57 protein-coding genes and 2 tRNA genes (2 of these 59 running past the window's edge) are annotated in these 55321 nt (G+C 62.0%); 27 read left to right on the top strand and 32 right to left on the bottom strand.

Annotated features, from left to right (window positions below):
* Positions 1–1027, bottom strand: partial view of a peptidylprolyl isomerase gene (locus P8R33_RS08805; RefSeq protein ID WP_278328601.1) — the 5' portion only. It extends 908 nt beyond the left edge of the window; the window shows 1027 of its 1935 coding nt (coding positions 1–1027); the start codon lies at positions 1025–1027; its stop codon lies beyond the left edge, outside the window.
* 202 nt (positions 1028–1229) lie between these two features.
* On the opposite strand from P8R33_RS08805, the gene tpiA reads away from it, so the two are divergent.
* The 3 genes from tpiA to pyrG all read left to right on the top strand — a co-directional run bounded on the left by tpiA (position 1230) and on the right by pyrG (position 4173).
* A complete protein-coding gene (tpiA, locus tag P8R33_RS08810) occupies positions 1230–1991 on the top strand; it encodes a triose-phosphate isomerase (protein ID WP_278328602.1) in 762 nt (253 codons plus the stop codon).
* 87 nt (positions 1992–2078) lie between these two features.
* Complete coding sequence (gene secG / locus P8R33_RS08815; RefSeq protein WP_278328603.1) at positions 2079–2435, top strand: preprotein translocase subunit SecG; 357 nt, start codon at positions 2079–2081, stop codon at positions 2433–2435.
* Positions 2436–2538: 103 nt separating this feature from the next.
* The gene (pyrG, locus tag P8R33_RS08820; protein WP_278328604.1) at positions 2539–4173 is read left to right on the top strand and encodes a CTP synthase; all 1635 of its coding nucleotides are present in this window, start codon (positions 2539–2541) and stop codon (positions 4171–4173) included.
* A 334-nt stretch (positions 4174–4507) separates the two neighbouring features.
* Here the strand turns inward: pyrG and P8R33_RS08825 are convergent, their stop codons facing one another.
* The gene (locus P8R33_RS08825) at positions 4508–4978 is read right to left on the bottom strand and encodes an Hsp20 family protein (protein WP_278328605.1); all 471 of its coding nucleotides are present in this window, start codon (positions 4976–4978) and stop codon (positions 4508–4510) included.
* A 159-nt stretch (positions 4979–5137) separates the two neighbouring features.
* Between P8R33_RS08825 and grxC the strand changes: the two genes are divergently transcribed.
* From grxC to P8R33_RS08845, 4 genes are all read left to right on the top strand, one after another.
* Entirely contained in the window at positions 5138–5401 is a 264-nt protein-coding gene (grxC, locus tag P8R33_RS08830; protein WP_278328606.1) for a glutaredoxin 3, read from the top strand.
* A complete protein-coding gene (locus tag P8R33_RS08835) occupies positions 5402–6220 on the top strand; it encodes a carbon-nitrogen hydrolase family protein (protein WP_278328607.1) in 819 nt (272 codons plus the stop codon).
* Between the two features lie 9 nt (positions 6221–6229).
* Positions 6230–6709 carry a DUF1178 family protein gene (locus P8R33_RS08840; protein ID WP_278328608.1) on the top strand — a complete coding sequence of 160 codons (480 nt, stop codon included), beginning with the start codon at positions 6230–6232 and terminating at the stop codon, positions 6707–6709.
* 37 nt (positions 6710–6746) lie between these two features.
* Positions 6747–6823 (top strand) — tRNA-Arg (locus tag P8R33_RS08845).
* A 2-nt stretch (positions 6824–6825) separates the two neighbouring features.
* Here P8R33_RS08845 and P8R33_RS08850 read toward each other — a convergent pair.
* The 5 genes from P8R33_RS08850 to hppD form a co-directional block, all read right to left on the bottom strand.
* Positions 6826–8004, bottom strand: coding sequence for an MFS transporter (locus P8R33_RS08850; RefSeq protein WP_278328609.1), 1179 nt, complete (start codon positions 8002–8004; stop codon positions 6826–6828).
* The gene (locus P8R33_RS08855; RefSeq protein WP_278328610.1) at positions 8001–8915 is read right to left on the bottom strand and encodes a haloalkane dehalogenase; all 915 of its coding nucleotides are present in this window, start codon (positions 8913–8915) and stop codon (positions 8001–8003) included. The genes P8R33_RS08850 and P8R33_RS08855 overlap by 4 nt, the downstream gene beginning before the upstream one ends.
* A gap of 65 nt (positions 8916–8980) precedes the next feature.
* Positions 8981–9859 carry a mechanosensitive ion channel family protein gene (locus P8R33_RS08860; RefSeq protein ID WP_278328611.1) on the bottom strand — a complete coding sequence of 293 codons (879 nt, stop codon included), beginning with the start codon at positions 9857–9859 and terminating at the stop codon, positions 8981–8983.
* 81 nt (positions 9860–9940) lie between these two features.
* Entirely contained in the window at positions 9941–10513 is a 573-nt protein-coding gene (locus P8R33_RS08865) for a VOC family protein (protein ID WP_278328612.1), read from the bottom strand.
* Positions 10510–11631, bottom strand: a complete 1122-nt coding sequence (gene hppD, locus P8R33_RS08870; RefSeq protein WP_278328613.1) for a 4-hydroxyphenylpyruvate dioxygenase — start codon at positions 11629–11631, stop codon at positions 10510–10512. The genes P8R33_RS08865 and hppD overlap by 4 nt, the downstream gene beginning before the upstream one ends.
* Positions 11632–11781: 150 nt before the next feature.
* Between hppD and P8R33_RS08875 the strand changes: the two genes are divergently transcribed.
* From P8R33_RS08875 to P8R33_RS08910, 8 genes are all read left to right on the top strand, one after another.
* Entirely contained in the window at positions 11782–12096 is a 315-nt protein-coding gene (locus P8R33_RS08875; protein ID WP_278328614.1) for an FtsB family cell division protein, read from the top strand.
* Between the two features lie 133 nt (positions 12097–12229).
* Entirely contained in the window at positions 12230–13306 is a 1077-nt protein-coding gene (pdhA, locus tag P8R33_RS08880; RefSeq protein ID WP_278328615.1) for a pyruvate dehydrogenase (acetyl-transferring) E1 component subunit alpha, read from the top strand.
* A gap of 3 nt (positions 13307–13309) precedes the next feature.
* Complete coding sequence (locus tag P8R33_RS08885) at positions 13310–14695, top strand: pyruvate dehydrogenase complex E1 component subunit beta (RefSeq protein WP_278328616.1); 1386 nt, start codon at positions 13310–13312, stop codon at positions 14693–14695.
* A 290-nt stretch (positions 14696–14985) separates the two neighbouring features.
* Positions 14986–16230: a pilus assembly protein TadG-related protein gene (locus P8R33_RS08890; protein ID WP_278328617.1), complete on the top strand. Its 1245-nt coding sequence runs from the start codon at positions 14986–14988 to the stop codon at positions 16228–16230.
* The gene (locus P8R33_RS08895) at positions 16227–16682 is read left to right on the top strand and encodes a TadE/TadG family type IV pilus assembly protein (RefSeq protein WP_278328618.1); all 456 of its coding nucleotides are present in this window, start codon (positions 16227–16229) and stop codon (positions 16680–16682) included. The genes P8R33_RS08890 and P8R33_RS08895 overlap by 4 nt, the downstream gene beginning before the upstream one ends.
* Entirely contained in the window at positions 16682–17083 is a 402-nt protein-coding gene (locus P8R33_RS08900) for a TadE/TadG family type IV pilus assembly protein (RefSeq protein WP_278328619.1), read from the top strand. Before P8R33_RS08895 ends, P8R33_RS08900 begins: the two co-directional genes overlap by 1 nt.
* A gap of 44 nt (positions 17084–17127) precedes the next feature.
* Positions 17128–17781 (top strand): squalene/phytoene synthase family protein, encoded by a 654-nt coding sequence (locus P8R33_RS08905; protein WP_278328620.1) that lies wholly within the window; start codon positions 17128–17130, stop codon positions 17779–17781.
* 28 nt (positions 17782–17809) lie between these two features.
* Positions 17810–18268, top strand: coding sequence for an EF-hand domain-containing protein (locus P8R33_RS08910; protein WP_278328621.1), 459 nt, complete (start codon positions 17810–17812; stop codon positions 18266–18268).
* Here P8R33_RS08910 and trmFO read toward each other — a convergent pair.
* Positions 18265–19632: a methylenetetrahydrofolate--tRNA-(uracil(54)-C(5))-methyltransferase (FADH(2)-oxidizing) TrmFO gene (gene trmFO, locus P8R33_RS08915; protein ID WP_278328622.1), complete on the bottom strand. Its 1368-nt coding sequence runs from the start codon at positions 19630–19632 to the stop codon at positions 18265–18267. The genes P8R33_RS08910 and trmFO overlap by 4 nt on opposite strands.
* Before the next feature lie 52 nt (positions 19633–19684).
* Here trmFO and P8R33_RS08920 point away from each other — a divergent pair, with 52 nt between their 5' ends.
* Positions 19685–20341, top strand: a complete 657-nt coding sequence (locus P8R33_RS08920) for a lysoplasmalogenase family protein (protein ID WP_278328623.1) — start codon at positions 19685–19687, stop codon at positions 20339–20341.
* Here the strand turns inward: P8R33_RS08920 and P8R33_RS08925 are convergent.
* Entirely contained in the window at positions 20338–21216 is an 879-nt protein-coding gene (locus tag P8R33_RS08925) for a TauD/TfdA dioxygenase family protein (RefSeq protein WP_278328624.1), read from the bottom strand. The genes P8R33_RS08920 and P8R33_RS08925 overlap by 4 nt on opposite strands.
* Complete coding sequence (gene gyrA, locus P8R33_RS08930; protein ID WP_278328625.1) at positions 21197–24037, bottom strand: DNA gyrase subunit A; 2841 nt, start codon at positions 24035–24037, stop codon at positions 21197–21199. Before gyrA ends, P8R33_RS08925 begins: the two co-directional genes overlap by 20 nt.
* Positions 24038–24338: 301 nt before the next feature.
* On the opposite strand from gyrA, the gene P8R33_RS08935 reads away from it, so the two are divergent.
* Complete coding sequence (locus tag P8R33_RS08935; protein WP_278328626.1) at positions 24339–25610, top strand: hypothetical protein; 1272 nt, start codon at positions 24339–24341, stop codon at positions 25608–25610.
* A gap of 85 nt (positions 25611–25695) precedes the next feature.
* Here P8R33_RS08935 and P8R33_RS08940 read toward each other — a convergent pair whose 3' ends face one another.
* Both P8R33_RS08940 and P8R33_RS08945 read right to left on the bottom strand, forming a co-directional pair.
* Positions 25696–26421 (bottom strand): NYN domain-containing protein, encoded by a 726-nt coding sequence (locus P8R33_RS08940; RefSeq protein ID WP_278328627.1) that lies wholly within the window; start codon positions 26419–26421, stop codon positions 25696–25698.
* Positions 26422–26460: 39 nt separating this feature from the next.
* The gene (locus P8R33_RS08945) at positions 26461–27099 is read right to left on the bottom strand and encodes a carbonic anhydrase (RefSeq protein ID WP_278328628.1); all 639 of its coding nucleotides are present in this window, start codon (positions 27097–27099) and stop codon (positions 26461–26463) included.
* Between the two features lie 97 nt (positions 27100–27196).
* On the opposite strand from P8R33_RS08945, the gene lipA reads away from it, so the two are divergent.
* Positions 27197–28138: a lipoyl synthase gene (gene lipA / locus P8R33_RS08950; protein ID WP_278328629.1), complete on the top strand. Its 942-nt coding sequence runs from the start codon at positions 27197–27199 to the stop codon at positions 28136–28138.
* On the top strand, positions 28138–28596 hold the full coding sequence (locus tag P8R33_RS08955; RefSeq protein ID WP_278328630.1) for a type II toxin-antitoxin system RatA family toxin: 459 nt from the start codon (positions 28138–28140) through the stop codon (positions 28594–28596). Before lipA ends, P8R33_RS08955 begins: the two co-directional genes overlap by 1 nt.
* On the opposite strand, the gene P8R33_RS08960 is transcribed toward P8R33_RS08955, so the two are convergent.
* Entirely contained in the window at positions 28557–29060 is a 504-nt protein-coding gene (locus P8R33_RS08960; protein ID WP_278328631.1) for a CinA family protein, read from the bottom strand. The genes P8R33_RS08955 and P8R33_RS08960 overlap by 40 nt on opposite strands.
* A gap of 10 nt (positions 29061–29070) precedes the next feature.
* Complete coding sequence (locus P8R33_RS08965) at positions 29071–30213, bottom strand: bifunctional 2-C-methyl-D-erythritol 4-phosphate cytidylyltransferase/2-C-methyl-D-erythritol 2,4-cyclodiphosphate synthase (protein ID WP_278328632.1); 1143 nt, start codon at positions 30211–30213, stop codon at positions 29071–29073.
* Between the two features lie 75 nt (positions 30214–30288).
* On the opposite strand from P8R33_RS08965, the gene dusB reads away from it, so the two are divergent.
* The 7 genes from dusB (at position 30289) to hflX (ending at position 39492) form a co-directional block, all read left to right on the top strand.
* The gene (gene dusB / locus P8R33_RS08970; protein ID WP_278328633.1) at positions 30289–31308 is read left to right on the top strand and encodes a tRNA dihydrouridine synthase DusB; all 1020 of its coding nucleotides are present in this window, start codon (positions 30289–30291) and stop codon (positions 31306–31308) included.
* On the top strand, positions 31305–32366 hold the full coding sequence (locus P8R33_RS08975) for a two-component system sensor histidine kinase NtrB (RefSeq protein ID WP_278328634.1): 1062 nt from the start codon (positions 31305–31307) through the stop codon (positions 32364–32366). The genes dusB and P8R33_RS08975 overlap by 4 nt, the downstream gene beginning before the upstream one ends.
* A gap of 9 nt (positions 32367–32375) precedes the next feature.
* Complete coding sequence (gene ntrC, locus P8R33_RS08980; RefSeq protein ID WP_278328635.1) at positions 32376–33788, top strand: nitrogen regulation protein NR(I); 1413 nt, start codon at positions 32376–32378, stop codon at positions 33786–33788.
* Positions 33789–33849: 61 nt separating this feature from the next.
* Positions 33850–36063, top strand: a complete 2214-nt coding sequence (locus tag P8R33_RS08985) for a sensor histidine kinase (RefSeq protein ID WP_278328636.1) — start codon at positions 33850–33852, stop codon at positions 36061–36063.
* Between the two features lie 23 nt (positions 36064–36086).
* A complete protein-coding gene (gene ntrX, locus P8R33_RS08990; protein ID WP_278328637.1) occupies positions 36087–37472 on the top strand; it encodes a nitrogen assimilation response regulator NtrX in 1386 nt (461 codons plus the stop codon).
* Between the two features lie 164 nt (positions 37473–37636).
* Positions 37637–38176, top strand: coding sequence for an RNA chaperone Hfq (gene hfq / locus P8R33_RS08995; protein WP_278328638.1), 540 nt, complete (start codon positions 37637–37639; stop codon positions 38174–38176).
* Positions 38177–38193: 17 nt separating this feature from the next.
* The gene (gene hflX / locus P8R33_RS09000; RefSeq protein ID WP_278328830.1) at positions 38194–39492 is read left to right on the top strand and encodes a GTPase HflX; all 1299 of its coding nucleotides are present in this window, start codon (positions 38194–38196) and stop codon (positions 39490–39492) included.
* Here the strand turns inward: hflX and mazG are convergent.
* The 10 genes from mazG to P8R33_RS09050 form a co-directional block, all read right to left on the bottom strand.
* Positions 39489–40265: a nucleoside triphosphate pyrophosphohydrolase gene (gene mazG, locus P8R33_RS09005; protein ID WP_278328639.1), complete on the bottom strand. Its 777-nt coding sequence runs from the start codon at positions 40263–40265 to the stop codon at positions 39489–39491. The genes hflX and mazG overlap by 4 nt on opposite strands.
* Before the next feature lie 117 nt (positions 40266–40382).
* On the bottom strand, positions 40383–40550 hold the full coding sequence (locus P8R33_RS09010; RefSeq protein WP_278328640.1) for a hypothetical protein: 168 nt from the start codon (positions 40548–40550) through the stop codon (positions 40383–40385).
* Positions 40547–41314, bottom strand: a complete 768-nt coding sequence (locus tag P8R33_RS09015; RefSeq protein ID WP_278328641.1) for an MBL fold metallo-hydrolase — start codon at positions 41312–41314, stop codon at positions 40547–40549. Before P8R33_RS09015 ends, P8R33_RS09010 begins: the two co-directional genes overlap by 4 nt.
* Positions 41311–42087, bottom strand: coding sequence for a TatD family hydrolase (locus P8R33_RS09020; protein ID WP_278328831.1), 777 nt, complete (start codon positions 42085–42087; stop codon positions 41311–41313). The genes P8R33_RS09015 and P8R33_RS09020 overlap by 4 nt, the downstream gene beginning before the upstream one ends.
* On the bottom strand, positions 42087–43646 hold the full coding sequence (gene metG / locus P8R33_RS09025) for a methionine--tRNA ligase (RefSeq protein ID WP_278328642.1): 1560 nt from the start codon (positions 43644–43646) through the stop codon (positions 42087–42089). Before metG ends, P8R33_RS09020 begins: the two co-directional genes overlap by 1 nt.
* The gene (locus P8R33_RS09030; RefSeq protein WP_278328643.1) at positions 43639–44586 is read right to left on the bottom strand and encodes a DNA polymerase III delta subunit-related protein; all 948 of its coding nucleotides are present in this window, start codon (positions 44584–44586) and stop codon (positions 43639–43641) included. The genes metG and P8R33_RS09030 overlap by 8 nt, the downstream gene beginning before the upstream one ends.
* A complete protein-coding gene (gene tmk, locus P8R33_RS09035; RefSeq protein ID WP_278328644.1) occupies positions 44586–45224 on the bottom strand; it encodes a dTMP kinase in 639 nt (212 codons plus the stop codon). The genes P8R33_RS09030 and tmk overlap by 1 nt, the downstream gene beginning before the upstream one ends.
* Entirely contained in the window at positions 45221–46387 is a 1167-nt protein-coding gene (locus tag P8R33_RS09040; RefSeq protein ID WP_278328645.1) for a D-alanyl-D-alanine carboxypeptidase family protein, read from the bottom strand. Before P8R33_RS09040 ends, tmk begins: the two co-directional genes overlap by 4 nt.
* A 33-nt stretch (positions 46388–46420) precedes the next feature.
* Positions 46421–47350 (bottom strand): SPOR domain-containing protein, encoded by a 930-nt coding sequence (locus P8R33_RS09045; protein ID WP_278328646.1) that lies wholly within the window; start codon positions 47348–47350, stop codon positions 46421–46423.
* A 43-nt stretch (positions 47351–47393) separates the two neighbouring features.
* Positions 47394–48416, bottom strand: a complete 1023-nt coding sequence (locus P8R33_RS09050; protein WP_278328647.1) for a lytic murein transglycosylase — start codon at positions 48414–48416, stop codon at positions 47394–47396.
* A 119-nt stretch (positions 48417–48535) separates the two neighbouring features.
* Between P8R33_RS09050 and P8R33_RS09055 the strand changes: the two genes are divergently transcribed.
* Positions 48536–48625 (top strand) — tRNA-Ser (locus P8R33_RS09055).
* Between the two features lie 131 nt (positions 48626–48756).
* On the opposite strand, the gene P8R33_RS09060 is transcribed toward P8R33_RS09055, so the two are convergent.
* The 8 genes from P8R33_RS09060 to P8R33_RS09095 form a co-directional block, all read right to left on the bottom strand.
* A complete protein-coding gene (locus tag P8R33_RS09060; RefSeq protein ID WP_278328648.1) occupies positions 48757–48942 on the bottom strand; it encodes a hypothetical protein in 186 nt (61 codons plus the stop codon).
* A 51-nt stretch (positions 48943–48993) separates the two neighbouring features.
* On the bottom strand, positions 48994–49725 hold the full coding sequence (locus tag P8R33_RS09065) for a sulfotransferase-like domain-containing protein (protein ID WP_278328649.1): 732 nt from the start codon (positions 49723–49725) through the stop codon (positions 48994–48996).
* A complete protein-coding gene (locus tag P8R33_RS09070) occupies positions 49722–50657 on the bottom strand; it encodes an aminotransferase class IV (protein ID WP_278328650.1) in 936 nt (311 codons plus the stop codon). The genes P8R33_RS09065 and P8R33_RS09070 overlap by 4 nt, the downstream gene beginning before the upstream one ends.
* Positions 50657–52516: a cation:proton antiporter domain-containing protein gene (locus tag P8R33_RS09075; RefSeq protein ID WP_278328651.1), complete on the bottom strand. Its 1860-nt coding sequence runs from the start codon at positions 52514–52516 to the stop codon at positions 50657–50659. Before P8R33_RS09075 ends, P8R33_RS09070 begins: the two co-directional genes overlap by 1 nt.
* Before the next feature lie 22 nt (positions 52517–52538).
* Complete coding sequence (lpdA, locus tag P8R33_RS09080) at positions 52539–53954, bottom strand: dihydrolipoyl dehydrogenase (RefSeq protein WP_278328652.1); 1416 nt, start codon at positions 53952–53954, stop codon at positions 52539–52541.
* A 169-nt stretch (positions 53955–54123) separates the two neighbouring features.
* The gene (locus P8R33_RS09085) at positions 54124–54510 is read right to left on the bottom strand and encodes an acyl-CoA thioesterase (RefSeq protein ID WP_278328653.1); all 387 of its coding nucleotides are present in this window, start codon (positions 54508–54510) and stop codon (positions 54124–54126) included.
* The gene (locus P8R33_RS09090) at positions 54503–54910 is read right to left on the bottom strand and encodes an endonuclease domain-containing protein (RefSeq protein ID WP_278328654.1); all 408 of its coding nucleotides are present in this window, start codon (positions 54908–54910) and stop codon (positions 54503–54505) included. Before P8R33_RS09090 ends, P8R33_RS09085 begins: the two co-directional genes overlap by 8 nt.
* 65 nt (positions 54911–54975) lie before the next feature.
* Positions 54976–55321, bottom strand: partial view of a pyruvate dehydrogenase complex dihydrolipoamide acetyltransferase gene (locus P8R33_RS09095; RefSeq protein ID WP_278328655.1) — the final stretch only. The gene runs 995 nt beyond the window's last position; the window shows 346 of its 1341 coding nt (coding positions 996–1341); its start codon lies off the right edge, out of view; it ends in the stop codon at positions 54976–54978.

Here is a 55321-nt window from a genome sequence, read left to right on the forward strand (position 1 = left end):
TGGAGCCTTCTCCCGCCGAGAAATACGCCGCGGCGACGGCTTCGGAGGCCTGCGAGGTCAGCGCCTCGCGATCTAGGCCCGTCAACGGCGTCGCTCGCAGCCCCGCTTCGCGCGCCACGGCATCGAAGCTTGCACCGCCTGCAATGCGCTCGCGCAAGGAATTGGCGGCCGCCTGTGTCGGCACGATGAGCTGGGTAACATCACGCGTTTCGCTTGCTGCATATTGCTCGCGATCGGCTTCGTAACGTTCTGCGATTTCCGCCTCGGTCGGCTCGACCCGGTCGCCCAGTGCGCTGCTGTCGAACGTCGCGAAACGCACGACGCGCCGTTCGGGACGAATGAAATCGGCGCTGTTGGACTCGTAATAGGCCCTCAGCGTTGCGTCCGAGGGATCGCCGGTTGGCGCAAAACTCGCAGACGGGAGCAGGGCGATCGTACCCTGCCGACGCTCTTTAAGAAGCTGGGCGTATCGATAGGCTAGCTTGTCCGGCACGGTCGCGCCGAAGGTCGCCGGAACAAAAAGCTGCTGAGAGAGGAGGCCCGTGCCGAAATCCTCACGCGCCTGCGCGTCGGAAATTCGCGCCTGCGCCAGTGCCTGACGATAGACGTCTTCGCTGAAGTTCCCGTCGGCTCCGCGGAATGCCGGGAGCATGCGGATTTCGCTGTTCACCAGATTGTCGCCCGCCCGGATACCGTACTTCTCGGCATAGGCACGGATTGCAAAGCGATCGATCAGGGCATCGAGCGAACGTTCCAGACCATTTTGCGCAAGAAAGCCTTCCATCGACAGCGTCGGATTTTCCTGCCTGACGCGATCGAGGCCGTTGTTCGCAGCCTGCACCAGATCGGCGGTCCCGATCTTCTCGCTGCCGACCACAGCCACCCGGTCGCCGCCTGCAACACCGCCGAAGGTACCGGTGCTCGATACGTCCGCGCTGGCAAAGGCGAGCGCGATCAGTCCGAGAAAGGCGAGCGCGAAGGCAAGGCCGATCTTGGTCTTGAAGATATTGCGAAAGAAAGTGAGCATGAGTGCGGGCGGTCCCGAATAGACGTAGATCGATGGCTTCCGCAGCGAGCGGTCGCCCTTGGCGGCAGCCTTTATCCCCCCTGCGACCTCGCCGCAACAGGTTGCAAAGGGTTTTGACGCGCGAAGAAAGCTTGTCTAGCGGGGCGCAACACAACGCTCCTATAGTGAGCGGCCAATCATCTACTCTTCGCAGGAAATCGCAATGGCCGAACGGCCCTATATCGTTGGAAACTGGAAGATGTTCGGCACGCGGGCGATGCTTTCCGAAGCACGCGCGATCGATCGTGCCGCACAGCGCTACATGAAGGTGGAGGTCGCAGTCGCCCCTCCATACACGCTGATTCACGCCGTTCATCGCGAGGCCGAGCAGATCGGCGTCGGCGCGCAGGACTGCCATCCCGGGGCCGAGGGTCCGCATACGGGCGACATCAACGCCGCGATGGTGGCCGATGCCGGGGCGAAATTCGTGATCGTTGGTCATAGCGAACGGCGGCAGGACCATGGCGAGACGAACGAACTGATCAATGCGAAGATCGATTCGGCGATCGAGGCCGGATTGCGCGTGATCCTTTGCTGCGGAGAATCCCTCGAGACTCGCGATGCGGGCGATGCCGAAGCTTTCGTCCTCGGCCAGATCAAATCCGCGCTCGGTTCGTTCGAGGATCCTGCCGAGCGCCTGACGATCGCCTACGAACCGATCTGGGCGATCGGCACCGGTCGCACGGCGACCTCTGCAGACATCGAAGCGATGCACAAAGCGATCCGCGGACTGCTCGACGAGACTTACGGCCCGGACGCATCGGCAGATGTTCGCATCCTCTACGGCGGTTCGGTGAAGCCCGGGAATGCGAAGGAGATCCTCTCGCTGCCCGAAGTGGGCGGGGCCCTCGTCGGTGGCGCGAGCTTGAGCGCCGAGAGTTTCCTCGGCATCGTCGTGGCAGCGTCGGAGACCGAGGACGCCTGAACTCCGCGCCGGACCGGCGCACTTGCCGTTTGCAGCCTCGCAGCCTAGATGCGGGCCGCACATATTTACCGAAGAGTATTCGAAGTCATGTTCCTGTTCCTCACCGTCCTCCAGGCCATCGTTGCCGCCGTGCTCGTTGGCGTGATCCTGATGCAGCGCTCCGAAGGGGGCGGGCTGGGTATCGGGGGCAGCCCTTCCGGCATGCTCAGCGCTCGCGGTGCGGCTGACTTCCTGACCCGGTCGACCAAGTGGCTCGCCGTGCTCTTTGTGATCCTGTCGATCGTGCTGGCAGCGGTTGCGGTCGAGACGACCAGCGCGGACTCGCTCGAATCGACGCTCGACCGGAACGTCACTCCTGCAGCGCCGGCCGATCCGCTCGGCCCGGCAACGACCGGTGATGCTGCTCCGGTCAGCGACGATCCGCTGGCCGGCTCGACCGAATAACCCAAACCAGATCGTGAAATTGTGGATTGCGCGGTACGAGCCGCGCAATCGCACGGCTTTGCGCTTGCACCGACTCCGATCTTCAGCTTAAGGCCCGACTCCCATGGCGCGGTATATTTTCATCACCGGCGGCGTGGTCTCCTCGCTCGGCAAAGGTCTCATGGCAGCATCGCTCGCTGCCCTCCTGCAGGCGCGTGGCTACAAGGTCCGCATCCGTAAATTCGACCCCTATCTCAACGTCGATCCGGGCACGATGAGCCCGTATCAGCACGGCGAGGTCTATGTGACCGACGACGGGGCGGAGACCGACCTCGACCTGGGGCACTACGAACGGTTCACCGGCGTATCAGCCCATCAGGGTGACAACGTCACGTCGGGCCGGGTGTACCAGCAGATCATCGCCAAGGAGCGACGCGGCGACTATCTCGGCGCGACCGTGCAGGTGGTCCCGCATGTCACCGATGCGATCAAGGATTTCGCGCTCGCCGATCAGGGCGATCACGATTTCATCCTCTGCGAGATCGGCGGAACGGTCGGCGACATCGAGAGCCTGCCTTTCATGGAAGCCATCCGCCAGCTCAGGAACGAGCTTGAGCCGATGCAGTCGCTCAGCGTCCATGTGACCTTGGTTCCATATATCGCCGCCGCAGGTGAGCTGAAGACCAAGCCCACCCAGCATTCAGTTCGCGAACTTGCCAGCCTAGGCATCAAGCCCGACGTCCTGCTCTGTCGTGCGGAGCATCCGATTCCGGATAGCGAGCGGCAGAAAATCGCCAATTTTTGCAACGTACGCAAGGAAGCGGTCATCCCGGCGCTGGATGCGCCGTCGATCTATTCCGTGCCTTTGCAATACCACGGCGAAGGCCTCGACACTGAGGTGCTACGCGGTTTCGGCATCACCGATGCGCCCGACCCGGACCTCTCGCGCTGGTACGATGTCGTCGATCGCCACTCGAACCCAGAGGGCGAAGTCACGATTGGCGTGGTCGGCAAATATGTCGGCCTGCAGGATGCCTACAAGTCGCTCAACGAAGCGCTGATCCACGGCGGCATGGCTCACCGCGTCAAGGTCAACATCAAGTGGATCGATGCGGAGGTGTTCGAGCAGGGCGACAGCGACATCGCTGCGCAGCTCGAACCGATGCACGGCATCCTCGTACCCGGCGGTTTCGGCGAGCGCGGGTCCGAAGGCAAGATCGCCAGCGTTCGGTTCGCCCGCGAGCGGAAGGTACCGTTTCTCGGCATATGCCTCGGCATGCAAATGGCCTGCATCGAGGGCGCGCGCTCGGCGGGTTTCGACGGGGCCAGCTCGACCGAATTCGGCGAGACATCGGAACCAGTCGTCGGCATCATTACCGAGTGGATGACCGAAGAGGGGCTCCAGACCCGCGAAGCGGGCGGCGATCTGGGCGGGACCATGCGCCTGGGTGCTTACGAGGCGAAGCTTGCTGCGAACAGTCACGTGTCGACCATTTACGGCGGTGCGAGCGACATCTCCGAACGGCACCGCCATCGCTACGAGGTCAACGGGGCCTATATCGAGCCGCTGGAAAAGCAGGGACTGATCTTCTCCGGCATGTCACCCGATGGCCTGCTGCCCGAAATCGTCGAACGTCCCGACCATCCCTGGTTCGTGGGCGTGCAGTTCCACCCGGAACTCAAGTCCAAACCCTTCGACCCGCACCCGCTTTTCGCCGGATTTATCGGCGCTGCGCTCGAACAGGCGCGGCTCGTCTGATACTTTTCGCGCTCGGCGAATTCGTCAAGTTGTTGAAATCGTTAAGCCGACAATTTCGAGGCTTGTATAGACGCGACAAACCCCGAAATTCTGCGGAATTTCGGGTTTATCTTTTGTTGTATCTGGTGCAGACTACAGTCGTTGTCGCAGAAAATATCGCGGCAATTCGAGATACTTGTGGTGCCGCCATGCGGTGGGGCTTTTCTCGAAGACGGTTGTCTTCTGCGACCCGGACGGCCGATTTCGAGGTAAGGCGGCGTTCAACGTCGCGGGGGCGGAACTTTCGTTCCGCCCCCTAAACGTTTAATCAACAATTTTTCGAATTGAGCGCGGATCAGGCAGCGGCGCTGTCGTCCTCGTCATCTTTGACGATTTCGAGCGGCTTCTGCCCGCCGATTGCAATCTTCTTCGGCTTCATCGCATCGGGCACTTCGCGCAGCAGATCGATGATCAGCAGACCGTCGGCCAGGTCGGCGTTTTCGACGCGGACATAATCGGCCAGCTCGAAGCGCCGTTCGAAACCGCGATTGGCGATGCCGACATGCAGCATTTCGCCATCGACGCTCTCATCGCGCTTGCGGCCCTGCACCACGAGCAGGTTCTGCTGGGCGGTAATATCGAGATCTCCGGGGCGGAACCCGGCAACCGCCAGAGTGATGCGGTATTGGTCCTCGCCGCGACGCTCGATATTGAAAGGGGGGTAATTGTCGCCGCCGGCGTTGCGTGCCTGGCGCTCCATCAGGTCGAAAAGGCGGTCGAAACCGACGGTCGAACGACGATACTGGGTCATATCCATACGATTCATTTGAACAAATCCTCTTGTGAGCGATTCATATAGGCGGGGCCCTTCATGGCACCCCGTCGCCGCCACGATCCGTGGCGACACGATCAACATAGGTCCGGCGAAAGCGCTTTCAAGATTTCCGGACGAGCGCTAGATCAGGGCCGGATTGCGAGGACATCGATGAGCCAACCCGACGTTACCATCTATACGAAATTCGGCTGCGGATACTGCGTTCGCGCCAAACGCCTGCTTGACGAGAAGGGTGTCGACTACACCGATCACGACATCACCATGGGCGGCCCCAAGCGCGCCGAAATGCTCGAGCGAGCACCCAATGCGCGCACCGTGCCACAGGTCTTCATCGGCGACACGCACGTCGGCGGCTCCGACGATCTCGCCGCGCTCGAACGCGAGGGCAAACTGGACGCGCTGCTGGAAGGCTGAATGGTTCGCATAGCCCTGCTTCAGATGACCTCCGGCATCGATCCGGATGAAAACGCGCGCAGCATTTCGGATGCTGTGCACGAAGCAAGCGACGGTGGCGCGGAAATGCTTTTCACGCCCGAGATGTCGGGTCTGCTCGATCGCGACCGGAAACGCGCAACTGCGAATATCAGGGCAGAGGCGGAGACGCCGGCGCTCGACGCAGCGCGAAACGCGGCAGCCAAGGCTGGCCTGTGGGTTGCACTTGGTTCGTTGGCTGTCGACACCGGGAATGGGCGCTGGGCCAATCGCGCCTTCGTCATCGCCCTAGATGGCTCGATCGCTGCGCGCTACGACAAGATACACATGTTCGATGTCGACCTCTCGACCGGAGAAAGCTGGCGGGAGTCCAATGCCTATGCCGCCGGAGATCAGGTGGTCACAGTCGAAGACACGCCGCTCGGACGACTAGGTCTGACCGTGTGTTACGACATCCGCTTTCCAGCGCTCTTCGAGGCCCTTGCCCAGCGCCGCTGCGATGCGATCGCGGTGCCCGCGGCTTTCACCGTTCCGACTGGCGAGGCGCATTGGCACGTCCTGCAACGCGCCCGCGCGATCGAGGCGAGCGCCTTTGTGGTGGCGGCTGCGCAGGTGGGCGAGCATGCCGACGGTCGCCGCACCTACGGACACAGCCTTGTAGTCGATCCGTGGGGTGAAGTCATGCTCGACATGGGCGGCGAGCGATCAGGAATAGCCTTCGCAGATCTCGACATGGCCCGGATCGCCGAAGTCCGCCGACAGGTCCCGAGCCTTGAAAATCGTCGGAAGATACCCTCTTAGGCTGCCGAGATGATAGTTTACGACCTCTCATGCAGCGAGGGCCATCGCTTCGAAGGCTGGTTCGGCTCGTCCTCAGAGTACGACAGCCAACGCGAACGCGGGCTGCTTACATGCCCCGAATGCGGCTGCGGAGAAGTCGGAAAAGCACCCATGGCTCCGGCGGTTTCGGCGAAGGGTAATCGCACCGAGGCGCCGCGCCAAGCCGAACCGAGTGGCGACGAAACAAGGCCTATGATCCGCGGGGAACTGCCGGCGGAGGTCAAGCAGGCTCTGGAAACTTTAGCGAAAGCGCAGGCCAAAGCGCTGGAGAAGAGCACCTGGGTCGGCGAGAAATTCGCCGACAAGGCCCGATCCATGCATTACGGCGAGACCGACGAGGCTCCTATCCACGGCAAGGCGACCAAGGACGAGGCCGAAGAAATGGTCGCCGAAGGCATAACCGTAGCGCCTTTGCTGTTCCCGGTCGCTCCGCCCGACGAACTCAACTGATTGCCACTCGCTTTCTGTCTGCTAAACGCACCGCCGGGCGCCCGTAGCTCAGTCGGATAGAGCACCAGATTCCTAATCTGGGGGCCACAGGTTCGAATCCTGTCGGGCGCACCACCTCACTTGCCATAGCGCTTCGCGTAGAATGCCAGTGCGGTCAGAACGCTCGAGAAAATCGCGAGTAGTATGCAGGTCCCGGCCCATCTTAAGGCATCGTAGGCTGCGGTCCCGGCATAGCTGCCCAGGCCGCCGCCAATGAACATCAGCACGACATAGATCGTAGTCAGGCGCGTGCGCAGATCGGGGCGCAGGGTCAGGAACGTCATGCGTCCCGTCACATCGATCCCGGGCCCGACCAGATTGGCCAGTACCAGGGGAACGAGCAGGGTGACGACCGCGCCGCCGAGGGGCCAGAGCAACAGGACGCCGAACAGCTGGACGGCGGCGAAAATCGCGCGGGCCGTCCGCGCGCCAACCTCGTCCGCCCAGCGACCGAGTCGCGGCGTCGAGAAAATGCTGACCGCCGCGATCCCGGCGAGATAGCCTACCGTATCGGTGCCGTAGCCCATCACGGGCGAGGTCAGATACAGAGCGAGCGCGAGCCACAGCGCGATAAATTGCCCGAAATTGAGAGCCTGGATTGCACCTGATACGAGGATCTCTCGGTATTCCCTGATAAGCGGAAAGACCGTCAGCAGCAGCGCACCATAGCTTTCGTGCCCCGCTGTATCGCGCTCGCCGCCCTCCATTAGCCGGGGGAGGGCTAAGGTCACCGCCAGCATCATTGCAGTCGCAATCCAGTAGACCGCGCGCCAGTCGGCATATTCGGCGAGCACGCCTGCTCCGACCCGGGCGATCAGTATCCCGACGATCACCCCGGCCGTCAGCAAGGCCATGACCTGCCCGAGCCGCTCAGGTGCCACCCGCTTGGACGCGTAGGCCGGCAACAAATAGGGCGCGATGGTGAAGAAGCCGAGAAGCGTCGAACCGGCGACGAAGAGCGCGAAGCTTCCCGCCAGCGTCATTAGCGTCAGCGAGGCCGTCTGGCCGGCGGCGAACACGATCGTCAACCGCCGGTTCGATATCCGATCGCCGAGCGGGAGAAGGAGGAAGATGCCCACTGCCAAGGCAAGCTGGTTGAGCGCCGGGACCAGTCCGATGCGCGCGTGGCTGACACCGAAATGATCAGCCACGTCGCCGATGATGGGATGGATGTAATAGGCATTGGCCGTCACGACTGCGACGGCGATGCAAAGGGACAATTCCTGCGCGCGGCTCAGGCGCGACAGTTCGCTCAAGCGAGGTGGCCTGCCTTGCGTGCCATGGCGATCAGTCCCTCGGCGAGCGCTTCGGGCTGGTCTTCCTGGCAGAAATGCCCGCAGGTCGGCAAAGTCCTGTGCGGCTGTCCCCCGGCCCCGGCGATGCGATCGATCAGGAACTTCTCGCTGCCTTTGGTGATCGGGTCGTCCTCGCCGAAAAGCGTCAGGAAAGGCTTGTCGTACGCCGCCAGTGCCGGCCACGCCGCCTTGTTGTCTTCCACGCCGGGCATGCCATCTTCTACCGGGACGAGGCTCGGGAAAGCGCGCGCGCCGGCCTTGTGAGCTTCGGTCGGAAAGGGGGCGTCGTAGGCGGCAATCTCCGCCTCGCTTCGTTCGGTCGCGGTTGCACGGTCGAGCAGCGCGCCGATGCGGAAATCGGGCGAGTTGCGCGAGAATTCGCGCCACGCGAGGAAGGCTTGCGAGGGGGTGCCGCCCGCAGGCAGGAAGGTGTTGCTCGCTACGGCACAGGCGAAGAGGTCAGGATCGTGGGCCAGCATGCGCAGGCCGAGCAGTCCGCCCCAATCCTGCACGAACAGGGCGGCGGGCCGCGGCTCGACCGCGCTGCGCCATTGCTTCAGCCAATCGACGTGGCGCGCATAGGTGTAGAAGTCGATATCGTCCGGCTTGTCGCTCTTCCCAAAGCCGATGAGGTCGGGTGCGAGCACCCGGAACCCGGCATCGGCGAGGATCGGTATCATCTTGCGATAAAGAAACGACCAGCTTGGCTCGCCATGGAAGAGCAGGACCGGTGGAGCATCCTTTGGCCCTTCGTCGACGTAATGCTGACGGGCGGTCAGCCCACGGCCAAGGTCGACCTCGAACCAGTTTTCCGCGAACGGGTAGTCGGGGATGTCGGCGAACCGTTCGGACGGCGTGCGCAGGATTTCCATGGGTATCTCCCTCGGCCAGACCGCGACCCGAACAGGCTCGCAAGATCAGTCCTTCATCGAAACCCTTACGGCGTCTTCTTCGTCGTGTCACCCAGCTGGCTGACCGGCACCGTTTCCTTGAACGTATGCGTGACATAGGGGAACGGGATCTCGATGCTGGCTTCGTCGAGCGCGGCCTTGATCGCGCGGACGACCTTGTCCTTGCTTTCCCAACCGGCGCGCGGTGTCGATCCCGCCCACCAGCGCACCAGGAAATCGACCGAGCTGGAATTGAACTCCTGCGCGAAGATATCGACGCCCTTGCTGGCGAGCACATCTTCCACGTCCTCGACCGCGCGGCGGATCACATCGGCGGCATGATCGAGCTGCGTATCGTAAGACACGCCGACCACCACCTCATGACGGCGCTGATCGACATCGGTGAAAATCTCGACCGGATTCTTGAAGAGGATGGAGTTAGGGACGACTGTCAGTTCGCCGGAAAGCTTGCGCACATGCGTTTCGCGCAAGGTGATGTACTCGACCTTCCCGGTGATGCCTTCACATTCGATGATATCGCCGATGCGCATCTTCTCGCGCACCATGATCAGCACACCCGCGAGGAAGTTCTCGAAAATATCCTGGAAGGCGAAGCCGATCGCGACGGCGCCGATGCCGAGCCCCGCGAGCAGGCTGGCCGGGGTGAGATCGGGCATGACAACGACCGCGGCGATGAACAGGCCGATCAGCCAGATGCCGAGCTTCACCAGCGTGTCGATCAGATTTTTCAGGCTCGCACGGATTTCCGTGCGGCCGACGATCATGTCCGAAATGCGGACGGCAAACCGGGCCACGATCCACGTGACGAAAAGTATGACGAGCGCAATGGCTATGCTGGGCAGGGCTTCGATAAACCCGGTTCCCATATCCTGCAGCTGGTCGCGCAGCGTGCCGATGTAATTCACGTGTATGGAACTCCCTTTGCGGGGCAACGCCGGATGGCGCCAAAGGGTTCCGGCGACACTCAGCCGGTACGGACAGCGCCGTTACTTCGCGGCGTGTTCCTTGCGTGCGAGTTCATGCAGCCAGTCGGCATGCCGAGGGGCCTTCTTCGTCTGGCTCCATTCTTCCAGCATCATCGGCGCGACGCGCTTGAGTTCTGCATATTGCTCGTCGGTCCCGATATCGGTTGCCAGTTCGACGCGGTGGCCGTTGGGATCGAAAAAGTAGATCGACTTGAAGATGCCATGATGCGTCGGGCCCAGCACATCGATACCGAGGCTTTCGACATGCCTCTTCGCAGCCAGCAGTTCGTCCTCGCTATCTACCTTGAAGGCAAGATGCTGGACCCACTGCGGCGTGTTCTCATCGCGGCCCATATCCTTCTGGTTGGGCAATTCGAAGAAGGCGAGGATGTTGCCGTTACCTGCATCGAGGAAGACGTGCATGTAAGGGTCGTATTCGCCGGTCGAGGGCACGTGGTCTTCGGCGAAGGCCGTCGTGTAGTCCATGCCAAGGACCTTGCCGTACCACTCGACGGTCTCCTTGGCGTCTCTACAGCGATAGGCGGCGTGGTGAACGCCGCCCAGCTTGACGGGGTGGGGTGCTGTCTCGCTCATTCCGCAGGCTCCGCTTCGACCGTTTCCGCATCCTCGACGCTCAGCACACCGCGCTTGATCTGGTCGCGTTCCATGCTCTCGAAAAGGGCCTTGAAATTGCCTTCGCCGAACCCTTCGTCGCCCTTGCGCTGAATGAATTCGAAGAACACCGGGCCGACTTGTGCCTCGGCGAAAATTTGGAGCAGCAGGCGGGGCTGGCCGCCTTCGGTCGTGCCATCGAGCAGGATGCCGCGCATCTTGAGCTCGTTCACGTCCTCGCCGTGGTCGGGCAGGCGTTCTTCCAGCATTTCGTAATAGGTTTCCGGCGGCGCAGTCATGAACGGCACGCCGAGGTCCTTGAGGTTGTCCCAGCACTTGACGAGATCGTCGCAGATCAGCGCGATGTGCTGAATGCCTTCGCCATTGAATTCCTTGAGGAACTCTTCGATCTGGCCCTTGCCGCCTTCGCCTTCCTCGTTCAGCGGGATGCGGATTTTTCCGTCTGGCGCGGTCAGCGCCTTGGAGGTGAGGCCGGTATATTCGCCCTTGATGTCGAAGAAGCGGATTTCGCGGAAGTTGAAGAGCGTCTCGTAATAGTCCGCCCAATATTTCATGCGACCGTTGTAAACGTTGTGCGTGAGGTGGTCGATGACATTGAAGCCTGCGCCGTCGGGGAATTTCTCGACACCCGGCAGATATTCGAAGTCAATGTCGTAGATCGACAGGCCTTGGCCGTCGTCATCGGCATAGCGGTCGAGCAGATAGACGATTGCCCCGCCGATGCCGCGGATCGCGGGAATGCGCAGCTCCATCGGCCCGGTCTCGACCTGCACCGGCTCCGCCCCCCGGGCGAGCAGTTCGTCATAGGCTTTCTTCGCGTCGCGAACGCGGAAGCCCATACCGCAGGCCGAGGCACCGTGCTCACGCGCGAAGAACCATGCGGCGCTGCGCGGTTCGTAATTGAGAATGAGGTTGATTCCGCCCTGGCGCCACAGATACACGTCTTTCGACCGGTGCGTGGCGACGTGGGTAAAGCCCATTGCTTCGAAGACCGGCTCGATCGCGCCCTTTTCCGGAGCGCAGAATTCGACGAATTCGAAGCCGTCGAGGCCAATGGGGTTTTCGAAGAGATCGGGCATTTCGGTCCTCGGTGATTTGAATGGTTGCAATGGAAACTAGTTACAAAAGTTACCGTTTGCTGTCAAGGATCGAACGGTTCGGGGCCAGCCGCAGTTCCGTCGGTCGCAATTGTGCTTGCGCAGGCGGCGCAACTGTGATTCTGTGACATCATGAAACGGACCGGTTCCATCGCAGCGATCCGCAATGGCAACGCGAGCCAGCATGGCGCGCTGGCCGCGCTGCTCGTGATGGGCGGAATTGCCATTGCGGGACCGTCGGGCCTCCTCGCCTGGAGCGAGAACCTGCGCCTGCTCGACCAGCGCAAGGTTCAGCTTGCCGAGATCGAGAAAGAGCGCACGGCGTTGAAGAACCGCGTGGCTCTGCTGCATCACGACCATGCCGATCCGGACATGGTGGGCGAACTGCTGCGCAGCCAGCTCAACGTCGTCCATCCGGATGAAGTCGTCATCAAGCTGGAAGACTGAGTTTCGCGCCAAGCGGCTGCATTCCGTAAGGGTTTTCGTATGCACATGCGCACCGCGCGTGTTGCGCGGCAGGTGCGGCTGTGCCTATAGGCTCGGCACATATTCCTCCCCGGAAGAACAAGGATAGGATGTCTTGGCCAAAGCCCCCAAGAGCAAGAAAAGCCCCGCAAAGTCGCCCACCGAGGATACGGATTTCGTCCTCCACTCGCTGCAGGACACGCTGGAAAAGGACAGGCGCTACAAGGCGAGCGACGAGCAGCTGCAGCATTTCTACGAACAGATGCTGCTCATCCGCCGGTTCGAGGAACGCGCCGGCCAGCTTTACGGCCTCGGCCTCATTGGCGGTTTCTGCCACCTCTACATCGGTCAGGAAGCGGTTGCCGTCGGCCTGCAATCGGCGCTGACCGAAGGGCTCGACAGCGTCATCACTGGCTATCGCGATCATGGCCACATGCTCGCCTATGGCATCGATCCCAAGGTCATCATGGCCGAACTCACCGGTCGCGAAGCGGGCATTTCCAAGGGCAAGGGCGGCTCGATGCACATGTTCAGCACCGAGCACAAATTCTACGGCGGTCACGGCATCGTCGGCGCGCAAGTTTCGCTCGGCGGCGGGCTCGCACTCGCCCACCAGTACAATAACGATGGCGGCCTCTGCCTTGCCTATTTCGGCGACGGCGCGGCGAACCAGGGCCAGGTCTACGAGACTTTCAACATGGCGGCGCTGTGGAACCTGCCGATCGTGTTCGTGGTCGAGAACAACCAGTATGCCATGGGCACGGCGGTCAAGCGCAGCTCGGCAGAAACCGAATTCTATCGCCGCGGCACCGCCTTCCGCATCCCCGGCATGAAGGTCAATGGCATGGACGTTCTCGAAGTGCGCCAAGCCGCCGAGATCGCCTTCAAGCATGTGCGCGAAGGCAAGGGGCCGGTGTTGATGGAATGCGAAACCTATCGCTACCGGGGGCACTCCATGTCCGACCCGGCCAAGTACCGCACGCGCGAGGAGGTTCAGGACATCCGCGAGCACAAGGACCCGATCGAAGGGCTGAAGAAGTTCATGATCGAGAACGGCAGCAAGGAAGACGATCTGAAAGCGATCGACAAGGACATCCGCAAGGTCGTCAGCGAGGCGGCCGATTTCGCCGAGAGCTCGCCCGAACCGGAGGCTTCCGAACTCTACACCGATGTTCTGGTGGAGGAGTATTGAGCCATGGCTATCGAACTCAAGATGCCCGCGCTGTCTCCCACGATGGAGGAAGGCACACTTGCTAAATGGCTAAAGTCGGAAGGTGACGAGATCGTCGCCGGAGACATCATCGCCGAGATCGAGACCGACAAGGCGACGATGGAATTCGAGGCGGTCGACGAAGGCACGCTTGGCAAGATCATGGTCGAGGAAGGCACCGAAGGTGTGAAGGTCGGTACCGTGATCGCCATGCTGGCCGGCGAAGGCGAAGATGCGTCCGACATTGAGGCACCGGCAGCGACGGACGAGGTCGAAGACGTAGAGGGCGAGGGCAAGGATGTCGGTCGGGAGGAGAGCGCGGCCGAAATCACTAAGCCGAAGCCCAAGGCCGATGTCCGCGATCCGGATGTCCCCGAAGGCACAAGCTACACCTCTACCAGCGTCCGCGAAGCACTGCGCGACGCCATGGCCGAGGAAATGCGCCGCGACGAGCGCGTCTTCGTTATGGGCGAGGAAGTCGCCGAGTATCAGGGTGCCTATAAGGTCACGCAGGGCCTGCTCGACGAATTCGGGCCGAAGCGGGTGATCGACACGCCGATTACCGAATACGGCTTTGCCGGCATCGGCACGGGCGCAGCGATGGGCGGCCTGCGCCCGATCGTCGAGTTCATGACCTTCAACTTCGCCATGCAGGCGATCGACCACATCATCAATTCCGCAGCCAAGACCAACTACATGTCCGGTGGCCAGATGCGCTGCCCGGTCGTGTTCCGCGGCCCCAATGGCGCGGCGAGCCGGGTCGGTGCGCAGCACAGCCAGAACTACGGACCGTGGTACGCGAGCGTGCCCGGCCTGATCGTGATCGCGCCTTACGACAGTGCCGATGCGAAAGGCCTGATGAAGGCGGCGATCCGCAGCGAAGATCCGGTCGTCTTCCTCGAGAACGAGCTGGTCTACGGGCGCAGCTTCGACGTGCCCGACATGGACGATTACGTCCTGCCGATCGGCAAGGCGCGTATCATGCGCGAAGGCTCCGACGTGACGATCGTCGCCTACTCGATCGCTGTCGGGCTCGCGCTCGAAGCTGCCGAGGAACTGGCGGGCGAGGGCATCGATGCAGAAGTCATCGACCTGCGCACCCTGCGCCCTCTCGACAGGGAAACGGTGCTGGCATCGCTGGCGAAGACGAACCGCCTTGTGATTGCGGAAGAGGGCTGGCCAACCTGTTCGATCGCTTCGGAGATCATCGCGATCTGCATGGAGGATGGCTTCGACCATCTCGACGCCCCGGTGACGCGCGTGTGCGACGAGGACGTACCGCTGCCCTATGCGGCGAACCTCGAGAAGCTTGCGCTGATCGATACGCCGCGCATCGTGAAGGCGGCCAAGAAGGTCTGCTACCGGGACTGACCCGGGGCGGTATAGGCGTGAAAATCAAAGAGGCCCGCGCCATTGGTTGGTGCGGGCCTTTTGCGCCTGTTACGTAATTTCCTGCGGCAAAACCTTTCCCACCACGAGCTGACGAAGGTTAAATCCCTGCGACGCTTTTGCACTCGCTTTCTCGGATCTCCGGCAATTTGAGGGTTAAGCGGAGGCGGCGTTTTAGCGTTCCTTAACCACACCGCTTTACAGGCTTCTCATACAAGCGTGGCAAAAGGCACGCTCTGCAAAAGCCTGGGTGTGGTTTTATGATCGATCGTATGAGAAATCTGGTTCGCGATATCCGCAAGGATGAAGGCGGCAATGTGCTGACCCTCATGGGCCTGTCGATGATTCCTCTGGTCGGGACGCTCGGCTTGGCCATCGATGTCGCCCAATGGATCAGCTGGAAGCGCGATCTTCGCAGTGCTGCTGACTCGGCTGCTATGGCCGGCGGGCTTGAGCTCAAGAACGGTGGCGATGCAGAGGAAGTCGATGCCGTGGTCCGCAACGTGCTGGGCCGCAACACCCAGCATTCGTATATCATCGAAGCAGTAGAGACGCCGCCGACGGCCGGCGAATTCGCTGGCGATGCCAGCATGGTCCGCGTAGTCCTGTCGACTTCGACCAAGCTGCCGTTTTCCAGCTTCTTCATGCCGACTGCACCGACGATCCGCGTCGAGGCGGTGGCTCAGGCTTCAAGTGAGGTCGCGAACTGCATGATCGCGCTTTCGCCAAACGGTACGGCGCTTTCCATCACGGGCTCTTCCTCGGTCGACATGAACTGCGGCTTGCAGTCCAACTCCGATTTCGATGCCACGTCGAGCGACAGTATCGTGGCCGGTGCGCTCTCGGCAGTCGGCAACGTCATCGAGGGCAACAATATTTCGGAAGACACACGCATCAACCGCGGTGTTGCTCCCGAAACCGATCCCTATGCCGACCTTATCTCGGATCCCGACGAAGTGTGTTCGAATACAGCATCGGTCTCGGGTAACGGCAACATCCTCTATCCGGGTTGCTACAAAGGGATCACAATTAATAGCAAGGCGCGAGTAACTTTACAGCCGGGCACTTACTACCTCGGCGAGGGCGGGTTCAAGGTCGCAGGTCAGGCGCAAGTTATCGGCAACGGTGTGACGCTGGTGTTCACCAACACCAGCTCTCCATTCAACGCCAACAAGGTCGGCACGTTCGATGCAATGGGGACATCGAACGTCCAGATTACCGCGCCCGACACCGGAGACTACGCCGGCATCCTGATGCATCAGGACAGCCGCACTCCGCTGTCGAACGCGAACCGCCTCTTTGTAACCGGCGACAACGATTCCGAGTTCGAGGGCACGATTTACTCGCCCAGCAACCAGGTGACCTTCAGCGGGAACAGCAGCATGACGACCGACTGCCTGCAGATCGTGGCGCAGTACATCACCTTCACCGGCAACACTTCAGTGTCCAATACCTGCCAGCCGGGTCGCGGCGTGGTCTCTTTTTCCGGTGCACAGGTTCTGAGGTTGCGCAAATGATTACGCGAAAGAGCCGTAAGCTTCGCGGGGACCAACAGGGTACGGCGACTATCGAACTGGCTATTGCAACGCCGGTGCTCCTAATGTTCGCACTTGGGGGCATCGATCTGGCACTTGGCTTTGTCCATAAGCTGGAGGTGCAGCAATATGCGCAGATCGGCGCGGACTATGTCATGTCGGAGATGGAAACGGTGCCGACCGACGTGGAGATAAAAGCCCGCGTGCACGAAGGTAGCGGTGTGCCTCTCGGAGATATCACCGTGGAACGGTGGATCGAATGCGATGGAGAGAAAAACAGTTTGCCGGCCTGTATCAACGCTGGCTTCGACTACACGCAGTATCTTTCTATCGAAGTCGATCAAGATTACGAACCGATCCTCGACATCGAGGGATATGCCGATTTTGTCGACACGTTCACGGCAACGGGCAGTGTTACTCTGCAGGTGGAATGATGCGACTATTCAAAAATCTTTCACGAGATCGGCGCGGCGCGGCAGCGGTTGAGTTCGGCCTCGCCATTCCAGTCGCGCTCACGCTGATACTCGGATGCATGAATTTCGGGATCTATCTCTATTTCACCAATTCGATGGCAGCGGCGATCGACGAAACCGCGCGCTCGGCGATCCTCTGGCCGACGCCCGACGATGCGCAATTGCAGACGAATTTCGAGGAATCTCTTTTCACAGCGAAGAGTTTCGGTTCGGCAAACCTGACGGTCACGCACGGCACATCACTCGACGGCCGGGACTATGTCGATCTCGAGGGAACCGGCGCGTATAACGTGAACCTCATTTTCGTGAATCTGGGATCAATCCCGGTGCGTTCGACGCGCAGGGCTTACCTCCAGGCCTGATCTCGGCCATAGGCGCTGGCCATGACTATGGCCAACGCCTGCCGATGACTGTCGAGGATCTGCCTCCCGAGGCGCAGGCAGCCGTGGGCTATGCCTTGCCCGAGCATCGCGGTGCATTCGCTTCGCTGCTGGCCTTCGATCGCAACCTGGCGCGATCCGTTGCGGGGGCCAGCGAGGCCATCGTAGGGCAGTTGCGGCTCGCCTGGTGGCGGGATGCGCTGGCCGTGAGCGCCGATGAGTTGCCGCGCGGAAATCCTTTGCTGGACGAACTTGCCAAGTGCTTCGGCGAGCACCGCCCGCGATTGGGAGCTTTGGTCGATGGGTGGGAAGCTGTCCTGCTGGCCGAGCCCATCGACAGGTCCGCGATACAGGCGTTGAAGGCAGGCCGCGAGGCTGGCTGGCTGGCGCTCGGGACCGCTCTCGGCTCCGAAGCGGATGATCCAGCGGTGCGACTTGCCGCAGGACGGTGGGCATTAGCCGACCTGCTTTCGGGCTTGCCGCAGGAGGATCGCACCCCGGAACTTATCGCCTATACGCAGGCATCACTGGGTCGGCCTGCTTCGATGACCAGAGCGATGCGCCCTCTCGCCGTTCTCGATGCACTGGCGCGCCGCTCGCTTGCTGCCGGCGGCGCGCCCTTGCTTGCCGGGCGCGGCAGCGCCATGGTGGCCTTGCGTGCTGGCGTCTTCGGTCGCTGAAAATCCCAAGCAATCAGGAGGCCAGGACATGAAGGGGTTGGTTGTCGGCAGCACCGCATCGCTGGCTCTTGTCGGTCTCGGATTGTTCTGGTGGCAGGGCAGGGCGCAAGTCGAAGAGGGCGCACCGCCACCGATGGCTGTGGAGAGCGAAGCACCGCTTCCTGAAGTTCCACCGGTCGATCCCGGCGAGGCGATCGGCCCGGCACCGCCCGAGGCGACCGAACTGACGCGCGAGCAGCGCCGCTTCTTCCGCTACGATCGCAACCGCGACTGGCGCATCACCCGCACCGAAATGCTTTCGACCCGCTCCAACGCGTTCCGCAAGCTCGACAAGGACGGCAACAATTTGCTCGACTTCGAGGAATGGGCAGTGGCCACGGTCGACAAGTTCGAAGGCGCCGATGCCGATGGCGATAACGAGCTGACGCCGGGCGAATTCGCGACCACCGCACCGAAGCGCCGCAAGAAGCCGCGCTGCGCCTGTTAGGCTGCGACCAGTTCTGCGCGGGCAATCCATTCGGCGAAATCGGCCTTGGCGCGTGAGGTATAAGCCTCCTTGCGCTGCTTCTTGCCGACATCGTGGAGCGGCGGGAACAGGCCGAAATTGACATTCATGGGCTGGTAGCTCTCGGCCTCCGCATCCCCGGTGATGTGCGCGAGCAGCGCGCCCAGCGCAGTCGTGCGCGGCGGCCCCTGCCACTCGCGACCCGCCAGTTCGGCCGCGGCCATCATGCCGGCGACAAGGCCGACCGCCGAGCTTTCGACATAGCCCTCGCAGCCCGTCACTTGCCCGGCGAAGCGGATATGCTCAGCGCCTTTCAGGCGAAGCTGCCGGTCGAGGACGACGGGCGAATTGAGGAAAGTGTTCCGATGCAGGCCGCCCAGCCGCGCGAATTCGGCATTCTCCAGGCCCGGAATTGTCCGGAAGAGTTCCACCTGCGCGCCGTATTTCAGCTTCGTCTGGAAGCCGACCATGTTCCATAGCGTGCCGAGCTTGTTGTCCTGCCGCAGCTGGACAACGGCGTAAGGCCAGCGACCTTGCGGAAACTCTGGCGTCGTGTCGCGCGGATTGTCCAGCCCGACGGGCTTCATCGGGCCGAAGCGCAATGTGTCGACGCCGCGCGATGCCATCACCTCGATCGGCATGCAGCCTTCGAAGTAGGGAGTGTCCTTCTCCCACTCGCGGAACTCGGTCTTCTCGCCATCCATCAGACCCTGGTGGAAGGCGAGATACTGCTCCTTGGTCATCGGGCAATTGATATAATCGCCGTCCTCGTTCGAGGCCTCGTTTCGCTTGTTCCAGCGCGACTGAATCCAGCAGATATCCATGTCGATGCTTTCGCGATGGACGATCGGCGCGATGGCGTCGAAGAAGGCAAGGCGATCCTGTCCGGTGGCTTTCACGATGCTCTCGGCGAGCGCCTGCGCGGTCAGTGGCCCCGTCGCCACGATCGTCGGGCCTTCATTGGGCAGAGCATCCACCCGTTCGCGCACGACAGTGACCTTGGGATGCTCGTCGAGCGTCCGCTGGACTTCGGCGGAGAAGACATCGCGATCGACTGCCATGGCGGACCCCGCGGGCACGCGCGCCTTTTCGCCTGCGCGCATCACGAGGCTGTCGAGTTCGCGCATCTCGTGATGCAGCAGGCCGACGGCGTTCTTGTCGCTATCGTCGGAGCGGAAGCTGTTCGAACAGACGAGCTCGGCCAATCCGTCGGTCTGGTGGGCTGGCGTCATGTCGCCGCCACCCCGCATTTCGGACAAACGCACGCTGAAACCGCGCTGCGCGAGCTGCCAGGCGGCCTCGCTGCCGGCCAGCCCGCCACCGATGATGTGGATATCGTGGGTCATCGCGTGCCCTGTAAGGCTTGCGCCCCTGTCGCATCAAGGCCTAGCGGGATGTATGGCGCACAAAGCCCTTGCCGATCATCGCCCCTGGTTGCTGCTGAGCCTGCTGGCGGCGGTCACCTATTTCTTCGTCATGGACGACGAGATCGGTGGCGCGTGGCTGATGATCTGGAAAGGCGCGGGCGTCGGTTTACTTTCGGTCTACGCTGCCGCGCGGGGGAGGGGCACCGATGGGCTGCTGATTGCTGCGGTCATGGCGATCGCAGCCTGTGCCGACGTGGCGCTGGAGATCAGCTTTCTGATAGGAGGCGGGCTGTTCGCGCTTTCGCACCTCGTCGCCATCGCAATGTACCTGCGGAACCGGAGAGCGAAGACGAGCATTAGCCAGCGGCTTGCCGGCCTCGCTCTGGTTGTTTTGCCTGCTGTCATCGCTGCCGGGATGACGCGCCCACTGCCGAACTGGGAACTTGCCACGGCCTATAGCGGGCTGGTCGGACTGATGGCCGCTGCCGCCTGGACAAGCCGGTTTCCCCGGTATCGCGTGGGCATAGGTGCCGTCATGTTTGTGGTGAGCGACTTGATGATCTTCGCCCGCGAGTCGCAAACTCTCCCCGGCGAGTTGACCGAATGGTTCGTTTGGCCACTCTACTATGCCGCACAGTTCCTGATCGTGACAGGCGTGGTCCAGACATTGCGTAGTCGGAGAAGCTAAGGCCGCCAAGCGGCAATCGTGGCGCGATGCAACTCCCGCCGGTGACCTTCATATCCGCCCGTCGCCTTGTGCAGAACGGCGCGGTTGTCCCACACGATAAGCATGTCGGGTTCCCAAACATGGCGGTAGATGAATTTGTCGCGGGACTGCCACTGCGAAAGCTCAGTGAGGAGGGCGATCGCCTCGGTTTGGGCCATCCCTTCGATGCCGATGATATAACCAAGCGTCGAGAACAGGGCTTCCTCGCCTGTTTCCGGGTGGCGATGGACGAGTGGGTGGGCCTGGGTCGCGTTCGCGCTTTCATCGGGCCGGATCGCCATCGAACGATCGCCCGCGCGATCCTTCTCGCCATAGGTGCCATCGGGCGCATAGGCGAGCTTTGCGCTGTGAATGGCAGTCAGCGCGCGAAGCTTCTCCTTTCTCTCCACCGGTAGGGCATCGAACGCCGCCACCTGGTTTGCGAAGAGCGTGTCGCCGCCTGCGGGCGGGATATCGAATGCCATCAGGCAGGTCCCGGCGGGCGGATGCTCGAGAAAGCTCCAGTCGCTGTGCCAATTCTCGGCGAAGAGCGGCGCTTGTTCGTCGGCCTCGCGGAGAATTGCGGCAATATGCTTTCGCCCCTCGATAGGATCGAAGAAGGGATCCTCGCCGAACCCGCCCATCGCGCGCGTTAAGAATTCGAGAGTATCGTCGCTCGCCGGTTGGCCGGGAAAAGCGAGGACACGATGTTCGAGCCATGCCGACCGGATCTCCGCGGCCAGCTCGGGACCAATCGGGCGGGACAGGTCGAGCCCGGTAACACGTGCACCGCACGCCTGTCCGCTTGGCTCGACCTTCAGCCTCACCGGAAAGGCCTCATCCGCCCGGCTCACCATCGATGTTCTTGTCCGAATGTGCGGTCGTGTGCGGGGTTGTCTGCTCGAGACCGCCGCGGGCCGCGATTTCGTCCGCGACCTTTTCCTCGGCCTCGTTCTCCGGCTCTTCGGTTTCGTCGATCAAAGCCGCGCCGACGATGCGTTCGCCTTTCGCGACCTTGAAGATGCTTACACCCGATGAGGTCCGCCCCGAGATCGAATAGCCCGCGTGGTTTTCGAAGCCATCTTCGAGCAAGTGCCGGAAATCGATCGGCAGGCGGATGAGCTTCGCCTGGTCGGTCACCAGCATGAGCTGCGAGCCGTGCTTGACCGGGAAGCTGCCGACCACGGAGCCATTGCGGTCCGGATTGCTCGACGGCTCGCCGATATTGGTCAGGCCCTGGCCGCCGCGGCCGATGGTGCGGTACTCGTAGGCGGAAGAAATCTTGCCGTAGCCGCGCTCGGTCAGTGTTAGGATGAACTCCTCGCACTCCTCCATCTGCTCGACCTTTTCGGCATCGAGCGTTGGATCGGTTTCGTTGTTCTTCCAGACCGCGGCGCGCAGATAAGCGTCGCGGACGTCGGTGTCGCGCTCGCAGGCGTCGAGCACAGCCAACGAGACGACCTTCGCGCCATCCTTCAGCGTCATACCGCGCACGCCGATGCCGGTGCGGCTCTTAGTTTCGCGCGCATCGGTGGCGGCGAATCGGATCGCCTTTCCGGCGTCCGAGGCCAGGAAAATCTCCTGATCCTCGCTCAGCAATTTGACGCCGATCAGGCGGTCGCCGCTGTCCTCGACGAAGCCCATCGCATATTTGCCGTTGGAGGGGACATTGGTGAATGCGTCCATCGAATTGCGCCGGACCATGCCCTGTTCGGTCGCGAAGACGATGTTGAGCGCGCTCCATTCGCTCTCGTCTTCGGGCAAGGGCAGCACGTTGGTCACGCGCTCGTCGTCGCCCAGCGGCAAAAGGTTCACCATCGGGCGGCCCTTGGTTGTCGGTCCGCCTTCGGGCAGCTTCCACACCTTAAGGCGATAGACGCGGCCCGTATTTGTGAAGAACAGCACCGGGTTGTGCGTCGACGTTACGAACATTTCGACGACGGCATCCTCGTCCTTCGTCGCCATCGAGCTACGGCCCTTGCCGCCGCGGGCCTGCGCCCGGAACGCCTGCAAGGGGGTGCGCTTGATGTAGCCGCCGTGAGTGACGGTGACGACCATCTCCTCGCGTTCGATCAGATCCTCGTCCTCGAGGCCGTCCCAAGCGGGCGCGATTTCGGTGATCCGCGGCGTAGCGTAGCTGGCTTTGATCTCTTCCAGCTCTTCGCGCATCACGCCGTAGAGCTTCACCCGATCGGCGAGGATCGAGAGATATTCCTCGATCGCAACACTCAGTTCCTTGAGTTCGTCGCCGATCTCGTCGCGGCCCAGCGCGGTGAGGCGATGGAGGCGAAGGTCGAGGATCGCCTTTACCTGCCGCTCGGACAGGCGATATGTCCCGCCCGTCTGTTCGTCGCTCGGCTCGATGGCTTCGACCAGCGCAATATATTGCGCGATATCGCCGATCGGCCATTCCTTGGCGAGTAGCTTGGCGCGCGCATTGGCCGGATTGGACGAGCCGCGGATCATTGCCACTACCTCGTCCAGATTGGAGACGGCAACCACCAGGCCGAGCAAAATGTGCGCGCGTTCGCGGGCCTTGTTCAGCTCGAACTTGGTGCGGCGGGTGATAACCTCCTCGCGGAAGCCGATGAAGGCTTGGATGAACTCGCGCAGGGTCAGCGTTTCGGGGCGTCCGCCGCGGATCGCCAGCATGTTCGCCGGGAAGCTCGCCTGAGCGGGTGTATAGCGCCAGATCTGGTTGAGCACGACTTCGGGCGAGGCATCGCGCTTCAGGTCCACGACCACGCGTACGCCTTCGCGCGAGCTTTCGTCGCGGATGTCCGAGATGCCTTCGATCCGCTTTTCCTTCGCGGCTTCGGCGATCTTCTCGACCAGCGAGCTCTTGCCGACCTGGAAAGGGATCGAAGTCAGCACGATCGAGCGCCGATCACCGCGCTTTTCTTCGAATTCGTGCCGCGCGCGCATCAGGATCGAGCCGCGGCCCGTTGTGTAGGCCGCGCGGGCGCCGGACTTGCCGAGAATCAGGGGAGCAGTCGGAAAATCGGGCCCCGGAATGATCTCGAACAATTCCTCGCTGGTGATCGCTGGGTTGTCCATGAAGGCGAAGCAGCCGTCGATGACCTCGCCGAGATTGTGCGGCGGAATGTTCGTTGCCATGCCGACCGCGATGCCGCCCGCGCCATTGACGAGCAGGTTCGGGAAGCGGGCCGGGAGGACCGTCGGTTCGCGCCGGGACTGGTCGTAATTGTCCGCGAAATCGACCGTGTCCTTGTCGAGATCGTCGAGCAGGGCGTTGGCCACGCGCGCAAGTCGCGCTTCGGTATACCGCATCGAAGCCGGCGGGTCGGGATCCATCGAACCGAAGTTGCCCTGACCGTCTACCAGCGGCACCCGCAGCGACCAGTCCTGCGTCATGCGCGCCAGCGCGTCGTAGATCGCCGCGTCGCCGTGCGGGTGATAGTTACCCATCACGTCGCCGACGATCTTGGCGCTCTTGCGATAGGGCCGCCCGGCGACGAAGCCGCCTTCCTGGCTGGCGAAGAGAATGCGCCGATGCACCGGCTTCAATCCGTCGCGCACATCGGGCAGTGCGCGGCTGACGATCACGCTCATCGCGTAATCGAGATAGCTCGTTTTCATCTCATCGACGATGTCGATGCGCGTGTAGTCGCCTCCGTCGTAGGGAGGGGGATCAAGGACTTCGGTATCGTCTGACAAGACAGCTTTTCCGTTCTGCGAACTGCTTATGTTCTGGTCGGTCGGAGGTTACGCCAAAGCCACGCAGGTTGCCACCGAGGGGAGGGAACACAGGGCGGTTTCGCGCGCTTTTTCCACATATGGGTGCGCGTATGCCAGATTGTATGCTGAACGAGCGGCACGGGCCGTATTCAAAGCCCGTTCAGCCCGCTTCGCCTAGAACGATTTGCAATGAGAGCGTACTGACGGCATTGCCGATTTCGTTGACAACAATCGGCGCCGCGCGCGCTCAGGCCCCCTTACCACTCTTGGGAGTATACCTATGATTTTCACTCGTCTCGCCCGCGCCAACGGCGCGGCTTCCACACTCGCAATGGCCCTCGCTCTCGCGACCGGCGCAGCCGTTACCGCCACGGCGCTTGAGGCGCCCGCCCTTGCTCAGAAGAAGGCAAAGCCTAGCTATTCGAAGGGCTTCATCGCGGGGTATGCCCCCCTACAGGAAGCCCTGAGCGCAGAAAACCCGGACCCCGCTACCGTCAAAGCCGCAATCCCGGGCGCTGTCGCTGCGATCGAGAATGAAGACGATCGCTTCGCCGCCGGCGGCGCAATCGTGAATGCCGGCCAGAAATTCAACGACAATGCTCTCGCACGCCAGGGGCTCGAGCTGATGCTCGCCAGCGGTAAGGTGGCTCCGGAGCAGGTCGGTCCTTACAACTTCATGATCGGCCAGGTCGCCTATAACGCTAAGGAATATGCCGCCGCACGTTCGGCTCTCGAGGCTGCGATGGCTGCCGGTTATACGGACAACAATCCGGAAGCGATCATCGCCGAGACCTATTTCGCCGAGAATCGCGATGCGGAAGGTCTGGCTTACCTCTCCAACGCTCTAGAGGCCCGCAAGGCGGCCGGTGGCACGCTGGAAGAGGACTGGATCAAGCGCGGTCTGGCCGTCGCGTATCGCGGCGACATGAAGGCGGAAGCGATCAAGTTCGCCAATATGTACGTCTCGGAATTCCCGAGCGAGACCAGCTGGCGCGATGCAATTGCGATCCTGCTGAACACCGGTGGCTATGATAAGCCTGCAACACTCGACCTTCTGCGTCTCGGCCGGCGCGCTGGCACTCTAAACGATGCCCGCCTTTATGGTGAGTATGTCGAAGCAGCGGACTATCGCCGTCTGCCCGCAGAAGTGGTTTCCGTCATCGACGAAGGCCAGTCGAAGGGCTTCCTGTCGGAGAACGATGCCTATCTCGTGGATACCCGCAAGCAGGCTGCCGATCGCGCTGCGGCCGACCGTGCCGATATGGACGGTTTGCTGACCGATGCGCGCAAGTCCGGCGCAACGCTTGCCACCGTTATGGCAGCGGGTGACGCCATGCTCAGCATGGGGCGTCCTGCAGAGGCCGAGGAATTTTACCTCAAGGCTTCCACCATGTCTGGTGCGGACACGCCGATGGCGCTGACCCGCCTTGGCATCGCGCAATACGACCAAGGCAACTATGCCGAAGCGCAAGCGACCTTCAACCGGGTCGAAGGCGCGCGTCAGGCGATCGCCAACCTGTGGGGCGTCTACTCGGGTCAGCAGGGCGGCTGATCCAAGCCGAGCCATGAAATAAGAATGGGCGCGAATTCCTTGGGGAGTTCGCGCCCTTTTCGTTCATCACTAATGAAGTGTGTGCTCAGCGGAGGCGTTTGACCCACACGGTGTTGTCGCGCCGCTCGATCTTGAACTGCTCTATCGCTTCGAACAGGTCGGAGAGCCGCTTGAAGCCGTAGTTGCGCACGTCGAAGCTGGAGCGGTTGCCCGCGATCTGCCCGACCTCGCCCATCTGCGCGAAGCCATCGTCATCGCGGTGCGCTGCCTTCCACGCCGTTCCAAGCAGTTCGACCAACTCGTCGTCGATCCCGGCCTTAGCCTTGCCACTATTGGATTTCGGGGCATCCGCCTCGTCGGAAGCGCCCTTGATGAGCGCGTCGATGTCGATGAAGCGCGTGCAGGCGCTCTTGAAAGCAGCGGGTGTCTTGCTCGTGCTGCCGAAGCCATAGACGACGAGCCCATCCTGCCGCAGCCGCGTGACGAGAGGGGTGAAGTCGCTGTCCGAACTCATGATGCCGAAGCCATCGACCTTGCCCTGATATAGCAGATCGATGGCATCGATTGTCATCGCCATATCGGTAGCGTTCTTGCCGGCGGTGAGATCGAATTGCTGCTGCGGCTGGATACCGTATTTGTGCGTGATCTCTCCCCACTTGGAGAGATTGTTCTTGGCGAAATTGCCATAGGCCCGCTTGATGTTGACTTGGCCCAGTTCGGCCATGACCGTCAGGACCGGGTCGATCCCCTTGGGGGTGGTGTTGTCCGCGTCGATCAGCAGGGCGATATTCTTGAGGTCTTTGTCGGCCATGCGCAGCCAATGGCGTGCAGCCTCCCCGAACTCAAGAGCTTACTGTGCCGGCGCGAATTCCCCCGAGCTCTCGTCGAGCAAGTGAAGGACCCCGTCCGAAATCGCGAAATAGGCGCCGCGCAACTTCAGGTCGCCTGCCGTTTCCTTCGCCTCGACATACGGGAAGGTGCGCAGGTTTTCGAGACTTACCTTGACCGCGGCAAGCTCCATCGCCCGCTCCGCGGTGCGACCCTTCGTGCCGTGTTCCGCGGCGATCGGCTCGCGGACCTCGTCGAGCATGTCGATCCAGTGTGCGACGAAGCCGCCTTCGCCCATGTCGTTGCCGTGGAGGTCTTGCGTCAGCGCGGCCTGGCAGCCTCCGCACATGCCGTGGCCCATGACGACGACTTCGCGGACCTTGAGGAACTGGACTGCAAATTCGAGCGCCGCCGAAACACCATGGCGACCGGGCGTCGTCTCGTAAGGCGGCACCAGCGCGGCGACGTTGCGGACCACGAATATCTCGCCAGGGTCTACGTCGAGGATCTGCGCCGGATCGACCCGGCTATCCGAGCAGGAGATGACCATCACCTGGGGCGATTGGCCCTCTGCCAGCTGGCTCCAGCGTTCGTGCTGCTTTTTCCAGTCGCCGGCACGGAAACGTGCGTAGCCTTCAATCATCTCGTCGAATGTTTTCATACCTGCTCCGCTGCAACGAATTTGCGCGGCTGGCAAGAGGGTCCGAATAGCTATGTGGCTTGCCCGGAAGGGGGAGGGGGCTTAGATGGGCCGCGACATGAACGATCTTTCCACAGTTCCCCAGCCCGAAGGCGAACGCCCGGCCCGCCAGCGCAAGCCCGACTGGATTCGCGTCAAGGCGCCGGTCAGCAAGGGCTATCACGAAACGCGCAAGCTGATGCGCGAACTGAACCTGCACACGGTGTGCGAAGAGGCCGCCTGTCCCAACATCGGGGAGTGCTGGACCAAGAAGCACGCCACGGTGATGATCCTCGGCGATACCTGCACGCGCGCCTGCCGGTTTTGCAACATCAAGACCGGGATGCCGATGCCGGTCGATCCGCTCGAGCCCAAGCATACGGCGACTGCAGCGGCGGCGATGGGCCTCGAGCATATCGTCATCACCAGCGTCGATCGCGACGACCTGCCCGATCGTGGTGCAGGGCAGTTCGTAAAGGTTATCAACGCGCTGCGCCGCGAGACGCCGAACACGACGATCGAGATCCTGACGCCCGATTTCAAGGGCCGGATGAAGCAGTCCATCGCGGAAATCTGCGAGGCAGGGCCTGACGTTTTCAATCACAATCTCGAAACCGTGCCCCGGCTTTATCCGACGATCCGTCCGGGCGCGCGCTACTATGCCTCGCTACGTCTGCTGGAAGAAGTGAAGGTCCACAATCCGCTCATTTTCACCAAGTCCGGCATCATGCTGGGGCTCGGGGAAGGGCGGCTCGAAGTCCATCAGGTGATGGACGACATGCGCAGTGCCGACATCGATTTCGTTACCATGGGCCAGTATCTGCAGCCGACGCCCAAGCACGCGAAGGTCGAGGAGTTTGTGACCCCGAAGCAGTTCGCGGCCTATGGCTCGATCGCCCGCGCCAAAGGTTTCCTGCAGGTCGCATCCAGCCCCCTGACGCGCTCGAGTTATCACGCGGGAGACGATTTCGCGCAGATGCGCTCAGCGCGCGAGGCGAAGCTGGCGAAGCAGGTCGGCTGATGCCCGGAATTCGCGAAAAGCGTTTTCTTCCATACACTTGCGATCAGATGTTCGATCTGGTCGCAGATGTGGGGCGCTATGCAGAATTTCTGCCTTGGGTGATTGCCACCCGCGTCCGCTCGGACAGTGAGACCGAGATGGTGGCTGACATGTTGGTCGGCTTCAAGGCCATCCGCGAGCGTTTTACGTCCCGTGTCGAAAAGCGCCGTCCCGAGCATATCGAGGTGTTCTACGTCGACGGGCCGCTCAAGGATCTCGACAACAACTGGACTTTCACCCCGGCCCCGGGCGGCTGCGAAGTCGATTTTTGCGTCGATTTCGAGTTTCGCAACGCGGTCTTCGAAGCGCTGGCCGGCCAGTATTTCGACCGTGCTTTCCGCAAGATGATGGGCGCGTTCGAAGCGCGCGCCGATGCGCTCTACGGCAACAGCAATTCGAGCGCGCAGACCGTCGCCTGACGACGGATATCGGCGCGTGAGGTAGGTTCGAAGCGTTTGAGCTCGCCGTCGGGCTCTCCCTCCTGGCCCCGGACCACCCGCGCGAAAACGACCGTGCCGACCGGCTTGAGATCCGTCCCGCCATCGGGGCCGGCCACGCCGCTGATCGCGACGGCGACGTCGGCACCGCTGTTTTGCAATGCTCCCTTGGCCATCGCCCAGACGCAGGCGATCGAGACGGCACCGAAGGTTTCGATGATGTCGAGCGGTACGCCGAGGCTCTCCATCTTGGCCTCGTTGGAATAGGTCACGAACCCGCGTTCGAGCACGGCGGAAGAACCGGGGATTTCAGTCAGCGCCGCTGCGACTAGCCCGCCGGTGCAGCTCTCCGCCAGCACGACCTTGCGGCCGCTGGCGCGGTTTGCCTCGACTACGCGCCGCGCAAGATCGTCGATATCCTCGGGCAGGAGAGCGCCGTGCTCCATATCGCCTCCGTCAGCTGCGGATCACTGTGGCAATTGCTTGAGCGGCAATGCCTTCGCCGCGGCCAGTGAAACCCAGCCGCTCGGTGGTGGTCGCCTTCACCGATATGCGCTCGATGTCAACGCCCAGCAATTCGGCGATGCGCTGGCGCATCGCGGGCCGGTGCGGGCCGATCTTCGGCGCCTCGCAGATGATGGTGAGGTCGATATTGCTAAGGTTGTATCCGGCTTCGGCCACCAATTTCGCCGCTTGGACGAGGAAGCGGTCGCTGCTTGCCCCCTTCCACTGCGGGTCGCTCGGCGGGAAGTGCGTGCCGATATCGCCATCGCCAATTGCGCCGAGGAGCGCATCGACGATCGCGTGCAGCGCTACATCGGCATCGCTATGGCCGGCCAGCCCCTTGTCGTGCTCGATCTGGATGCCGCCGAGCCATAGCTCCTCTCCAACGGCGAGCTTGTGCACGTCGAAGCCCATCCCTGTGCGCATGGCTGGCTGCTCGCTCACGAAATCCTCCGCATAGGTCAGTTTGGCGAGGCGCTCTTCGCCGGGGACAAGCGCGACAGTGCCGCCGGCCGCGCGCAAGACCTGCGCATCGTCGCCGGCATTGGGTTCGCCAGTCCAGGCGCGGTGCGCGGCGATAATATCGTCGAAACGAAAGGCCTGCGGGGTCTGGACCCGGCGGAGTTGTTCGCGCTGAACAGTTCCGGTCATTACGCCATCTGTGTCTTGTGCGAGACTGTCCGCCACAGGGAGGACCGGTATAGCCCCTGGATGATCGTTTAGCGCATGCAGAACCCGCTCGATGACGGCGCGGGGGAGGTCGGGGCGGGCGGCATCATGGATAAGCACGCGATCCGCGCCGCCGATTGCTTCCAGGCCTTTCGCCACGGATTGCTGGCGGGTGTCGCCGCCCGTGACAGCCTCGTATCCGGACAGGTCGGCGAGTGCTTCTCCCACCGCGTCCTCGGCGTTCTCCGGCACCACGATGACCAACGGCTTTGCTCCGGCATCGAGCAGGCTCTCGACCGAATGCCTGACGACCGCCTTGCCTCTCCACCGCGCGAATTGCTTGGGCAGCGGCTGTCCCGCACGCAGGCCTTTCCCCGCAGCGACCACGATTGCGGCGAACGGGGGGAGGGCGGGCGCTTCGCTCATGCCCCGCCCGCTAGCGGCTTGCCGTTTGTGCTGCAACGCACTATGTGGCTGCCCAATATTTAGGCACACACTGGCATGAGCGCACATCTCCTTCCTCCCGTCCCGCCGAAGCCGATCCACGTCGGCCCGGTAGCCATCGACACGCCCGTCGTTCTGGCGCCGATGACCGGCGTGACGGACCTGCCGTTCCGCCGCCTTGTGCGCCGCTATGGCTCCGGCCTCAACGTGACCGAAATGATCGCCAGCGAAGCTGCGATCCGCGAGACGCGCATCAGCGTGCAGAAGGCCGAGTGGGATCCGATCGAGGAACCAGTGTCGATGCAACTGGTCGGCTGCGATCCTTACAGCATGGCCGAAGCTGCCAAATTGCAGGAAGGCAATGGCGCGGCGATTATCGACATCAACTTCGGCTGCCCGGTGCGCAAGGTCGTCGGCCAACTGGCCGGCTCGGCGCTCATGCGCGAGGTCGAACTGGCCACGCGGCTGATGAAAGCGACGGTCGAGGCGGTCGATGTGCCGGTGACGGTGAAAATGCGGATGGGCTGGGATCATTCCGACCTCAATGCGCCGGAGCTGGCGAAAATCGCAGAAGATCTCGGCGTCAAGATGATCACCGTCCACGGCCGCACGCGCAACCAGATGTACAAGGGCAGCGCCGACTGGGCCTTCGTTCGCGAGGTCAAGGAAGCGGTCGACATTCCCGTCATCGTTAACGGCGACATCTGCGGGATCGAGGATGCCGCGAAAGCGCTCGAACAGTCGGGTGCCGACGGGCTGATGATCGGGCGCGGCGCTTATGGGAAGCCTTGGCTACTGGCGCAGGTGATGCACTGGTGGCGCACCGGCGAAATTCTCGCCGATCCGGACATGGACGAGCAATATGCCGTGGTCACCGAGCACTACCGGATGATGCTCGACCACTACACGCCGACCACCGGAGTGAAGATCGCCCGCAAGCATCTTGGCTGGTACACCAAGGGATTGCGTGGTTCAGCAGAGTTCAGAAACCACGTGAACTTCGTGGATGATCCCGCGCAGGTGCTTGGCGAACTCGAGCGCTTCTACGAACCGTTCCGCCGGCAGCAGGCGGCGTGAGCGGAGACTCGCCCGCTCCCGACGCAGCGGCGCAAATTGCAGGCCTCATCTTCGCCGTACTGTTGATCGATGCCGACGGCATGATCGTGGAGGCGAATGCCGCAGCGGAAGATATGCTCGATTCCAGCGCGCAGCGCCTCATTGGCAAGCGGCTGACCGACGTAGTGGACCTTGCCGACCATCGCGTACGGTCGAGCCTCGACCGGTCCGATGTCCAGATGATTGCTCGCGGCGTGTCCTTCGCCACAAAATACCGCGACCGACGGATCAATCTGACCAGCTCTCCGCTACACAATCATCCGGGCTGGCGCGTGCTGACGCTTTCCGATGTTGGGCAGGGCGACACGGGCGCTGCCGACGACGAGCGTATGGAGCTCCGGGCTCCGGCTGTGCTGGCCCATGAGATCAAGAACCCGCTGTCCGCTATCCGCGGTGCCAGCCAGCTGCTGGCGCGGCGCGTCGAAGGGAAGGAGAAGCCGCTCGCTCGCATGATCCTGGGCGAAGTGGACCGCATCGCGGAACTGATCGATCGCATGCAGCAGCTTGGTAGCAAGCCCGTTGCCGTAGTCGGTGATTGCAACCTGCACGAGGCTATCCGCAATGCGATGGCAACAGTTCGTGCGGGTCGCTCCGAGAATTGTGAGTTACTCGAGGAATTCGATCCGTCGCTGCCCCCGGTTGCCGCCGACCAGGCTGCGCTCGAACAGGTGCTAATCAATCTCATCGCGAATGCCTGCGATGCGAGCGCGAAATTGGACACTCCCCAAGTCACCGTACGGACCCGGTTCGTCAGTGGATTGGTCTTCAGCGCGATCCGGCTTGGGAAAGCCACCCGGTTGCCTATAGAGATTACGGTAACCGATGCGGGCGCCGGTATAGACGAGGCGCTCCGCGATCATGTGTTCGAACCGTTCGTTTCCAGTAAGCCGCACGGCCAGGGTCTGGGCCTCGCACTCGTGAGGAAACTTGTGCGCGATATGGGCGGGCGCATCGGCCACGAGCGCGATGAACGCAACGGGCTCACCCATTTTCGCATCAACCTGCCGGTGGCGGCTTAGGGAGATAAAATGAGCCACGCTGTTCTGCTGGTCGAAGACGACCGTGCCATCGCGACGGTGATAAGCGAGGCCCTGCGGGAAGAGGGCTTTGTCGTCACGGCCTGCGAAAGTGTTGCCAAGCGAGACGAACTCGTCGGTGCGCGACACTTCGACGTCATGCTGACCGACGTCATGCTGGAAGATGGCGACGGACTGGCGTCGATCGGCCACGTGCGCGAGTTGGCTCCCGATATGCCAGTGATCGTCCTGTCGGCACAGAACACGCTCGATACCGCCGTTCGAGCGAGCGACAGTCATGCGTTCGAATATTTCCCCAAGCCCTTCGATCTCGACGAGTTGACCCAGGCCGTGCGGCAGGCTGTGGCCAACCGGCCGTCGGTCAGTGCCGCAGGGGACGAGGAAGCCAGCGCCCTGCCGCTGATCGGCCGCAGCCCTGCGATGCAGAGCGTGTTCCGGATGATCACGCGCGTTTTGCGTAACGATCTGACTGTGCTGATCACGGGCGAAAGCGGCACCGGCAAGGAACTGGTCGCGGAAGCCATTCACCAGCTCGGCGCGCGCAAGACCGGGCCTTTTGTCGCGGTGAATATGGCGGCGATCCCGCACGATCTGCTAGAAAGCGAATTGTTCGGTCACGAACGCGGCGCCTTCACCGGGGCAGTCAGCCAGCAGATCGGCAAATTCGAGCAGGCCAATGGCGGCACGCTGTTCCTCGACGAGATCGGCGACATGCCGCCCGATGCACAGACCCGGCTGCTGCGCGCCCTGCAGTCGGGGCGCATCCGCAGGGTTGGTGGGCGGCAGGAAATCGGCGTCGACGTGCGCATAATCGCGGCGACCAATCGGGACCTAGCGCCAATGATCGAGGACGGCCGGTTCCGCGAGGACTTGTTCTACCGCCTGAACGTTGTGCCTATTCCGCTCCCTCCCTTGAGGGAGCGGCGCGAAGACATCGGTGCTCTGGTGAAGCATTTTCTCGGACATGCAGCCAGCGAGGGGCTGCCGCGACGGCAAATCACGGACGACGCCATAGCTGCGCTGGCGGCACGGCGCTGGCCTGGCAACGTGCGGGAGCTTCGTAATGTGGTGTTTCGCCTGGCCCTGCTGGCGCGTGACGACGTCATCGATGTCGACAGCGTAGCGGACACCATCGGCACTGAAATTTCGACGGGGTCGGGCGCGCCGGATTCCGGATTTAGTGCAGCGATAGACGGGTGGTTGGCGGAGAATGGGAACTCCCACGGCACCCTGTATCACGCCGTTCTGGCGTCATTCGAAAAGCCGCTGTTCGAGCATGCGTTGCGGATGACCGAAGGTAATCAGCTACGCGCTGCGCAGTTGCTCGGCATCAATCGCAACACCCTGCGAAAGCGGCTTGGCGAGCTCGATATTGCGCCCGACGATTTCGCACGCCGCCGCTAGCCGCCGCTTTGTCGAATTTGTACTTGCAGTCCTGCAACAGCGCTGTTGTAAGACTGCCACTATGGCGAGCGCCGCTTCAGTCCAGCCCAATACCACACCGAGATGGTGGCGCAGGTTCGTGGTGACGTCACGCAGGGCCAATCTGGTCGGTTATCTCGAGATTTTTTTCGCGGTGGCTTTTCTTGTCATGGTCGCAAGTACGTGGGCGACTTTCACTGCGGCCCCGCCAAACGGGCAGCTTCTACCTAGCAGGCAAGTCGCAGGCCTGCTGATCGGCACGCTAATTCCCGCAATGGCCTTGCTCGTCCTCGCTGGACGGCGCCTGGCTCTGCGTCGAGCTGCAGGCAGTACCGCGCGGCTTCATGTGCGGCTCGTTTTCTTCTTTTCCATGATTGCCGCAGTGCCGACACTGCTGGTGGCTGGCTTCGCCGCCTTCCTCTTCCAGTCTGGGGTGGATTTCTGGTTCTCCGATAATTCGCGCGGTCTCATGGAAAATGCCAACCAGTTGGCCGAAAGCTATTACGAAGAGAACCAGCTCGATCTTGCCAATGAAACCATTTCCATGGCGATGGACATGCGCTCAATCCTCGAGCGGGTATCGGTGACCGATCCCAATTTCGCCCTTGTCTACCAGTTCCAGGCGCAGCCGCGCGACGTCATCGAAAGCGCAATCCTGCAGGCGCTACCCGACTCCTCGATGCGGACTGCCGTCGCGTATGGCCTATCCGAAGAAAGCAATCCTGTGCCCTTCGCCGAGGAAACACTTGGCGATATTCGCCGCGGGGAGCAGGTTGTCGTGCGCGGCACACCGGAGAGGATCGAGGCGGTGGCTCCGATCGATCGGCAAGCGGGCATCTATCTTTACACGGCGCGGAATGCCGAAGCGACCAGCTTCCGGAGCTGGGAAAGCGCGCGGTCGATTTCGAGCGCCTATGACGAACTCACCCGGCGCGCGCGAGCTCTCCAGCTGAGATTCAATCTTGCGCTCTTCTTCGTCAGTCTCGCGCTGGTCGGGCTGGCGGTCTGGTTCGCGCTGCGTTTTGCCGACAGGCAGGTCGAACCGCTCACCGACCTCATCGCAGCCGCTCGCAAGGTCGGCGCCGGAAACTTCGCACTGCGGGTCGAGGGCCGCACCGGGGCCGACGAGATCGGCCTACTCAATCGCGCGTTCAACCGGATGACGGCGCAGCTGGAAAAGCAGACCGATGCCTTGCTCGCTGCCAACGATGAACTGGAAGAGCGGCGCAGCTTTATCGAAGCGGTGCTGGAATCCGTGAGTGCGGGCGTCATATCGATCGACCGCGACATGAACGTCTTGCTCATGAACGCACCGGCTCAGACCATGCTGATGGAAGACGCAGCAGGCCAGCCACGTCCTGCCACATTACGCCAGCTGGCCCCTCAACTTGCAGTCATGGTCGAGGCGGGCCTTTCACAAGGGGTTGTGAGCCATTCGCGTCGAGGTGAACTGCTCACGCTCGCGGTCAAGATCGGCGAGGAGGCCGAGGGGCACGTCATAACCTTCGAAGACATTACCCGGCAACTGCTCGACCAGCGGCAGGCTGCGTGGTCCGATGTAGCGCGGCGGATTGCACACGAGATCAAGAACCCATTGACTCCGATCCAGCTTGCTACTGAGCGCCTCAAGCGTCGGTATCGCAAGCAAATTCATGAAGATGGCGAGCTGTTCGATGAACTTACTAGTACCATCGTCCGCCAGGTCGGCGGTCTGCGCAAGATGGTGGACGAATTCTCCAGCTTCGCACGGTTGCCGAAGCCGGTGTTCCGCACCGAAGACGCGCTCGATCTTGTCCGCCAATCCCTCTTTCTCCAAGAGGTCGGCCATCAGGACGTGAATTATTCGCTTGTCGCCGATAGCGAAGGCCCAATCCGCATCCAGTGTGATCGCCACCAGTTCGGACAGGCGATTACCAATATTCTGAAGAACGCTTATGAAGCGACCGAGGCCAAAGCCCAGAATGCGGAGCCGGATTATCGCGGCAAGATCGTGGTCACGGTCGAAGAGGCCGAGGATTCGCTGCATGTCGCGATCGAGGACAATGGCATCGGTCTGCCGCAGGATCGCGATCGGATCCTCGAACCCTATGTGACGAACCGCGAGAAGGGCACCGGCCTGGGTCTCGCGATCGTGAACAAAATCGTCGAGGAACATGGCGGCGAGATGACCTTCTCCTCACTCGAAAGCGGGGGAACGCGCGTTGCGATGCGGTTCGCGCGCGATCCCCTCACAACGCCCGTGGGGGCCGCGCAATGATACATAGCAAAGGGTAGCAGCCAATGGCGTTAGACATCCTGATCGTCGACGACGAACGCGACATTCGCGATCTTGTAGCCGGCGTGCTGAGCGACGAAGGCTACGAGTGCCGGACCGCCGGCGACAGTTCCAGCGCGCTGACGCAGGTCGACGAACGCCGGCCCAGCCTAGTCCTGCTGGACGTCTGGCTCCACGGGAGCCCCATGGATGGCCTCGAAGTGCTGGACGAGATCAAGAAGCGCGAACCCGATCTGCCGGTCATCGTGTTCTCCGGCCATGGCAATATCGATACGGCAGTAAGCGCGGTAAGCCGTGGGGCGGTCGACTTCATCGAGAAGCCGTTCGAAGCCGAAAGGCTTTTGCACCTCGTCGGGAGGGCAACCGAGACCGAACGCCTGCGTCGTGAGAACAGCAGGCTGCGCGAAGGGATGGTCCAGAACGGCGAATTCACCGGGAATTCGGTGGCGATCAATGCCGTGAGAGCCACTCTGAAGCGTGTGGCCAGCACGGGCAGCCGCGTACTCATCAGCGGTCCGGCCGGTACCGGAAAGGAGGTAGCTGCGCGCTTGCTGCACAGCTGGAGCCCGCGCGCCGACAAGGCGTTCGTCATCGTGAACTCGGCACGCATAACTCCTGAGCGGTTCGAAGAGGAGTTGTTCGGGGAGGAAGCTGACGGCAAGCTGGTGCGACCGGGGCTGCTCGAGATGGCCGACGGCGGTACGCTCTATCTCGACGAAGTGGCGGACATGCCGCTCTCGACCCAAGCCCGTATTCTTCGGGTACTGACCGAACAGAGTTTCGTGAGGGTAGGGGGCACGCGCCAGATCGGTGTTGATGTGCGGGTTGTTTCCTCGACGGCCCGTGATCTCGAGAAGGAAATGTCGGAGAAACGCTTCCGCGAAGATCTGTTCTACCGGTTGAATGTCGTTCCAGTGGAGGTGCCGTCGCTCTCGGAGCGGCGCGACGATATCCCCTCGCTGTCAGACACATTCTTCACGCATTACGCGGCGGAACAGGGTATCCGTCCTCCGACGATCAGCGAAGAAGCGATGGCGGCGCTTCAGGCTTACGATTGGCCCGGCAATGTCCGCCAGCTTCGTAATGTCGTCGAGCGCACCGTTATCCTCACCCCCCGCGAACAGCTCGAACAAATCGAGGCTGAAATGCTTCCCGAAGAAGTACTGGGCGGTAAGCTCGGCGGAAATGGCGGGGTCGCAGCCCTGATGGGGTCGCCGCTGCGCGAGGCGCGCGAGAATTTCGAGCGTGAATATCTGGCGATCCAGATCCGGCGCTTCTCCGGCAATATTTCCAAGACTGCCAACTTCATCGGCATGGAGCGGTCGGCCCTTCACCGGAAACTCAAGTTGCTCGGAATGGCGGACAAGAAACCGGCGTCTGGTAAGGAATAGTCTTCTCAAATCCTGCTATCGCGCGCGGAAGATAATACAAAGATTGCGAAAAGCCGTCCGAAGGGCCACATTGGACTGCGCGGCTCGGTGCGCGCATTATCGGGGGTGGTGGGCACCCCAGACTGCGGACCCCCTAAGGGTTTGCCAACAACGGAGAGACAGATATGTCCGAACGAACCCTTTCGGCGCGTCCGCGCCCAGAAAAACCTTCAAGCGACAGCGGGGGACAGCGCAAAGGCAATCTTCAGGATGCCTTCCTCAACCTGCTGCGCAAGAACAAGACCCCGGTCACGATGTTCCTCGTGAAGGGGGTGAAGCTCCAGGGTATCGTGACCTGGTTCGACAATTTCTCGATCCTGCTGCGCCGCGACGGCCAGTCGCAGCTGGTCTATAAGCACGCGATCAGCACGATCATGCCGGCACAACCCGTCGATGCAGAACAGTTTGCGAGCACCAACTCAAGCGCCAAGCAGCGTTTGCTGCAGGATGTATTCCTAACACGCGTACGCCAGGCTGAAGCGCAGGTGACGATGTTCCTCGTCAATGGCGTGATGCTGCAAGGCAAAATCGCGGCTTACGACCTGTTCTGCATGCTCCTGGAGCGTGACGGCTACGTTCAGCTGGCCTATAAACATGCGGTATCCACCATCCAGCCAGCCACCCCGGTCGATCTGACCGAGGAGTGGGACGAGGACGACAGCTGAGTTTCGACGACGACCTGATGGGTGAGGTGTCGCGCGGCGCGCGGGCTCTCGTCGTGTGCCCTGACATCAGAGGCATGGTCTACGATCTCGATGCAGACTCGCGTCTGGCCGAGGCGGAGGGGCTCGCGCTCGCGATCGGCATTATCGTGGCGGAAAGCTTCGTCCTGCCGGTCAGGGAGGTGCGTCCAAACCTGCTGTTCGGCGCAGGCCAGGTAGAAAACATCCGCATCGCCTGCGAACAGGACGAAGCTGAACTGGTGGTGGTCGATGGCGCCTTGAGCCCGATCCAGCAGCGCAATCTTGAGGAAAAGCTCGAGCGCAAGGTCATCGACCGCACCGGCCTGATCCTCGAGATTTTCGGCGAACGTGCGGCCACTGCCGAAGGTCGCCTGCAAGTCGAACTAGCCCATCTTGACTACCAGCAGAGCCGTCTTGTGCGAAGCTGGACCCACCTCGAGCGGCAGCGCGGCGGTTTCGGATTCCTGGGCGGCCCGGGCGAGACCCAGATCGAGGCCGACCGTCGGATGATCCGCCAGCGCATGGGACGTTTGCGCAAGGAACTGGAGCAGGTCCGAAAAACGCGCGGCCTTCATCGCGAACGTCGCGAACGTGCACCCTGGCCGGTGATCGCTCTCGTCGGTTACACTAACGCCGGCAAGTCCACACTGTTCAATCGCCTGACCGGGGCCGAAGTGATGGCCGAAGACCTGCTTTTCGCCACGCTGGATCCGACGATGCGCGCCATCGCCTTGCCGGGCGTGGAGAAGGCGATCTTGTCGGATACTGTCGGCTTCATTTCCGATCTGCCGACACAACTGGTGGCGGCGTTCCGCGCCACGCTGGAGGAGGTGACCGCAGCGGACGTCATCTGCCATGTGCGCGACATGTCGAATCCGTCGAGCGATGCGCAAAAGAAGCAGGTGCTGCAGGTTCTCGCCGAATTGGGTGTAGTAGGCGAGCAGGGCGAGGGGAGTGAAATCCCGATCCTTGAGGTGTGGAACAAGCTGGATCTTCTATCTAATGAGGAGCGAGCCGAACTCGAGGAAGTTGCCTCCGCAGACAAGGACGTGGTCGCTATTTCCGCGCTGACCGGGGAAGGGATCAATGACTTCCTTTCTTGCGTCGATGCCATCCTGACGGCAGGATCACGCGAGCACGAGATCACGCTGGAAGCCGACGAGGGGAAGGCTCTCGCCTGGCTGCATCAGCACGGCCATGTTCTCTCGGACGAGCAGGAGGGCGATAACGGGCGGCGCAGTCTGGTCGTGAAACTGTCCGATAAGGAATACGGACGCTTTCAAAGTCTGCAGGACTAAGCGTTCGGGCCTTTTTCGGTCGCTTTCACTTTCTGCCAGACGTCTTCCTGCTCGTCGAGCGCAAGATTAGCAAATTCGCGCCCCTCCGACCGGGTAAGGCGCTCCATGTGGCGAAAGCGCCGTTCGAATTTCGCATTCGAAGCTCGCAAAGCCTGTTCGGGATCGACGCCGTAGCGCCTCACGATATTGACTGCGACAAATAGGACGTCGCCCGCTTCGAGCAAACGTTCGTCATCGCTCTCCGCCTCATCAAGTTCGCCAAGTTCTTCCTGAAGTTTTTCGATCGGTCCGGCGGTATCGGGCCAGTCGAATCCGGCCCGTGTCGCGCGCTTCTGCAATTTGTAGGAGCGCAACAACGCCGGCAACGCATTTGCGACGCCATCCATCGCGCTGGTCGATCCACCTGCCTCGCGCTCGGCGGCTTTCAGATCTTCCCAGCGACTATCTTCCATCACGCCGCCTTCGTCCCCGAAGATGTGCGGATGGCGGGCTTCCATCTTGTCCGAAATGTCTTTGGCAACGTCGTCGAATGCGAAGTGGCCGAGCTCTTCCGCCATCCGGGAATGGAAGACGACCTGGAACAGCAGGTCACCGAGTTCTCCACGCAAGTCCGCCATGTCATTCCGCTCGATGGCATCTGCGACTTCATAGGCTTCTTCGATCGTGTAGGGCGCGATGGTGGTGAACGTCTGCGCCGTATCCCATTCGCAGCCGCGTTCCGGATCACGTAGCCGCGCCATGATTGCGAGAAGACGGTTCAGTTGAGCGGTCATGCAGACGAAATAGCCTGACGCTTCCGGTGGAGAAAGGGGCCCAGCGGGAACCTTCCACCGCATTTAGTCAACTGGAGTGATAATATATATTATGTAAAATGAAGGGGTAGTCGATAATTAGCTGACAATGTCGATCACGAGGATAACGATTGCGAAAATGCCAGCCCATGCCCCCGCCATGAACAACCCCTTGCGCCAGCTAACGTCGCGGTTGGCGAAGCCAGCGGCAATCAAGATCAGAAAGCCTGTCAAAGAAATCAGCGAGACGATTTGGTATTCGTTCATGCCGCCATCTCCAGGCCATCGTAACCGACCAGCACGTTAGCGGGTACCTCGGCACAAAGACTCCGATAGTCCATGCTCTTGTCCATATGCGTTAGGACGGTTTTTCGTGCCTTTGTTTTCCGTCCAAGCTCGAGCGCCATCTCTAAGTTGGCATGCGTCGGGTGCTTTTTCCGGCGAAGGCAATCGACCACAAGGAGATCCGCTTTCTGGAAACAGCGGAGCATCTCCTTGGTGATCTCGCTAAAATCGGTTGCATAGACAAGCGACCGGCCATCCGCTTCGAAGCGGAAACCAGTGCTTGTGACGGGCCCGTGAGGCATTTCGACGTAATCGAAAGAAAACCCTGCAACCAACGGTTTTTCCGTAACTTCTTGCAAGCCAATGAGCGTCGGGTACCCGAACTGTCCTTCGAAGACGTAATCGAACCTGCGGCGCAGGCGCTCGCAGGTCACCTTGCTTGCAAACCCAGGCAACGGATTGCTGCGGTCGTAACGCATGACGCGCAAGTCATCGATACCGTGGCAATGGTCGGCGTGATCATGCGTCCAGAACACGGCATCGACCTTGTCGACATCGTTCGCCAGAAGCTGGCTCCGCAGATCTGTCGAGGTATCGACCAGAATCCGCTGGCCGGTATCGTTCTGGACGATGATGGACACACGGCTGCGCCGGTTCCGCGGTTCGCCGGGATCGCATTCGCCCCAGTCGTTGCCGATCCGCGGTACCCCGGTTGACGTGCCCGAGCCGAGCATCAGCAGTTTCACTGCGTCGCCTTGCTGAACAAGCTGAAGAAATTGCGCGTCGTATAATCGGCGAGGTCGTCAAGGCTCTCGCCGCGCAGTTCCGCGAGGAATGCGGCAGTGTCACGCACATATCCCGGCTCGCAGGATTTGCCGCGATGCGGGACCGGAGCAAGAAACGGACTATCAGTTTCGACCAGCAGCCGATCGCGAGGAATGGTCTTCGCAAATTCCTGCAAGTCCTTGGCATTCTTGAAGGTCACGATGCCCGAGATCGAGATCGATAGGCCCATTTCCAGCACCCGTGCGCCAAACTCCGCCGAAGCGGTGAAGCAATGGATCAACGCGGGGAAGGCCCCCTGCCCCAGTTCGTTTTCGAGAATGGAAAGCGTGTCATCTTCCGCATCTCGTGTGTGAATGATGACCGGAAGCCTAGTTTCGCGCGCAACGTCGATATGCGTGCGGAACAGGCGCTGCTGCGCAGAGCGATCCGAATGGTCGTAATAGTAATCCAGACCGGTTTCGCCGATACCGACGACTTTCCGGCTCATCGTAGCCTCGAGCAATTCCTCCCGCTTGAGATCGAGATGTGCGTCGGCATTGTGCGGATGGATGCCAACACTGGCGAATACTTCGGGAGTTTGCTCGGCCGTCCTCACGACCTGCGCCCATTCCGACTGCTTGGTCGATATATTCAGGAATGCCGTGACCCCGGCCGCGCGCGCGCGATCGAGGATGGCTGGCCGATCCTCTACCAAACCTTCGTATTCGAGATGGCAATGGCTATCGACGAGCATCACGCGGCCTCCACTTCAGGGAGTTCAAGCCGCGGGAATACCGGCGTCGGCTTTTCGATCTGTCGTCCGGAAGCCACATTGGCCATGAACCAGCTTTCGTCGGTAAGCGCGGCGTAATTTCGCTGCTCCATAGGGACGCCAAGCTGATCGAGCACTGCTGCCGCTTTTTCGGGGACGACGGGCTGGATCGCGACGGCAAGGTCGCGGATCGCGATGAGCAATGTCTGGAGCACTGCCTTCATGCGCTCCGGATCGGTCTTTTTCAGCGCCCAAGGGGCCTGTTCGTCGACATATTGGTTGCAGGCAAAGACCGCGCGGAGCCAAGCTTCGATCCCAACCGAGAAATTGAGTGCCTCGAACTCCTGCGGCAGCGTGACGGCGCAGGCGTCGCGCACTTTAGCCAACAGCGCCTTGTCGTCGCCTGTAGACTCGAAAGCTTCCAGCGTGCCGTCCATGTTCTTCGCCACCATCGATAGTGTGCGCTGCGCCAGATTGCCGAAGCTGTTGGCGAGCTCGGCATTCACTTTGGTAACAAGAGCTTCCGCGGAATAGCTGCCGTCCTGTCCGAAGGTCACCTCCGCCATCAGGAAATAGCGGAGCGCATCCACACCGAAGGTTTCGGCGAGTTCCATCGGATCGGTAACATTGCCCGCCGATTTCGATTCCTTCACGCCGCGATTCAGCAGGAAGCCGTGGCCGAAGACTTTCTTCGGTAATGGTAGATCGGCGCTCATGAGGAAGGCGGGCCAGTAAATCGTGTGGAAACGTACGATGTCCTTGCCGATTAGGTGAAGATCGGCCGGCCAGAACGTGTCCCACAGCTCGCCGCCGTCGGGATAGCCGAGACCGGTGATATAGTTCGTCAGCGCATCGACCCAGACATACATCACGTGCCCATCGGCGTTAGGAACCTTCACGCCCCAGTCGAAGCTCGTGCGGCTGACGGAGAGATCCTGCAAGCCGCGCTCGACGAAAGCGATCATCTCGTTGCGGCGGCTTGTCGGCTCGAGAAAACCCGGCTTTCTTAGCAATTCCAGAAGCGGCTCGGCATAATTCGACAGGCGGAAGAACCAGCTTTCTTCCTCGGTCCATTCGACCGGCGTGCCTTGGGGAGATAGCTTTTCGCCCCCATCCCCATCGATCAGTTCCTTCTCGTCGTAATAGGCTTCGTCGCGGACCGAATACCAACCTTCATAGCGATCGAGGTAGAGATCGCCCTTCGCTTCCATCGCTTCCCAGATCGCCTGGCTCGCGCGATGATGATCGGCGTCGGTTGTGCGGATGAAGCGGTCGTACGAGATATTCAGAACGTCGAACAAATCCTTGAAGGCAGACGACATCTCGTCTGCCAGCTCACGCGGAGTCTGGCCGAGGTCGCGAGCTTTTTGAGCCATTTTCAGGCCGTGTTCGTCCGTGCCCGTCTGGAAGCGTACTTCTCGCCCGCGCAGACGCTGGAAACGCGCCATCACATCGGCTGCGATGGTCTCGTAGGCGTGGCCGATGTGCGGTTTACCGTTCGGGTAGTGGATCGCGGTGGTGATATAATATGGTTCAGACATTGGCCCGCTCGCTAGCCGGAGCCGCCTTGGCGAGCAAGGTGCCGATTTCCATGGCGAGCAGCCCTGCATCGAAATTATAGGTCGGCTGTTCGCCGGTGAGGCGCACAAGTTCGCTGTGTGCATCTATCAGCGCGAGCGTAGATCCCGTTTGCGCTTCCAATCTGTCCGCCAGTGCCGAGCGCGCAAGGTCGAGGACGGCTTGCAATCGTTCGCGATCCGGACGCGCGCCGATCGCCCCGGCAAGTCGACCGCGCAACGCGAAGTCCGGGTCCCCAGTCTCGAGGATGTTGCGCATCAGCGTGGCAGCCTTGCCGAGATCGAGGTCGACGAAGGACAGCGCTGCACCGGGCGATCCTGCCGCAGCGGAAACGGCTGCGTCTCGCGTTGCCTGATCGGCTCCAGGCGCAAGCTCGGCGAGAAGCGAAGCCATCGCCCCATCAGGCACGACCGGAAAACGCAAGACGCGGCAGCGGGAGCGGATCGTCGGCAGTAACCGGGCAGGACTATGGGCCACGAGCAGGAAGAACGTCCCCTCGGGCGGCTCCTCCAGGCTCTTGAGCAAAGCATTGGCTGCGTTCCGCTCAAGATCGTCCGCCGGGTCGATGATGATGACGCGGCGATTGCCCGCCGTCGGTCGAGTGGTCAGCCGCTGCTGCATCCTCCTGACCTGTGCGATGCGAATGCTGCGCGCGAGTTCGAACGGTTTGCCGTCGGCGCGCTTGCGCTCCTCTTTCTCGTCCTTCGGCTCGTGCGTGAGCAGGAGGATATCGGGATGGTGCTCCAAGTCTGTGGGCGCGTCGAGCAGTTCGCGCGCCGCCGCCGCAGCAAAGCTCGCCTTGCCCACGCCCCTTCGGCCAGCGAGCAACCAGGCGTGATGCATCCGGCTACCCTTCCCGGCTTCGCGCCATTCGCGCCATGCGTCCTGATGTCCGAGGAACATCAATGGCTCTCGACGAACAAAGGTGAGAGCGCGTGGAGTACACGAGCGTGGACATCTTCCATGGAACCGGAACCATCGATCAGTGCGAAGCGGTCGGGCTCCTTCACGGCGAAGTCACGAAAAGCGGCATTGACCGACGCATGATACTCTGCCGCTCTTCCACCGATGGCGTCGGAAAACCCGCCGTCGCGTTCGGTAAGCCGCCGATCGACCTCCGCGGCTTCTGCATCGATGACAAGCGTCATGTCCGGCAGCAGCCCGTCACTGCCGATTGTGTGCAGATCACGTACGGTCTTGTCCCCGAGTCCTCCCCCGGCCCCCTGATAAGCCCTGCTCGAGTCCAGGAAACGGTCGCAGATGACCCATCGTCCTTCTTCCAGCGCAGGTCGGATAAGCCGCGCCACATGATCCGCCCTTGCGGCCGCGAAAAGCAGGGCCTCGGCTTCCTTCGTCCAGCCTTCGCCGGGAGGATCGAGAAGCAAGCCCCTGATGGCCTCGGCGCCTGATGTGCCGCCCGGTTCGCGCGTTAGACAAGTGGAGACGCCTCGCGCCTCGAGTGCGTCTGCAAGCATGCGGGCCTGGGTCGATTTGCCCATGCCTTCCCCACCTTCGAAAGCAATGAAGCGTCCGCTTGTCATGATACCCAACCGACAAAGCCATTGACCAAGCGCTGAACCGGGCTGGCCACTTCGACATCTCGCTCCGCATAGAGAGGGATGCGGCTCTCGGGCATGCCTTCGATCTCGACGATCAATTCCGCGATCCGCTCGCCCTCGCTTACAGGCGCGCGGATGGGGCCCTCGTAACGAATTGAAAGCGTCACCTTAGGATCTTTCCCGCGCGGAGTGGCGATCCGGACCCTTCCCCGAGCATGAAGGCCGACGGATCGCGCTGACCCTTCTTGCACGCGTGCGGTCGCGATCCGCTGCTCTGCTGGCGCGAGCAGCCTGCTATCGAAGGAGTTGAAACCCCATTCGATTAAACTGCGGGCAGCCTCGTTACGCATCGTTCCGCGCGGACTACCCGCAACCACCATGATCAGTCGTTGCCCGTCCCGCTCGGCGGAACCGAGAAAGCCGTAGCCGGCCTGGTTGGTGAAGCCGCTCTTGATCCCGTCGGCACCGCGCACGACGCCGGTAATGGGATCGTGATTGCGCTGGGCAATGCCGTTGTATTCGAAACCGGTCGCTCCGAAGAAATGGGCGTATTTGGAGGGGTGCCGGGCGATCATCGTCTGGCCGAGCAGCGCCAGATCGCGCGCCGTGGTGAATGTACCGCCTTCGTCCATCCAGCCGTTCGGTGTGCCGAAGCGGCTGTCTTTCATGCCGATCTCGCTGGCCTTGGCGTTCATGGCCGCAAGCCAGTCTTCCAGCGTGCCGGCCGCGCCTTCAGCCAGCACAATTGACCCGTCATTGGCGGAGATGGTGGTGATCCCGTGCAGCAAATCGTCCACAGTGACCCGCGCATCGGCCGGCAGGAACATGGTCGAGCCGACGCGGTGCCACTTGCGGAATGTTTCCGGGCGGATCGTGTAGACCTGTTGCGGGAAGAGCCTGCCCTCCTCCATCCACTCGAAAGCGAGGAAGGTGGTCATGGTTTTCGTGATAGAAGCGGGCATGAACCGGCGGTCGGCCTCGCGCGAAAACAAGACCTGGCCGCTCTGGGCATCGATCAGATAGGCAATCGGAGCGGCCTCGACGTTGGGGATTGCCGGTTCGATTTCGGATCGCGGCTGCTGTGCCCCTGCAATCGTCGGTAGTGTTAGGGCCAGTGCCGAAAGAAAAGTCAGTTGCTTGCGCATGCGGTTCCTGCAGGCCGGATGCGGTCCGGCCGGCTATTCTGCGGTTTGGATCAGGGCGTCTCTATAGCCTTCACCCTGCAGCTTTGCGAGCGCCTGCGCGGCCTTTTCCCTACTCGCGAACGGGCCGGTGCGAACGAGGCTGAGCGAACCGCTCGGCGTGATGAACCCATCGACCTTCTCGGCGAGGCGCTCTGCATTGGCACGTACCGAGAATGCGCCCAATTGCACGACGAAGCGGCCGTTATTTGCAGGGGCCTGTAGGGCGAGATCGGATTGCTCCGTATCGTCGATTGCAGGCACCGGGTCCGGCTTGGCAATTTCAACTAGAGTTAGCTCTTGGCTATCGTTTTCCTCGCTCGCATCGGTCGTCACGGAACGGCTCTCGCCAGGAGCCGGCAAGTCCACACTCGGGTCGATGGCCGGTATTGTCGCAGTATCCGGCTCCCTGCCGCTGACCGCAGGTGGATCGCGCAAGGACGCGGAGCCGGCGTCCGGCAACCGTCGCTTGAGCACCTCGACGAGGCTGGCGGGGGTATCCATGCGCAGCGGCGCTTCCTCTCCCTGTCGCAGCATCGCACGATGCTCTTCGGGCGGATTGACCCGGCGCATACGTATCGGCGCACCGTCAGTTGCCCCAAGTTGCGCGAGCGCGCCGGGTGACAGCGCAAGCAGCCGATCGGTCGTCATTGGCCCCCGTCTCTCCAGACGTACGAGGATCGTCCGACCGGTATCGAGCGAAGTTACCTCGACATAGCTTGGCAGAGGCAAGGTCTTGTGTGCCCCGGTAACACCGGCGCCATCTTCATCGGCGGCGATATATCCAACGCGATCGTAATTCATCGTATCGACCGGCGTGAAGGTCTGGCCGTCGATTACATAGGGATCACCGAGCACTATCGGGTAGTCGGCGGCCGGCCCTGTCAGGGCGTCCGCTGCTTCCTGAGCATGAGCGCCGGGAGGCATCCCTGCCGCGCCCAACAAAAGCGCGGCACAGAAAACTCCAAACCTATCGGGCAATTTCATCTGCCAGCAGCCCCACACTCATCGCATAATAATTCGAGCAATTATATTCGAGGATCGCCCGATAATTTGAGGTTAAGAGCCAAGCGGGAGTGCCCGGGCCGTCAGGCTGGAACAGCGTCACCAGTGTGTCAGGCGCAAGCGCACGTTGGGGTTGGACGCCGAGCGCACGCCATTCGGCGGCGCTCTTGTACACGCTGTGCCGTTCATGCACCCGGTTGCATACAGGCGCATCGATGGTTGTGCGATAGGCGGCGACATTGAACCCATTGGGGACAGATGCGCGTACACCCCACGGCTGCCCAGCACGCCAGCCGGAATCGCGGAAGTAGTTTGCGATGGACGCAAGTGCGTCATTGCCGTTGTTCATGATGTCGGCACGCCCATCACCGTCTCCGTCGGCGGCCAAGCGGAGATAGACGGAAGGGAGGAACTGCGGATTTCCGAAAGCACCGGCCCAGCTGCCCTTAAGCTCGCTGCGCGAATAGCCCTTGTCGGCCACCTTCATCAGGGCAACCCATTCCCCGGCGAATAGGTCGCGCCTGCGCCCTTCCCATGCCAGAGTGGCGAGGGCCTGCGAGAGATCGAAGCCGCCCTTTACGGCGCCGTAGGCAGTTTCATGTCCCCAGATCGCCACGAGGATCTCGGCCGGTACACCGTACTCGCTTTCGATGGCGCGCAGGCGGGAACGGTAATTCGCATAGGCTCGCTGGCCACCATTGATACGCGCGCTGTCGACATGCGTGGCGATGTAAGGTGCAAGTGGAGGATAGCCGCTGCTAGTGGGTGAGCCAGGTTGCGATTGATCGAGTTCGATAACCCTTCGGTTGGGTTCGAGACCGGCGGTCATACGCTGAAGCGTGCTCTCAGAAACGCCCTCGGCGCGCGCTCGGGCGATCAGCAGCTGCATATAGGCATCGAACGACAAATCGCTCTGCGCTGTTGCGGAGGTGGCGGGCAGCGACAGGGCGAGAGCGGCGGTGAGGGCGAGGATTTTCTTCAATGTCATGTCCCAATTCTCGCAGACGCGGGATGAATGGCAAGTGTCGGATTTCGCATGGCCTTACGAAATGAGCCGTGTCGGTCGTGACAAGCCGGATGCTTGACGCTAGCTAGCCTTTCGCTCGCGGACAGGTGGCAGAGCGGTTGAATGCACCGGTCTTGAAAACCGGCAAGGGTGCAAGCCCTTCGTGGGTTCGAATCCCACCCTGTCCGCCAGCAAATACGCCAATCGGGCGCTTCTGTTTGCAGATCGCGACGACGCCGAGGACCTGCCGGGTTCGGAATCGGAGCGCATCGCGCGGAGACGTCCGGAGCGAAGCGCAGGGCAATCCCACCCTGTCCGCCAGCTAGTCCTTCTTCTTTTTAGGACCGCGAACCAAAGATTGATCGGCGCGTTCCCAGGCGGGATAATCCTCTGCCTCGACGCTCGACTGGTTCTTCAGAGCGATGTGATCTTCCACGATACCGCCATCGCGCTGTGCTTCCAGATCGTCTTCCTCGCCCTGCGGCTGATCGTCGATTTCATATTCCATGATCGTCTCCTCCGTACCGTAACGCATGAGAAGACAGTGGGTTGCAGCGTTTCAGTCGACCGAGAGTCGGTGCCGTGAGAGCGCCTCGTAATCATCGCGGCTGGCATCGGCGACCCGGGCGAATTCTCCGTCCAGCTGTGACATCTGCTTGGGGGCTTTGCCGAAACCGGTCGATGCGTTGACCTTGTCGTACCAGTGCGCACCCCAGACGCCGTCTTCGGCGTGGGGTCCGGTTTCCCAGGACAGCATGGCCGGGTCCCACGGTATCTCGAGAGCCTCGCACAAGCGTTCGAGTACGCGGGCCGGATCTGCGAGAATGTCGTCCGAGTCCACCACCGGCGGGACACGGCCCGATCGATCTCTCTCTAACTCGAAATAGCGCCGTAGCTGCGCAAACCCCAGCATTTCGGGGCGCCGCAATTCGTTCTTCTTGCGATAGCTCGCCACGACCCTCTCGGGAGCGCGGATGAGGAAGGCGTGGCGATGTTGCGGCATGTCCTCGATCGAGACCGGCCCCACCATGTGATGCGGCATATGCTTCTGATACCAGATCGGCTTGCCGCCCGGTGCAGGCCCGGACTGTGTCTTGAGGACCGAATGCCAGTCGCAATCCATCGAATCGATCGTTTCGCGTCCGAAAGGATGATCGTCCCCGCTGGTCTGCAGAAACGCGCCGTAGAAAGGCTCGTCGGAAACGGCGCAGTCGGCCCGCGCTCCGAAGCTGCGCATCATGGCGGTCGAGATATTGCGGGGGCCGGACCACATGGCAATGCGAATGGTCATGGGCGGTCCATCCCCGCGACATCCTTTGCAAGGCGGTCGAGATAGAGCTGCTGGAGGCGTTCGACGACAGGGCCGCGCTGCGTGGAGATCACGCGACCGTCGATCGTTCCCACCGGAGCGACACCTGCGAAGGTTCCGGTCGTGAAAGCCTCCTCGGCGCCATAGACGTGCGTCAGCGAGAAGTTGCGCTCGCGCACCGTCATGCCGGCCTCCCTAGCGATCTCGATCACCACGCCGCGCGTGATCCCGTCGAGGCAGTAGTCGCCGCTGGACGTCCAGACCTCGCCATCGCGCACGATGAAGAAGTGCGTCGAATTGCAGGTCGCAACGAAGCCGTGCGGGTCGAGCATCAGGCCCTCGTCCGCCCCGGCCTGCGCTGCCTGGATACAGGCGGTGATGCAGTTGAGCTTGCTATGCGAATTGAGCATCGGGTCCTGCACATCGGGATAGCCGCGGCGCACGTGGACCGTGGCGAGCGTCAGCATGCGCGTCGCCGTTTCCGGCGCGGGCTCCTTCCATTCCGGGATCATCACGATGGTCGCAGGGGTCACTACCACGCGGGGATCCTGATAGGGCGTGGAGCGGATGCCGCGGGTGACCATCAGCCGGATATGGACGCCCTCCCCATCCATCCCGTTCGCGTCGAGCACGGCGTATAAGCGCCGCTCCATTTCCTCGCGCGGGATGCCGATATCCATGTGGATCGCTTTTGCCCCGCGCCAGAGACGGTCTAGGTGGCGATCGAGGAAGGCGAGCCTTCCGTGGTGCAGGCGAATGCCCTCCCACACCCCGTCGCCGAGCATGAAGCCGCTGTCGAAGACGCTGATCTTCGCCTCGGGGCGGCGGTGGTGCTCGCCATTGATATCGATCAGAACATTCTCGTTGCGCTCGTCGGCGACGTAGAGATGTGTTCCGCGAGTTTCGGCGTCCATCAGTGGCCCCTCTTCAGGATTTCGTCCATCTGCTCTCGCAGGATCGGGTCCCACTCGCTGCGCAGTTCCTTGACCTTGGCGATCAGCGGTTGGTTCTGCTCGAACGGAATCTCCATATCGTAGAGGTCGGCGACTTCGCGCATCGAGCTGCGGTCCATTTCCTCGAAGGCATCGGTCGCCGCGCGCGCTTGCTGGCGATCCATGCCCAGTGCCTCGAATGCCGAGCGCCCCATGCGCAGCGAACTGTCGTAGGTCTCGCGGATGATGTCGCGACAGCCATAGGCCCACAGCTCGTAGACGTGGTTTCGGTCGATCGCCCGCGCGGTCACATGCAGCTTCGGAAAGTTGGCGACGGCGTATTTCACTAACTTGTCGATCTGCTCCTTTTCGTCGAGCGCGACGACCAGCAGCCTGGCCTTGTCGATACCTGCCGAAGCCAGGAGGTCGGGCCGCGTCGCATCGCCGAAGTAGCTGCGGAAGCCGAACTTGCGAACCATCTCGAGATGCTTGCTGTCGTAGTCGATGACAGTGGTGGAGTAGCCCGCGGCCTGCAGCATGCGGTCGACGATCCCGCCGACCCGACCACGCCCGGCGATGATGACCTGGTTCTCCTCGTCGATCGTGTCCGCCTCGGCCTGCTGGCCAGTGCAGTGGGCGCGCGCCACGACCTTGTCGTAGAGGATGAATAGCAGCGGGGTGACCAGCATGGTCAGCGCGACTACGAGCAGCAGCAGGTCGGCCATCGCTTGGTCCAACACGGCATTGCCGACGGCAAAAGCGATCAGGACGAAGGCGAACTCGCCAGCCTGCGGCAGGCTGAGCGCGAACAGCCAGAGCGCCTGTCGCCGCAGTCCGTAGCTGTATCCGACCAGCAAGAGCACTGCCAGCTTGGCGAGGATCGTCACCGCCGCCCAGAACACCACTTCGCCGATCATTCCGGCTGCCAGCCCGAAGTCGATGCCGGCGCCGACGGTGATGAAGAACAGGCCCAGCAGCAGGCCCTTGAACGGATCGACGTCGCTTTCCAGTTCGTGCCGGTACTCGCTGGTCGCCAGCACGACACCGGCGACGAAGGCCCCCAGCGCGGGCGAGAGGCCGACGAGCGACATCAGCAGGGCGATGCCGATCACTACGACCAGCGCGGCTGCAGTGAAGAGCTCGCGCAGATTAGCTGCAGCGATATAGCGGAACAGCGGGCGGATGGCGTAGATGCCGATCGCGACGACCGCGGCGACTGCGGCGACGCGCGAGAGGCCGGCAAGCCAGACGGGCATCGCCTCGGTCAGATCGATTCCGCCATGCGCGCCCTCCCCGCCGTGCCCCGCCGAGGCAGCGCTGTAGAGCTCCGGCATCGCAAGCAGCGGCAGCAACGCCAGGATCGGGATTACCGCCACGTCCTGCACCAGCAGCACCGAGAAGCTGGCCTCGCCGCCTTCGCTGCGCAGCAGGTTCTTCTCGGTCAGCGTCTGGACGATGATCGCCGTGGAGGAGAGCGCGAGGATGAGCGCGATGGCCAGCGCGGTCTGCCACGGGTTCGCCGCGATCAGCCCGATGACGAAGATTGCGCCGGTCGTCAGCAGCACCTGCCCGCCGCCCAGCCCCGCCAGCTTGCCGCGCATCTCCCACAGGCGCTTTGGCTCCATTTCGAGGCCGATGATGAAGAGCATCATCACTACGCCGAACTCGGCGAAGACCTGCAGTGCGTCCACGTCGACATTCAGCGCGCCGAGCAGCGGGCTGATCGCCATACCCGCCAGCAGGTAGCCGAGCACCGAGCCGAGGCCGAATCGGTTCGCCAGTGGAACGGCCACCACGCCTGCGACGAGGAGCAGGAAGGCTAGGATCAGGAAGCTCGTCATCGCCCTTCCCTATCCTGCCCGGTCAGATGTGCAACGCTCTGCCGTAGCTCGCCAGCACGCTCTCATGCATGCTCTCGCTGATGGTCGGATGCGGGAAGACGGTCTGCATCAGCTCCGCCTCGGTGGTCTCCAGCGTCTTGCCGACGACGAAGCCCTGGATCATCTCCGTCACTTCCGCGCCGACCATGTGCGCGCCCAGCAGCTCGCCCGTCTTCGCGTCGAACACGGTCTTGCAGAAGCCCTCCGCCTCGCCCAGCGCGATGGCCTTGCCGTTGCCGATGAAGGGGAAGGTGCCCACCTTGACCTCGTGGCCCGCTTCCTTCGCCTTTTCCTCGGTCAGACCGACGCTGGCGATCTGCGGGTGGCAATAGGTGCAGCCCGGGATGTTGGCGCGGTCGAGCGCGTGCGGGTGAAGGCCCTTCACGCCCAGCTCGGTCGCGATGGCTTCGGCGGCGGTCACGCCCTCGTGGCTCGCCTTATGCGCCAGCCAGGGGCCGGGCGTGCAGTCGCCGATGGCCCACAGACCCTTCGACTTCGTGCGCCCCATCCCGTCGATCTGGATGAAGCCGCGGTCCATTTCGACCAGCTTGTCGAGGCCGATGCCTTCGGTGTTCGGCACGATGCCGATGGCGACGATGCAGTGGCTGAACTCGGTCTCGGCGACCTTGCCCTTGGCGTCCTTGATCTTCGCCTTCACGCCCTTGTCGGAGACCTTGAGATCCTCGACGCCCGCGCCGGTCATGATCGTCATGCCCTGCTTGGTCAGGTTCTTCTCGAGGAAGGCGGAGATGTCCTTGTCCTCCACCGGCACGATCCGGTCGAGCATTTCGACCACGGTCACGTCCGCGCCCATGTCGTTGTAGAAGCTTGCGAACTCGATCCCGATCGCGCCGCTGCCGATCACCAGCAGCTTCTTCGGCATTTCCGGCGGGGTCATGGCGGTGCGATAGGTCCACACCCGCATGCCGTCCGCCTTGGCGAAAGGCAGGTCGCGCGCGCGGGCACCGGTGGCGACGATCACGTGTTTGGCGCTGAGCTTCTCCTCGCCCTTATCCGATTTCACGGTGAGGCTGGTCGGGCCAGTCAGCGTGCCCTCCCCCATGTGGACCGCGATCTTGTTCTTCTTCATCAGGTGCGTGACGCCCTGGTTGAGCTGCTTGGCGACGCCACGGCTGCGCTTCACCACCGCTTCGAGGTCGGCTTCGATCTTGCCCGCGACCTTCAGGCCGTAGTCGCTCGCGTGCTCCATGAAGTGCTTGATCTCGGCAGAGCGCAGCAGCGCTTTGGTCGGGATGCAGCCCCAGTTGAGACAAATCCCGCCGAGCAGCTCGCGCTCCACGATGGCGGTCTTCAGCCCCAACTGCGCGCAGCGGATCGCAGCGACATAGCCGCCGGGTCCACTGCCGAGCACGATTACGTCATATTGGGTTTCAGCCATGATTCGTCTCTGGTATCTCTCGTTTCGTCTCAGACATGGACCGGGTGTTACACAGTCCAGGCGGGAAAATTCTTCGGGGTCGCGAGCGGGTGCTTTCGGCTGAGGTCACGGAGGCGTAAGCGGCGGTCATGCGTTTCATCTGCCATGAACGGCCCTCTGTAGGACAGCATCACGCCCACTTGCTTCCGACCGCCCGGACGGGGCGCGGTTTGTCATCGTCTCCCAGCATCACGAACTTGAACGTGCCGCTCGCCACCTTGGTCTCGGCCTCGCCATTGCGTGTCCGGGCGATGGCTTCGGCGGCGATGGTCAGCGAGGTGTTGCCGGTGGCGAGGATCTCGCAATAGACCGACAGCTCGTCGCCCACCGCCATCGCGCCGGGGAAGGCGAAATCGGTTGCCGAGACCACCACCGCCTTGCCCTGCCCCTCCCGGCTCGCCAGCGATCCTGCACCGAGTGCCATCTGGCTCATCAGCCACCCGCCGAATACCCCGCCATAAGGATTGAGGTCGGTCGGCATCGCCGTGACTCGGATGAGGGGGGAGCGGTCAGGCATTGCGGGTCACCGCATCGTGGATAGCCCCTGCGACTGCATCGGTATCGAGCAGGATGTCGTTGTTCCAGAAGCGCAGGACACGGAAGCCTTGCGCTCGCAACCAATCGTCACGGATCAGGTCTTTAGGGTTATTCGCGTGTTGCGATCCATCGGCCTCAATTATCAACCGCGTTCCGAAACAGACAAAATCCACAATGTAGTCATCGATCTGTTTCTGTCGCTTGAATTTAGCGCCAGCCATTCGACCCGCTCGCAGTAACGACCACAATCTGGCTTCTGCCTCGGTCGGTTGTTGGCGCATGCGCTTTGCGAGTGGGAGCAGGTTGCGCTTGCCCCCTCTCCTTCCCACCGCTTCGCGGCGGGCCCCTTCCTCTCCCGCGAGGGGAGAGGAGTTTTGCATCCTCTCCGCTTGCCGGAGTGGATACGCAGACTTGCGAGCTTGCTCGCTAGTCGAAGTTGGAGAGGTCAAACCACCAGCCCCATCGGGTTCTCGCACAGCTGCTTGAAAGCCTCCATCAGCTGCGCGCCATCGGCGCCGTCTATGGCACGGTGGTCGAACGAACCGCTGGCGGTCATCACCGTGGCAACCTGCAGCGCGCCGTCGACCACATAGGGGCGCTGCTCGCCCGCGCCGACGGCCATGATCATGCCCTGCGGGGGGTTGATGACCGCGTCGAACTGCTTGATGCCGAACATGCCGAGGTTTGAGAGGCTGGCCGTGCCGCCCTGGTATTCGTGCGGTTGCAGCTTGCCCTCGCGCGCCTTCTCCGCAAGCTCCTTCATCGTGGTGCTGATCGCGGCGAGGCCCTTA

The sequence above is a fragment of the Qipengyuania flavescens genome (assembly GCF_029688735.1).
In the GTDB taxonomy this organism is placed as follows: Bacteria; Pseudomonadota; Alphaproteobacteria; order Sphingomonadales; family Sphingomonadaceae; genus Qipengyuania.

Excerpts from the sequence above, each read along its gene's own strand:
- P8R33_RS08920 (WP_278328623.1), top strand. The coding sequence starts at position 19,685 with ATGGCGCACAAAGCCCTTGCCGATCATCGCCCCTGGTTGCTGCTGAGC.
- P8R33_RS09010 (WP_278328640.1), bottom strand. The coding sequence starts at position 40,550 with ATGAACGAATACCAAATCGTCTCGCTGATTTCTTTGACAGGCTTTCTG.
- P8R33_RS08925 (WP_278328624.1), bottom strand. The coding sequence starts at position 21,216 with ATGGTGAGCCGGGCGGATGAGGCCTTTCCGGTGAGGCTGAAGGTCGAG.
- P8R33_RS09040 (WP_278328645.1), bottom strand. The coding sequence starts at position 46,387 with ATGCGCAAGCAACTGACTTTTCTTTCGGCACTGGCCCTAACACTACCG.
- lpdA (WP_278328652.1), bottom strand. The coding sequence starts at position 53,954 with ATGGCTGAAACCCAATATGACGTAATCGTGCTCGGCAGTGGACCCGGC.
- P8R33_RS08885 (WP_278328616.1), top strand. The coding sequence starts at position 13,310 with ATGGCTATCGAACTCAAGATGCCCGCGCTGTCTCCCACGATGGAGGAA.
- secG (WP_278328603.1), top strand. The coding sequence starts at position 2,079 with ATGTTCCTGTTCCTCACCGTCCTCCAGGCCATCGTTGCCGCCGTGCTC.
- P8R33_RS08985 (WP_278328636.1), top strand. The coding sequence starts at position 33,850 with ATGGCGAGCGCCGCTTCAGTCCAGCCCAATACCACACCGAGATGGTGG.
- P8R33_RS08825 (WP_278328605.1), bottom strand. The coding sequence starts at position 4,978 with ATGAATCGTATGGATATGACCCAGTATCGTCGTTCGACCGTCGGTTTC.
- P8R33_RS08865 (WP_278328612.1), bottom strand. The coding sequence starts at position 10,513 with ATGAGCGAGACAGCACCCCACCCCGTCAAGCTGGGCGGCGTTCACCAC.
- hfq (WP_278328638.1), top strand. The coding sequence starts at position 37,637 with ATGTCCGAACGAACCCTTTCGGCGCGTCCGCGCCCAGAAAAACCTTCA.
- P8R33_RS09090 (WP_278328654.1), bottom strand. The coding sequence starts at position 54,910 with ATGCAAAACTCCTCTCCCCTCGCGGGAGAGGAAGGGGCCCGCCGCGAA.
- P8R33_RS08935 (WP_278328626.1), top strand. The coding sequence starts at position 24,339 with ATGATTTTCACTCGTCTCGCCCGCGCCAACGGCGCGGCTTCCACACTC.
- hppD (WP_278328613.1), bottom strand. The coding sequence starts at position 11,631 with ATGCCCGATCTCTTCGAAAACCCCATTGGCCTCGACGGCTTCGAATTC.
- P8R33_RS09045 (WP_278328646.1), bottom strand. The coding sequence starts at position 47,350 with ATGCCTCCCGGCGCTCATGCTCAGGAAGCAGCGGACGCCCTGACAGGG.
- P8R33_RS08835 (WP_278328607.1), top strand. The coding sequence starts at position 5,402 with ATGGTTCGCATAGCCCTGCTTCAGATGACCTCCGGCATCGATCCGGAT.
- ntrC (WP_278328635.1), top strand. The coding sequence starts at position 32,376 with ATGAGCCACGCTGTTCTGCTGGTCGAAGACGACCGTGCCATCGCGACG.
- P8R33_RS08910 (WP_278328621.1), top strand. The coding sequence starts at position 17,810 with ATGAAGGGGTTGGTTGTCGGCAGCACCGCATCGCTGGCTCTTGTCGGT.
- P8R33_RS08965 (WP_278328632.1), bottom strand. The coding sequence starts at position 30,213 with ATGAGCGAAGCGCCCGCCCTCCCCCCGTTCGCCGCAATCGTGGTCGCT.
- P8R33_RS08855 (WP_278328610.1), bottom strand. The coding sequence starts at position 8,915 with ATGGAAATCCTGCGCACGCCGTCCGAACGGTTCGCCGACATCCCCGAC.
- P8R33_RS09020 (WP_278328831.1), bottom strand. The coding sequence starts at position 42,087 with ATGCTCGTCGATAGCCATTGCCATCTCGAATACGAAGGTTTGGTAGAG.
- P8R33_RS08960 (WP_278328631.1), bottom strand. The coding sequence starts at position 29,060 with ATGGAGCACGGCGCTCTCCTGCCCGAGGATATCGACGATCTTGCGCGG.
- P8R33_RS08940 (WP_278328627.1), bottom strand. The coding sequence starts at position 26,421 with ATGGCCGACAAAGACCTCAAGAATATCGCCCTGCTGATCGACGCGGAC.
- hflX (WP_278328830.1), top strand. The coding sequence starts at position 38,194 with ATGGGTGAGGTGTCGCGCGGCGCGCGGGCTCTCGTCGTGTGCCCTGAC.
- P8R33_RS09070 (WP_278328650.1), bottom strand. The coding sequence starts at position 50,657 with ATGGACGCCGAAACTCGCGGAACACATCTCTACGTCGCCGACGAGCGC.
- tpiA (WP_278328602.1), top strand. The coding sequence starts at position 1,230 with ATGGCCGAACGGCCCTATATCGTTGGAAACTGGAAGATGTTCGGCACG.
- P8R33_RS09065 (WP_278328649.1), bottom strand. The coding sequence starts at position 49,725 with ATGACCATTCGCATTGCCATGTGGTCCGGCCCCCGCAATATCTCGACC.
- grxC (WP_278328606.1), top strand. The coding sequence starts at position 5,138 with ATGAGCCAACCCGACGTTACCATCTATACGAAATTCGGCTGCGGATAC.
- P8R33_RS08945 (WP_278328628.1), bottom strand. The coding sequence starts at position 27,099 with ATGAAAACATTCGACGAGATGATTGAAGGCTACGCACGTTTCCGTGCC.
- tmk (WP_278328644.1), bottom strand. The coding sequence starts at position 45,224 with ATGACAAGCGGACGCTTCATTGCTTTCGAAGGTGGGGAAGGCATGGGC.
- P8R33_RS08840 (WP_278328608.1), top strand. The coding sequence starts at position 6,230 with ATGATAGTTTACGACCTCTCATGCAGCGAGGGCCATCGCTTCGAAGGC.
- metG (WP_278328642.1), bottom strand. The coding sequence starts at position 43,646 with ATGTCTGAACCATATTATATCACCACCGCGATCCACTACCCGAACGGT.
- P8R33_RS08905 (WP_278328620.1), top strand. The coding sequence starts at position 17,128 with ATGACTGTCGAGGATCTGCCTCCCGAGGCGCAGGCAGCCGTGGGCTAT.
- lipA (WP_278328629.1), top strand. The coding sequence starts at position 27,197 with ATGAACGATCTTTCCACAGTTCCCCAGCCCGAAGGCGAACGCCCGGCC.
- trmFO (WP_278328622.1), bottom strand. The coding sequence starts at position 19,632 with ATGACCCACGATATCCACATCATCGGTGGCGGGCTGGCCGGCAGCGAG.
- P8R33_RS08890 (WP_278328617.1), top strand. The coding sequence starts at position 14,986 with ATGAGAAATCTGGTTCGCGATATCCGCAAGGATGAAGGCGGCAATGTG.
- P8R33_RS09030 (WP_278328643.1), bottom strand. The coding sequence starts at position 44,586 with ATGTTCCTCGGACATCAGGACGCATGGCGCGAATGGCGCGAAGCCGGG.
- P8R33_RS09060 (WP_278328648.1), bottom strand. The coding sequence starts at position 48,942 with ATGGAATATGAAATCGACGATCAGCCGCAGGGCGAGGAAGACGATCTG.
- P8R33_RS08895 (WP_278328618.1), top strand. The coding sequence starts at position 16,227 with ATGATTACGCGAAAGAGCCGTAAGCTTCGCGGGGACCAACAGGGTACG.
- P8R33_RS09050 (WP_278328647.1), bottom strand. The coding sequence starts at position 48,416 with ATGACATTGAAGAAAATCCTCGCCCTCACCGCCGCTCTCGCCCTGTCG.
- P8R33_RS09085 (WP_278328653.1), bottom strand. The coding sequence starts at position 54,510 with ATGCCTGACCGCTCCCCCCTCATCCGAGTCACGGCGATGCCGACCGAC.
- P8R33_RS09075 (WP_278328651.1), bottom strand. The coding sequence starts at position 52,516 with ATGACGAGCTTCCTGATCCTAGCCTTCCTGCTCCTCGTCGCAGGCGTG.
- P8R33_RS08900 (WP_278328619.1), top strand. The coding sequence starts at position 16,682 with ATGCGACTATTCAAAAATCTTTCACGAGATCGGCGCGGCGCGGCAGCG.
- ntrX (WP_278328637.1), top strand. The coding sequence starts at position 36,087 with ATGGCGTTAGACATCCTGATCGTCGACGACGAACGCGACATTCGCGAT.
- dusB (WP_278328633.1), top strand. The coding sequence starts at position 30,289 with ATGAGCGCACATCTCCTTCCTCCCGTCCCGCCGAAGCCGATCCACGTC.
- P8R33_RS08875 (WP_278328614.1), top strand. The coding sequence starts at position 11,782 with ATGAAACGGACCGGTTCCATCGCAGCGATCCGCAATGGCAACGCGAGC.
- P8R33_RS08955 (WP_278328630.1), top strand. The coding sequence starts at position 28,138 with ATGCCCGGAATTCGCGAAAAGCGTTTTCTTCCATACACTTGCGATCAG.
- pyrG (WP_278328604.1), top strand. The coding sequence starts at position 2,539 with ATGGCGCGGTATATTTTCATCACCGGCGGCGTGGTCTCCTCGCTCGGC.
- mazG (WP_278328639.1), bottom strand. The coding sequence starts at position 40,265 with ATGACCGCTCAACTGAACCGTCTTCTCGCAATCATGGCGCGGCTACGT.